The sequence below is a fragment of the Arthrobacter sp. 001422645 genome (assembly GCF_059816125.1).
Map to the genome: position 1 here is coordinate 55608 of NZ_JCBANT010000008.1, position 57671 is coordinate 113278.

46 protein-coding genes (1 of these 46 only partly in view) are annotated in these 57671 nt (G+C 65.0%); 27 read left to right on the forward strand and 19 right to left on the reverse strand.

Annotated features, from left to right (window positions below; translation table 11 throughout):
• The 4 genes from recF to dnaA form a co-directional block, all read right to left on the reverse strand.
• Positions 1-792, reverse strand: partial view of a DNA replication/repair protein RecF gene (gene recF / locus AC6EUH_RS10090; protein ID WP_056428732.1) — the 5' portion only. Its footprint begins 426 nt before the window's first position; 792 of the gene's 1218 nt are visible here — the first part of the coding sequence; it begins with the start codon at positions 790-792; the stop codon falls past the left edge of the window.
• A gap of 26 nt (positions 793-818) precedes the next feature.
• Positions 819-1703 carry a phosphogluconate dehydrogenase (NAD(+)-dependent, decarboxylating) gene (gene gnd / locus AC6EUH_RS10095; RefSeq protein ID WP_056428735.1) on the reverse strand — a complete coding sequence of 295 codons (885 nt, stop codon included), beginning with the start codon at positions 1701-1703 and terminating at the stop codon, positions 819-821.
• A gap of 102 nt (positions 1704-1805) precedes the next feature.
• Positions 1806-2930 (reverse strand): DNA polymerase III subunit beta, encoded by a 1125-nt coding sequence (gene dnaN / locus AC6EUH_RS10100; RefSeq protein ID WP_499738532.1) that lies wholly within the window; start codon positions 2928-2930, stop codon positions 1806-1808.
• A 532-nt stretch (positions 2931-3462) separates the two neighbouring features.
• Positions 3463-4884, reverse strand: a complete 1422-nt coding sequence (dnaA, locus tag AC6EUH_RS10105) for a chromosomal replication initiator protein DnaA (protein WP_056428740.1) — start codon at positions 4882-4884, stop codon at positions 3463-3465.
• A 463-nt stretch (positions 4885-5347) separates the two neighbouring features.
• On the opposite strand from dnaA, the gene rpmH reads away from it, so the two are divergent.
• The 8 genes from rpmH (at position 5348) to AC6EUH_RS10145 (ending at position 11035) form a co-directional block, all read left to right on the forward strand.
• Positions 5348-5485 (forward strand): 50S ribosomal protein L34, encoded by a 138-nt coding sequence (gene rpmH, locus AC6EUH_RS10110; RefSeq protein WP_003800212.1) that lies wholly within the window; start codon positions 5348-5350, stop codon positions 5483-5485.
• 41 nt (positions 5486-5526) lie between these two features.
• The gene (gene rnpA / locus AC6EUH_RS10115; RefSeq protein WP_082492643.1) at positions 5527-5937 is read left to right on the forward strand and encodes a ribonuclease P protein component; all 411 of its coding nucleotides are present in this window, start codon (positions 5527-5529) and stop codon (positions 5935-5937) included.
• A complete protein-coding gene (gene yidD / locus AC6EUH_RS10120; RefSeq protein WP_056428743.1) occupies positions 5930-6325 on the forward strand; it encodes a membrane protein insertion efficiency factor YidD in 396 nt (131 codons plus the stop codon). Before rnpA ends, yidD begins: the two co-directional genes overlap by 8 nt.
• Before the next feature lie 16 nt (positions 6326-6341).
• Positions 6342-7322: a membrane protein insertase YidC gene (yidC, locus tag AC6EUH_RS10125; RefSeq protein WP_499738533.1), complete on the forward strand. Its 981-nt coding sequence runs from the start codon at positions 6342-6344 to the stop codon at positions 7320-7322.
• A complete protein-coding gene (locus AC6EUH_RS10130; protein WP_056428747.1) occupies positions 7322-7912 on the forward strand; it encodes a Jag family protein in 591 nt (196 codons plus the stop codon). The genes yidC and AC6EUH_RS10130 overlap by 1 nt, the downstream gene beginning before the upstream one ends.
• 17 nt (positions 7913-7929) lie before the next feature.
• Positions 7930-8580 carry a 16S rRNA (guanine(527)-N(7))-methyltransferase RsmG gene (gene rsmG / locus AC6EUH_RS10135; protein WP_056428750.1) on the forward strand — a complete coding sequence of 217 codons (651 nt, stop codon included), beginning with the start codon at positions 7930-7932 and terminating at the stop codon, positions 8578-8580.
• 86 nt (positions 8581-8666) lie between these two features.
• Positions 8667-9734 (forward strand): ParA family protein, encoded by a 1068-nt coding sequence (locus tag AC6EUH_RS10140; protein WP_326951866.1) that lies wholly within the window; start codon positions 8667-8669, stop codon positions 9732-9734.
• Positions 9735-9802: 68 nt separating this feature from the next.
• Complete coding sequence (locus AC6EUH_RS10145) at positions 9803-11035, forward strand: ParB/RepB/Spo0J family partition protein (protein WP_499738534.1); 1233 nt, start codon at positions 9803-9805, stop codon at positions 11033-11035.
• A gap of 5259 nt (positions 11036-16294) precedes the next feature.
• Here AC6EUH_RS10145 and trxA read toward each other — a convergent pair.
• The 5 genes from trxA to AC6EUH_RS10170 all read right to left on the reverse strand — a co-directional run bounded on the left by trxA (position 16295) and on the right by AC6EUH_RS10170 (position 22232).
• Positions 16295-16621 carry a thioredoxin gene (gene trxA / locus AC6EUH_RS10150; protein ID WP_499738535.1) on the reverse strand — a complete coding sequence of 109 codons (327 nt, stop codon included), beginning with the start codon at positions 16619-16621 and terminating at the stop codon, positions 16295-16297.
• 40 nt (positions 16622-16661) lie between these two features.
• Positions 16662-17618, reverse strand: coding sequence for a thioredoxin-disulfide reductase (gene trxB, locus AC6EUH_RS10155; RefSeq protein WP_056428757.1), 957 nt, complete (start codon positions 17616-17618; stop codon positions 16662-16664).
• 176 nt (positions 17619-17794) lie between these two features.
• Positions 17795-19396, reverse strand: a complete 1602-nt coding sequence (locus AC6EUH_RS10160) for an ABC transporter substrate-binding protein (RefSeq protein WP_499738536.1) — start codon at positions 19394-19396, stop codon at positions 17795-17797.
• 170 nt (positions 19397-19566) lie between these two features.
• Positions 19567-21615 carry a murein biosynthesis integral membrane protein MurJ gene (gene murJ, locus AC6EUH_RS10165; RefSeq protein ID WP_499738537.1) on the reverse strand — a complete coding sequence of 683 codons (2049 nt, stop codon included), beginning with the start codon at positions 21613-21615 and terminating at the stop codon, positions 19567-19569.
• A gap of 68 nt (positions 21616-21683) precedes the next feature.
• On the reverse strand, positions 21684-22232 hold the full coding sequence (locus AC6EUH_RS10170) for an NUDIX hydrolase (RefSeq protein ID WP_395940335.1): 549 nt from the start codon (positions 22230-22232) through the stop codon (positions 21684-21686).
• A gap of 170 nt (positions 22233-22402) precedes the next feature.
• Between AC6EUH_RS10170 and AC6EUH_RS10175 the strand changes: the two genes are divergently transcribed.
• The 5 genes from AC6EUH_RS10175 (at position 22403) to AC6EUH_RS10195 (ending at position 28333) form a co-directional block, all read left to right on the forward strand.
• The gene (locus tag AC6EUH_RS10175) at positions 22403-23869 is read left to right on the forward strand and encodes a CCA tRNA nucleotidyltransferase (protein WP_499738538.1); all 1467 of its coding nucleotides are present in this window, start codon (positions 22403-22405) and stop codon (positions 23867-23869) included.
• Positions 23870-24454 (forward strand): histidine phosphatase family protein, encoded by a 585-nt coding sequence (locus AC6EUH_RS10180; protein WP_499738539.1) that lies wholly within the window; start codon positions 23870-23872, stop codon positions 24452-24454. It begins immediately after the preceding gene.
• Between the two features lie 649 nt (positions 24455-25103).
• The gene (locus AC6EUH_RS10185) at positions 25104-25244 is read left to right on the forward strand and encodes a hypothetical protein (protein WP_186329155.1); all 141 of its coding nucleotides are present in this window, start codon (positions 25104-25106) and stop codon (positions 25242-25244) included.
• 187 nt (positions 25245-25431) lie between these two features.
• Complete coding sequence (locus AC6EUH_RS10190) at positions 25432-26901, forward strand: glycosyltransferase family 87 protein (protein ID WP_499738540.1); 1470 nt, start codon at positions 25432-25434, stop codon at positions 26899-26901.
• On the forward strand, positions 26894-28333 hold the full coding sequence (locus AC6EUH_RS10195; RefSeq protein ID WP_056428775.1) for a phytoene desaturase family protein: 1440 nt from the start codon (positions 26894-26896) through the stop codon (positions 28331-28333). The genes AC6EUH_RS10190 and AC6EUH_RS10195 overlap by 8 nt, the downstream gene beginning before the upstream one ends.
• 13 nt (positions 28334-28346) lie before the next feature.
• Here AC6EUH_RS10195 and AC6EUH_RS10200 read toward each other — a convergent pair whose 3' ends face one another.
• Positions 28347-29048 (reverse strand): ABC transporter ATP-binding protein, encoded by a 702-nt coding sequence (locus AC6EUH_RS10200; RefSeq protein WP_056428778.1) that lies wholly within the window; start codon positions 29046-29048, stop codon positions 28347-28349.
• Between the two features lie 36 nt (positions 29049-29084).
• Complete coding sequence (locus AC6EUH_RS10205; RefSeq protein ID WP_499738541.1) at positions 29085-30179, reverse strand: ABC transporter permease; 1095 nt, start codon at positions 30177-30179, stop codon at positions 29085-29087.
• 187 nt (positions 30180-30366) lie between these two features.
• Between AC6EUH_RS10205 and AC6EUH_RS10210 the strand changes: the two genes are divergently transcribed.
• The 6 genes from AC6EUH_RS10210 to AC6EUH_RS10235 all read left to right on the forward strand — a co-directional run bounded on the left by AC6EUH_RS10210 (position 30367) and on the right by AC6EUH_RS10235 (position 38494).
• A complete protein-coding gene (locus AC6EUH_RS10210; RefSeq protein WP_499738542.1) occupies positions 30367-31746 on the forward strand; it encodes a sensor histidine kinase in 1380 nt (459 codons plus the stop codon).
• On the forward strand, positions 31743-32399 hold the full coding sequence (locus AC6EUH_RS10215) for a response regulator (protein ID WP_499738543.1): 657 nt from the start codon (positions 31743-31745) through the stop codon (positions 32397-32399). The genes AC6EUH_RS10210 and AC6EUH_RS10215 overlap by 4 nt, the downstream gene beginning before the upstream one ends.
• A 222-nt stretch (positions 32400-32621) precedes the next feature.
• Positions 32622-34610, forward strand: coding sequence for a penicillin-binding transpeptidase domain-containing protein (locus AC6EUH_RS10220; protein WP_056428790.1), 1989 nt, complete (start codon positions 32622-32624; stop codon positions 34608-34610).
• Positions 34611-34664: 54 nt separating this feature from the next.
• Positions 34665-36347 (forward strand): ABC-F family ATP-binding cassette domain-containing protein, encoded by a 1683-nt coding sequence (locus AC6EUH_RS10225; RefSeq protein WP_056428793.1) that lies wholly within the window; start codon positions 34665-34667, stop codon positions 36345-36347.
• 189 nt (positions 36348-36536) lie between these two features.
• Positions 36537-37310 (forward strand): DeoR/GlpR family DNA-binding transcription regulator, encoded by a 774-nt coding sequence (locus AC6EUH_RS10230; protein WP_499738544.1) that lies wholly within the window; start codon positions 36537-36539, stop codon positions 37308-37310.
• Positions 37307-38494: an MFS transporter gene (locus AC6EUH_RS10235; protein ID WP_499738545.1), complete on the forward strand. Its 1188-nt coding sequence runs from the start codon at positions 37307-37309 to the stop codon at positions 38492-38494. Before AC6EUH_RS10230 ends, AC6EUH_RS10235 begins: the two co-directional genes overlap by 4 nt.
• On the opposite strand, the gene AC6EUH_RS10240 is transcribed toward AC6EUH_RS10235, so the two are convergent.
• Complete coding sequence (locus tag AC6EUH_RS10240) at positions 38430-39143, reverse strand: phosphatase PAP2 family protein (protein WP_499738546.1); 714 nt, start codon at positions 39141-39143, stop codon at positions 38430-38432. The genes AC6EUH_RS10235 and AC6EUH_RS10240 overlap by 65 nt on opposite strands.
• Before the next feature lie 108 nt (positions 39144-39251).
• On the opposite strand from AC6EUH_RS10240, the gene AC6EUH_RS10245 reads away from it, so the two are divergent.
• The 8 genes from AC6EUH_RS10245 to AC6EUH_RS10280 all read left to right on the forward strand — a co-directional run bounded on the left by AC6EUH_RS10245 (position 39252) and on the right by AC6EUH_RS10280 (position 49132).
• Positions 39252-40748: a bifunctional phosphatase PAP2/diacylglycerol kinase family protein gene (locus AC6EUH_RS10245; RefSeq protein WP_499738547.1), complete on the forward strand. Its 1497-nt coding sequence runs from the start codon at positions 39252-39254 to the stop codon at positions 40746-40748.
• Between the two features lie 136 nt (positions 40749-40884).
• The gene (locus tag AC6EUH_RS10250) at positions 40885-41829 is read left to right on the forward strand and encodes an ABC transporter ATP-binding protein (protein ID WP_056428806.1); all 945 of its coding nucleotides are present in this window, start codon (positions 40885-40887) and stop codon (positions 41827-41829) included.
• 3 nt (positions 41830-41832) lie between these two features.
• Entirely contained in the window at positions 41833-42753 is a 921-nt protein-coding gene (locus AC6EUH_RS10255; protein ID WP_499738548.1) for an ABC transporter permease, read from the forward strand.
• A 31-nt stretch (positions 42754-42784) separates the two neighbouring features.
• Positions 42785-44116 (forward strand): sensor histidine kinase, encoded by a 1332-nt coding sequence (locus tag AC6EUH_RS10260; RefSeq protein WP_499738549.1) that lies wholly within the window; start codon positions 42785-42787, stop codon positions 44114-44116.
• A 14-nt stretch (positions 44117-44130) separates the two neighbouring features.
• Positions 44131-44853, forward strand: a complete 723-nt coding sequence (locus AC6EUH_RS10265) for a response regulator (protein WP_499738550.1) — start codon at positions 44131-44133, stop codon at positions 44851-44853.
• A gap of 264 nt (positions 44854-45117) precedes the next feature.
• Positions 45118-46566: an amino acid permease gene (locus AC6EUH_RS10270; protein WP_499738551.1), complete on the forward strand. Its 1449-nt coding sequence runs from the start codon at positions 45118-45120 to the stop codon at positions 46564-46566.
• A 288-nt stretch (positions 46567-46854) separates the two neighbouring features.
• Positions 46855-47775 (forward strand): intradiol ring-cleavage dioxygenase, encoded by a 921-nt coding sequence (locus tag AC6EUH_RS10275; RefSeq protein ID WP_499738552.1) that lies wholly within the window; start codon positions 46855-46857, stop codon positions 47773-47775.
• A gap of 40 nt (positions 47776-47815) precedes the next feature.
• Positions 47816-49132: a M18 family aminopeptidase gene (locus tag AC6EUH_RS10280; RefSeq protein WP_499738553.1), complete on the forward strand. Its 1317-nt coding sequence runs from the start codon at positions 47816-47818 to the stop codon at positions 49130-49132.
• A gap of 75 nt (positions 49133-49207) precedes the next feature.
• Here the strand turns inward: AC6EUH_RS10280 and AC6EUH_RS10285 are convergent, their stop codons facing one another.
• The 7 genes from AC6EUH_RS10285 to AC6EUH_RS10315 form a co-directional block, all read right to left on the reverse strand.
• Positions 49208-50548 carry a hypothetical protein gene (locus AC6EUH_RS10285; protein WP_499738554.1) on the reverse strand — a complete coding sequence of 447 codons (1341 nt, stop codon included), beginning with the start codon at positions 50546-50548 and terminating at the stop codon, positions 49208-49210.
• Between the two features lie 48 nt (positions 50549-50596).
• Entirely contained in the window at positions 50597-51913 is a 1317-nt protein-coding gene (gene epsE / locus AC6EUH_RS10290; RefSeq protein ID WP_499738555.1) for an exopolysaccharide biosynthesis GT4 family glycosyltransferase EpsE, read from the reverse strand.
• Complete coding sequence (locus AC6EUH_RS10295) at positions 51910-52755, reverse strand: YveK family protein (RefSeq protein WP_499738556.1); 846 nt, start codon at positions 52753-52755, stop codon at positions 51910-51912. The genes epsE and AC6EUH_RS10295 overlap by 4 nt, the downstream gene beginning before the upstream one ends.
• A complete protein-coding gene (locus AC6EUH_RS10300; RefSeq protein WP_499738557.1) occupies positions 52743-54158 on the reverse strand; it encodes an O-antigen ligase family protein in 1416 nt (471 codons plus the stop codon). Before AC6EUH_RS10300 ends, AC6EUH_RS10295 begins: the two co-directional genes overlap by 13 nt.
• 47 nt (positions 54159-54205) lie before the next feature.
• The gene (locus tag AC6EUH_RS10305) at positions 54206-55369 is read right to left on the reverse strand and encodes a glycosyltransferase family protein (RefSeq protein WP_499738558.1); all 1164 of its coding nucleotides are present in this window, start codon (positions 55367-55369) and stop codon (positions 54206-54208) included.
• Between the two features lie 98 nt (positions 55370-55467).
• Entirely contained in the window at positions 55468-56379 is a 912-nt protein-coding gene (locus AC6EUH_RS10310; RefSeq protein WP_235500177.1) for a DUF6492 family protein, read from the reverse strand.
• A 424-nt stretch (positions 56380-56803) separates the two neighbouring features.
• Complete coding sequence (locus AC6EUH_RS10315; RefSeq protein WP_056428832.1) at positions 56804-57478, reverse strand: DUF1345 domain-containing protein; 675 nt, start codon at positions 57476-57478, stop codon at positions 56804-56806.
• Between the last annotated feature and the right edge of the window lie 193 nt (positions 57479-57671).

Sequence of the window (57671 nt, forward strand, 5' to 3'; positions counted from 1 at the left end):
CTGGCGCAGGTCCTCGGCCGGACCTGCCGCTTCTCCGGCGGCAGCGGGGAAGGCAGCGGACGGCGCCGCGGCGCCGTCGTCCTCCAAGGCCCCCTGCAGCGTGGAGCGGTAGATGGCCCCCGCGTTCTTGGACCCATCGGTGAGCTGCGCGTAGGCGTTGTTGAGGTGGGGGCGGAGCCGTTCCACCAGTTCAAGCCGCGCATGCAACAGTTCGGCTCCCGCCCGCGCCATGTGCTGGTCCCAGACATCCAGGGTGGCCTCATGTCCGCTCGTGAATTTGCCGGCGCGGGCGGATTTCAGCAGCGCATTGCGCTGCTTCAGCACCCGGTCGTAGTCGCTCCGGGTGGCCGCGTGCCGGGGAACGAGGCTGACCAGGAGCTCATCGAGGAAGCGGCGCCGGCTGGACGGATCGCCTTTGACCAGGGCGAGATCCTCCGGGGCAAACAGCACGGTCTGGCAAATGCCCAGGATGTCCCGGGCCCGGACCGGGTTGCTGCGGTTGATCCTGGCGCGGTTGGCGCGTGAACTGTTTATTTCGAGTTCGAGCACCGTCGACTGCTCGCCGCGGACCAGTTTGGCGCGGATCATGGCCCGCTCCGTGCCGAAACGCAGCAGCGGGGCGTCCGAGCTGACCCGGTGGGAACTGAGCGTCGCCAGGTAGCCGACGGCTTCCATGAGGTTGGTCTTGCCGATGCCGTTTGAGCCGACCAGAACCGTCACGCCGGGCTCGAAGGTCAGTTCAACCTGGGCGTAACTGCGGAAATCGGTGAGCGAAAGTTGTTCTAGGTACACGCCGGATTCAGTATTTCAGGGCAGGACTATTTGGCCGGACGGGTCGCATGCCCGCCGAACTGGTGGCGCAGCGCGGAAACCATCTTCATCGCCGGTGAGTTGTCCTCGCGCGAGGAGAAGCGGGCAAAAAGCGCTGCCGTGATGGCCGGGGCGGGCACGGCGTTGGCGATTGCCTCTTCCACCGTCCAGCGTCCCTCACCGGAATCCTCGACGTAGTCGTCAATCGAGGCCAGCCCCGGATCCTCGTCCAGGGCCTTGACCATGAGGTCCAGAAGCCAGGACCGGACGACCGTTCCCTTTTGCCAGGCGCGGAACGTGCCGGGCAGATCGGTGACGATGTCCTTGGCTGCGAGGAGTTCATAGCCTTCCGCATAGGCCTGCATGAGTCCGTACTCGATGCCATTGTGGACCATCTTGGCGTAGTGGCCGGCGCCGATCCCGCCGACGTGGACGAAACTGTCGGCGCGGTCGCCCTCGGGACGGAGGGCATCGAAAACGGGCATCGCACGTTCAATATCTGCTGCGTCCCCGCCGGCCATCAGGCCGTAGCCGTTTTGCAGGCCCCACACGCCGCCGGAGACACCGCAGTCGGCGAACCGGATGTCCTTTTCCGCCAGCGCGGCGCCGTGTTTCTGGTCCTCGGTGAAACGGGAGTTGCCGCCGTCGATCACCAGGTCTCCGGCGTCGAGTCGGTCACCAAGGTCGGTGATGACGGCATCGGTGATATCGCCGGAGGGGACCATTACCCAGATCAGGCGGGGCGCCGGTACGGCGGCGATGAGTTCGTCCAGGGTCGCGACGTCGGTGATCTCCGGGTTGCGGTCAAACCCGGTGACTTCGAGTCCACCCTTGCGCAGCCGTTCGCGCATGTTGAAACCCATTTTTCCAAGGCCGATCAGTCCGATGTGCACTGAGATGATCTCTTTTCTGCGCTGGGGTGTTTCGGGTGGTGACGTCAGCCCACTGGCTGGCAGTTAAGGCCGTTTTGAACCTCAAACGGCCTCAGCTGCAGGCTAGTTGGGCAGCCGGACCGGCATAACCAGGTAACGGTAGTCGCCCTGATCCTCGCCGTCGGCGTCGTTCTGTGCCGTGATCATCGCCGGTTTGGGCGCGCTGGTGAAGGAGAACCGCACGAACTTGGTTTCGATGACACTCAGGCCTTCGATCAGGTAGTGCGGATTGAAGGCGACGGTGATGTCCTCGCCGGTGAGCTGCGCCTCGAGTTCTTCCGACGCCTGGGCGTCTTCGCCGGTTCCAGCGTCGAGGTGCAGCTGGCCCTGGGTGAAGGCGAGCCGGACCGGGGTGTTGCGCTCCGCGACGAGCGAGACGCGGCGGACGGCCTCGACGAGTTCCGAGGTCTGCACGGTGGCGTGGATCGGTGTGGATTCGGGGAACAGTGAGCGGATCTTGGGGTAGTCGCCGTCGACCAGCAGGGACGTGGTGGTGCGGCCGCCGCTTTCGAACCCGATGAGCCGGCTGTCGTCATCGGCGAGGGCCAGGTTGATGTCGCCGCTGCCGCCCAGGGTCTTGGCGACCTCGTTGAGGGTTTTGGCCTTCACCAGTGCGCTGGTGGAGATGCCCGGAGTGACGGGCTTCCACGGGACCTCGCGCATGGCCAGCCGGTACCGGTCCGTGGCCAGGAGGGTGATGAGGTCGTCCTCGATCTCCATTCGTACGCCGGTGAGGATGGGCAGGGTGTCGTCCTTGCTCGCCGCGATGATCACCTGGGAGACAGCCTGGGCGAAGGAATCGCCCTGGACGGTTCCGCTGATGGGAGGCAGAGCGGGAAGCGGCGGGTATTCGGCTTCCGGCATGGTGGCGAGGTGGAAGCTGCTGCGGCGGCAGGTCAAGGTGACTTTGTTGCCGTCGGTCTCGATGTCGACCGGTGCGGAGGGCAGGCTGCGGCAGATGTCTGCCATCAGGCGTCCGGAAACCAGGATGGTGCCTTCGGTGGTGATGTCTGCAGGGATTTCGAGCCTGGCGGAGGTCTCGTAGTCGAAGCTCGAAAGGCTGACGGTACCGGCTTCAGCCTTGAGGAGCAGGCCGGAAAGTACGGGTACTGGCGGCCGCGGAGACAACGACCGGGCGGTCCAGGTCACGGCTTCTGCCAGGACGTCCCGTTCGACTCTGAACTTCACGGAAGGGTGCCGCCTTTCATTGCTGCTGTCATCGCTGGTAGCCGGGCCGCTGGCCCGGCGGGGAATCACAAAAGATGTCCAGGACGGACACACTGCAGACAGCTTAGCCGCAAGAAGTGTGATTCTCCCATCCCTGGGTTACATCCGTGTGGTTCGGCCGGGCCCGCCCGGCGCCCGTTTCCGACCGGGGCCGGGACGGTCCTGGGCTGTGTGCGGAGTCCGGCGGGAAGTTGTTATTTGCGGGAATTTCATTTTCTAGGGATTAGTAGTGTTAATAACTGCTGTGGATACTGTGGATAACCCCGTTTGGCGGTGTGATTCCGCGGTTAAGCCCTGTTCATGGGCTGTGGGCGGAGCAGGTTTTAAACAGGGTGTGGATGGGGATAACATTTTTGGTCGTTCCGCTGATCCACAGACGCCTTAAGGGTTTTAAGCCCATTAACCGCGGTTGTCCCCTTAACTATCCACAGGCTTGTCCACAGGTGCCTGTTAATAAGGTAAGAGTGCGCGACCGGTCAGGCCAGGAACCAGCTCAGGAATTGCGCTGCTGCTGCTTGATCCGGTTGGTCAGCTCGGTGACCTGGTTGTAGATCACACGGCGTTCCGCCATCAGTTCGCGGATCTTCCGGTCCGCGTGGATGACCGTCGTATGGTCGCGGCCGCCGAGTTCCTGCCCGATCTTGGGAAGGGACATGTCCGTGAGCTCGCGGCACAGGTACATGGCGATCTGCCGGGCGGTCACCAGTGTCCTGGTCCGCGACTTACTGCAGAGCTCTTCCATGCTGAGCTTGAAGTAGTCGGCAGTCTGCGTGAGGATCTGCGCGGAGGTGATCTCCTGGGCTCCGTCATCGGTGATGAGGTCCTTGAGCACCATCTCGGCGAGGGCGACATCGACCGGCTGGCGGTTGAGGCTGGCGAAGGCCGTCACCCGGATGAGTGCGCCCTCGAGTTCGCGGATGTTGCTGGAGATTTTCGAGGCGATGTATTCCAGGGCATCGTCCGGCGCGGACAGACCCTCGCTGAGGGCCTTCTTCCGGAGGATCGCGATCCGGGTCTCGAGTTCCGGCGGCTGGATATCGGTCAGCAGGCCCCACTCAAACCGCGACTTCATGCGGTCCTCGAAACCGGCAAGCAGCTTGGGCGGCTGATCCGAGGTGATGACCACCTGCTTGTTGTTGTTGTGCAGGGCGTTGAAGGTGTGGAAGAACTCCTCCAGCGTCCGGTCCTTGCCGGCCAGGAACTGGATGTCATCGATCAACAGGACATCGACGTTGCGGTACGTCGTTTTGAAGCTGGTGCCCTCGTCGTCACGGATCGAGTTGATGAAGTCGTTGGTGAATTCCTCGGAGTTCACGTAGCGGACCCGGATCCCGCTGTAGAGCCGGCGGGCGTAGTGGCCGATCGCATGGAGCAGGTGGGTCTTGCCCAGACCCGAATCACCGTAGATGAACAGCGGGTTGTAGGCCTTAGCCGGCGCTTCGGCCACCGCGACGGCGGCAGCGTGGGCGAACCGGTTGGAGGAACCGATCACGAAGGTGTCGAAGACATACTTCGGGTTGAGGCGGCCGAACTCGTGGGAGGTGCTGGGCAGCATCGGCTGGGGCTTCAGTTCCACGGAGGGATCGGCCACCAGGGACAGCTCGACTGCGGGTTCCGGCTCTGTGTGGAGCGGCACCAGATCGGTGTCGACGTCGATCGCGCAGCGGATTTCGTCGGAGAACACGTTCCGGAGGGCGTCGTCGAGGGCCTCCTTCACCTGCGTCTGCAACACTTCGCGGGTGAGTTCATTGGGTACGGCCACCAGAAGGGTGGAACCGATCAGTCCCTGGGCTTGGGCGAGGATGACGAAGCCACGCTGCCGCGGTGAAACGCGGTGGTCGTTCTCCAGCAGGCTCACAACCCGCCGCCAGGAACTTCCGACAGTGTTGGCTTGGTTGGCTTCGTCTACTGTCATCAATCAGTTCCTCAAACTTGCTTGCCTGCATTACCTGCAGCCACAAGTCCCGAACCAGTGCGCTGGCCCCGGCTTAATCCACAGGGTTATGCACATGCCGTGGATAATCGGCTACTGGGACACTCTAGGCGATGAAAACTCCAGAAGATAGCTGGGATCTGTCCTGTGGATAATCACACGGTTGTAGTTCGAAAACGGGGCGCGTGACGTGCTTCATCCACAGGCTGGGGAGGCAGTTAGCCACAGTTGGGGAAAGCCTGCGGCGCGACCCCCGGTTTGACTCGGGAGGGCGGCAAGCCCTAACGTTGTGAAGTCCCATGTGTACGCTTTTCGCCTCATTTGAATCTCTCCCGACGCCTCGCGTCTTGCGAGTCGAGGGAAGCGGCACATACAAAACTTAGCGTCGACCAGTTCTTCCCCTTGATCGGGTGGGCGCACCTTTGATCCCACTGGAGTAACTAACGTGAGCAAGCGGACTTTTCAGCCGAATAACCGCCGTCGAGCCAAGAAGCACGGCTTCCGCCTTCGTATGCGTACCCGTGCCGGCCGTGCCATCCTGGCAGCCCGTCGTGGCAAGGGTCGCACCGAGCTGTCGGCCTAAATAACTGACTCGTCGGTCCACATCCCTGTGCGAGTGTAAAGGTGCTGGCCACCCGCAACCGTCTGAGGACATCAACCGATTTTTCAACAACTGTACGTTCCGGTGTCCGCAATGGACGCCGGAACGTAGTGTTATATACGGCAGCTCTCGCTGCCGACGAACCAAGCCGGATCGGATTCATCGTTTCCAAGAGTGTCGGGAACGCTGTGGTCAGGAACCTCGTTAAGAGGAGACTGAGAGAAGTCGGTGCTTTGTCGTTGCAGAAATATGGCAGCGGGTTTGCCATCGTGGTCCGGGCCCTGCCCGCCTCGGCGGGTGCCGGCTGGGACCAACTGCGGGCAGACTATGACGCCGCCTTGGAAAGCAACATGAAACGGCTGGGCAGGAGCCTTCCGAAGGCTGCTTCTTCAGTTTCTTACGAGACAACACAGGAAGGGACCCCGCGTGCGTAACTCAACTGCCGCCGTCGTCCCCCCTGCAAGATCCGCAGCAGTTTGGCTGGGCCGGGCAGTCTGGAACCTGCCCCGCAATATCCTCATCCTGTTGCTTCTGGCGTACCGCAAGGTGATCTCACCGCTGTACGGCCAGGTTTGCCGCTTTTTCCCCAGCTGTTCCGCCTATGCGCTTGAGGCCATTACGGTGCACGGTGCGGTCAAAGGAAGCTGGCTGGCGGCCAGGCGTCTGTTGCGTTGCCATCCCTGGAATGCCGGTGGTGTGGACCATGTCCCCGCCGGAAAATGCGAGTGGCCCGCGGACCGCACCCCCACAATTGTTGTGCTGAACAACCCGGACAAGTACCTGGCTGCTCAGACTGATGGAGAAGGCCGCTCTGCGGCCTGACGAATAGGGATATCGTATGGACTTCTTTGAAACAATCATGTTTCCGTTCAAGTGGCTTGTGTCCGCCATCATGGTGGTCTTCCACGATGGCCTGAGCGCCATCGGCATGCCCGCCGCCAACGGCTGGACGTGGACGCTGTCCATCATTGGACTGGTGCTGGTGATCCGGGCCGCCCTGATTCCCGTGTTCGTCAAGCAGATCAAAGCCCAGCGAGGCATGCAGCTCCTGCAGCCTGATCTGAAGAAGCTACAGGACAAGTACAAGGGCAAGACCGACCAGCTGTCCCGCCAGGCCATGGCGCAGGAACAGATGGCCATGTACAAGAAGCACGGAACCAACCCGTTCTCGGCCTGCCTCCCCATGCTGATCCAGATGCCGTTCTTCTTTGCCCTGTTCCAGGTCCTCTCCGGCATTACTACTGCAGCCACCAGCGGTAAGAGCATCGGGGCGATGAGCCACGAACAGGTGGTGCAGTTTGATGAGTCGAGCATCTTCGGGGCCCCGCTCTCCGCGACCCTGCTGCACGGGACGCCTGAGGGCGGCAACGTGGTGGCGGTCTGGATCCTCTCGATCGTGATGATCCTGGCCATGACGGCCTCGCAGTTCATCACGCAGAAGCAGATCATGGCCAAGAACATGTCCGAAGAGGCCATGGCCAGCCCGTTCATGAAGCAGCAGAAGATGATGCTTTACGTCCTGCCGATCGTCTTCGGCGTGGGTGGCATCAACTTCCCCATCGGCGTCCTGATCTACTGGACCACCACCAACCTCTGGACCATGGCGCAGCAGTTCTTCGTTATCCGCCGCATGCCGACGCCGGGATCCCCTGCCGCGAAGGCCCTGGCCGAGCGCCGGGCCGCCAAGGGTCTGCCGGCCCTGCCGCTGACGGGCGCCAAGAAGGCCGAAGCCGAAGGCGCCGAAGCCGCCGCTGCCGCAGCTCTGGTAGCCAAGAGCCAGCGCGTCCAGCCACAACGTAAGAACAGGAAGAGGAAGTAATGTCCGCCGAAAGCACCGAACACGCTATTTCCGCTGAAACCTCCGAGGAACAGGATGACGCTTTGAGCGCCGTCCAGGATTCTGACGCAGGGTCCGAAGATTCGGAAGGCAAGGGCACGTCCGCCAGCCGCCTCGAAGAAGAAGGCGATGTTGCTGCGGACTACCTCGAGGAACTGCTGGACATTGCCGACATTGACGGCGATATCGACATCGAAGTCCGCAACGGCCGGACCTACATCTCGATCGTCGCTGAGGAAGAGGCAGCCGGTCTGGAGAGTCTGGTCGGCAAGGACGGCGAAGTCCTCGAAGCGCTTCAGGAGCTCACCCGTCTGGCTGTGCTGTCCGCAACGGAAAACCGCTCACGACTGGTGCTGGACATCAACGGGTACCGCTCGGAGCGGGCTGGCGAGCTGCAGAAGATCGCGGAAGACGCCGTCGCGTCCGTCAAGGACTCGGGCGAGACCGTGGCCCTGGCCCCGATGAGCGCCTACGAGCGGAAAATTGTGCACGACGCCGTTGCTGACCTGGGGCTCGTCAGCGAGTCCGAAGGCGAAGGCGCTGACCGCCATATCGTCGTTTCCGCAGACTGAAGCCGCCGGATAGCTTAATGGTTGAGATTACCGCGGCCGAACTGCAGGCAGCACAGACCATCTTCGGGGACCGCCTGGACCTGGCGAAGCGCTATGTCGAGCACCTGGCCACGTCAGGGACGGAGCGGGGACTGATTGGCCCCCGCGAAATTCCCCGGCTGTGGAGCCGCCACGTGCTGAACTGCGCCGTGATCGAGAGCCAGATTGCCGAAGGGAGCCATGTGGCCGACGTCGGCAGCGGCGCGGGCCTGCCCGGCCTCTGTCTGGCCATTGCGCGGCCTGATCTGGAACTGACCCTGATCGAACCCCTGGAACGCCGGGTGATCTGGCTCCAAGAAGTAGTGGACGACCTTGGGCTCGACAACGTCACCATCATGCGCACCCGCGCAGAGCTGGCTGTCGGTATGGTCAACGCCGACGTCGTCACGGCGCGCGCCGTCTCGGCCCTCACCAACCTCGCCGGACTGACCATTCCGCTGCTTGCGGGCAAGGGCGAAGTGGTGGCTATTAAGGGACGCAGCGCTGGTGAGGAAATCGAAAAAGCGGCCAAGGTGATCCGCAAGCTTGGCGGCACCCAGACGTCAGTGGTGCTCGTGGGTGAGGACCTCCTCGAAGAACCCACAACCGTTGTCCGAATCGTTGTGAATAAGCCTCAAAAGATTGCCTAGCATCAGCCCGGTGCCCTCGGACTCCAACGGTAAGAGGTTAGGCTAGTAACCGGCAGCAAGAGCCGAACGAGAGTGAGTGTGTCACAGTGACCAGTAGCGAAGCCTCCACACAGCGGATTCCACCGTTTGTGTCCCTGGGGTCCGCACGGGCCTTCGTTGCGCCTGCAATCACTCATGATTACTCCGGAAATCACACGGCAGCGGTTGCGAAAACGGCCGGGATGGCCAGCGTTTCACGTGAAACATCTGTTGCCTCCAGCGGCAACGTGTTGGACTCCATCGACGACTCCAGCCCCATTGCCCGTGAGCTCGCCCATGAGAACAAGCGGCGTGAACGGCTCTTGGGCCGCGAACTTCCGAAGCCGGAGAAGACCCGGATCTTCACCGTCTCGAACCAGAAGGGCGGGGTCGGCAAGACCACGACGACGGTCAACATCGCCGCCGCCCTGGCCGCCGCCGGCTTGAACGTGCTGGTCATCGACATCGATCCGCAGGGAAATGCCTCGACGGCTCTTGGAATCGAACACCACGCCGACGTTGACAGCATTTATGACGTGCTCATCAACGACATCCCGTTGCAGGACGTCGTTGCACCGTGCCCGGACATCGACAAGCTGATCTGTGCACCGGCCACCATCCACCTTGCCGGCGCTGAGATTGAACTGGTCAGCCTGGTTGCCCGCGAGCAGCGGCTCCGCCGCGCCATTGACGTGTATGCCAAGGAGCGGGCAAAGAACGGTGAGGAGCGACTGGATTACATCTTCATCGACTGCCCGCCGAGTCTTGGCCTGCTGACAGTCAACGCGTTCTGTGCCGCCAATGAGGTGCTCATTCCGATTCAGTGCGAGTACTACGCGCTCGAAGGACTGAGCCAGTTGCTCAAGAACATCGAAATGATTCAGAAGCACTTGAATGCCGACCTGGTTGTGTCCACGATTCTCCTGACCATGTACGACGGCCGCACCAATCTGGCCGCCCAAGTGGCAGCTGAGGTACGTGAACACTTCCCGGAGCAGGTTCTTGGAGCTGTGGTCCCTCGTTCGGTACGAATTTCTGAAGCTCCCAGCTACCAGCAGACCGTGATGACCTATGATCCTTCATCCAGCGGGGCCCTGTCCTACCTGGAAGCCGCCGCCGAAATCGCGGAACGTTAGAATCTGTTCAAGCATTGCACTAGCTAGAGCCCGGTGATGCCCGGCTCTTCCAATGGAGGGATTTATCCATGAGCGATAAGCGACGCGGCCTCGGCCGTGGACTTGGGGCACTCATTCCAAGTTCCGCCGCGGCGTCCGGCAACGGGTCAGCGCCGTCCCGTCCAGTGGATCTGTTTTTTCCTGAAGCACGCAAGCGGACGCCCGCTGCGGAGGTGTCCGCTGCGGTAGACCCCGATGTGGCTCCCGACGCGGAGGTAGCAGCAGAGCCGCTGGCACCTTCCGCGAACACAGCTGCGGGCGGGGCGTCTGACGTCACAGATCGGAAGACGGCTGCCGGTGCGAAAAAGGCTCCGGCGCGGAAGGTTCCTGCATCCAAGGGTGCTTCTCCGGCGTCCGCATCAACGACTGCCGCCGGCGTGCCGGCCGCCGAGGAAACTGCGGTTGTTCCCGATGCGGAAGACCAGGGAGTGGAACTCGTTGAGGTACCCGGTGTGCGTTTTGCCGAAATTCCGGTCACCGACATCCACCCCAACCGCAAGCAGCCGCGTTCAGTCTTTGATGAGGACGACATGGCGGAGCTGGTTCATTCAGTTCGGGAAATCGGTGTCCTCCAGCCAATCGTCGTCCGTACTTCAACTGAAAAGGGTGGAGAACCCTACGAGCTCGTTATGGGCGAGCGTCGGTGGCGTGCAGTACAGGCCGCCGGGCTGGAAACCATCCCCGCAATTGTCCGTGACACCACCGATGACGACCTCCTCCGCGACGCCCTGCTGGAAAACCTGCACCGGAGCCAGCTGAATCCCCTCGAGGAGGCCGCGGCCTACCAGCAGCTGCTCGAGGACTTCGGCACCACGCATGAACAACTGGCTGACCGCATTGGACGCTCGCGCCCGCAGGTGTCCAACACCCTGAGGCTGCTCAAGCTTCCGCCGCTGGTACAGCGCCGTGTGGCCGCCAACGTTATCTCTGCAGGCCACGCCCGTGCCCTGCTGGCTTTGCCGGATGCCGCTGCCATGGAACGCCTGGCGCAGAAGATTGTTGCGGAAGGCATGTCGGTACGTGCGACCGAAGAAGCGGTGACGCTCTACCAGAATCCGTCCTCCGCGCCGAAGAACAACATTCCGCGCCCGGGCGCTCGTCACGAACGCCTGGATTATCTGGCTTCGTCGCTCTCTGACCGCCTCGATACCAGCGTCAAGATTTCTCTTGGCGCCCGCAAGGGACGGGTGAGCATCGAGTTCGCCAGCGTGGAAGATCTGAACAGGATCATGGATGTACTTACGCCGGGAGCTTCCAACTAGCACCGGACCGGAGATAGGAAAGGACCCGTTTCACGTGAAACGGGTCCTTTTTTGTGCCAGTGACCGACTCCTGGGGCCGGTGACGTTGTTCGAGACAGCTGGAAGCGTCAAGTGAACACACCTTGAAGATCCCCCTTCATGCCACCAGGAGCGCGCCTTACAGCGGCGACCGGCCCATTGCGACGGAGCAGCTGCTTGTGGGGCTTCCTGGAGTGTGATCCTCGCTTTGGTCTTGGAGCTCTGGGATCCCGGGCGAGAACTAGGTCGGCGTGTTTCACGTGAAACCGTGGGATGACTAAGAAGGCCCACGAATGGGGCGAATACCTTCCATCTGCCGAGGAGATTCATAGGTTGGATCATCCAGTCGTGTCTCCACAATCCGGAGCCCCGGTCCACCATCAGCTGATCTGTTCTACAACTGCGGCAGCGTCAGTCCCCGCAACCAGAATGTTCCTGCCACTGGTCCCCTCGGGATGTGCCTTTCGATCATCCGGGTGGTGAGTCCAGGCCGCTCAAGGCACCTCTCACAGCAGAAGCGGCGTGGTTTCACGTGAAACAGTCAATCACTAGGAAGCTATTAGCAGACAGCTGTCCCCTATCGCTTGCTGTGATGTCCGATGCCGGGCCGCCGGGCGCTACTGGGCGACTCTCGCGTATTGCGCAGGGACATCGGGGCGTCACCAAGCCCCTGAGGAGGCAGGAGCGGCCGGGATCACCCCCAGCTGCGCTCAGGGAAGGCTCGGAACTTACCCGGCCCATACGGCACGCGCAGATGGGTTCTGCAGACCCTAGCGGATCCCCCCGACCGAACCGCAAAATTACGGTCTCAACCGCAGCTCCACAGGTCTAAAGCAAGCAGGAATCGCCAGATTGCTGTCCCGACAGTACCCCTGGAGACCAAAGAGGACCTTGAACCACAGGGTGGACCGGGTACCTTCGCTTGTGCTTGATTGCGTCCTCTTCGAGCGTAGACCTGCAAAAGACTGAAACTGGCTGCCTCGTCTACCACCTGTCGTGCGCTCGGAGCCGCTAGTTGGATTCCTTACCTTCACGCGATGATGGGTTCGGAGCCCAGCAAAGGGACAACGCCACCGGGCCATAGTGGTCGACGTGGAGGCTTTCCTTGTCGGCGCCTCCTGCGACGTGGTGAAGGCCGCTCGTAGCCCATTCCAGTGTGGCTACACGCGAACGCCAAGGGGCACGTTGTTGGTAGATGGTGGCGGTAAGGCGGCACGGCAGCCCCTCCGTGTGCTCGGCAATGGCGGGGAGACGTTGCGAGAGAGAGTCGATCCTGTAATCCCCTCCGCCCCAACTGCCGACGCTTTCGTCCTGGCAAACACGGCAAGTAGGGATCAGATTCTTCCTCGCAAACGACGGCACGTTGTGATGAGATCGACAAGGGCGCCTAGGCTCTGCGCCACGGAGACCGCCAGCAGAGTTCTTGCTCGTGGTGTGAACCTATGTGGCCGTGGATGTGAGAAGTGCCGGCCGTTCTCGGTCGACCAACCGGATGCCACTCCCCCGGAAGGCTCGTCGGGCCAGTCCCCCCGGGAGACTGATAAGGTCCTGCCATCAGAATCAAGCCAAGGATTTGCCGGACGGCGCACAGAGTTGGGACCCTGGGGATCAGACGAGTCTCCTTGGCAAGGCTGACAGAGTCGGGCCTTAGGAATCGTGCTGACTCCCTCGCAGGAGTCTGACCGAGTAGGGCTGTGGGATCAAGCGGAAAGCAGACGAGGCTCCCCCGGGAAGCTGGACAAGATTGTCCGGTGAGTACGACTGCGGCGACCCGGTGGGCCGTCCCCCGAGGCTTGTATGTTGCCCGGCTTGACGGGACCGTTTTGTAGTTGACGGGTCGCGGCGATTGCTTCCCTGGAGGTGTCGACAAGAGATTGGGTGCCGGGTCCCAACGCCTCCGAAGTTGCCTCCCGATTCGGGCCTGACCTGCATCGTTTGCGGGCTTGACCGGTCTTGTCCAATGGCACTCCCTAGGTGTCATAACCGAGCCCTGGGGCGTGGATATCCGGTGGATAGAGCGGTGGATATAGCTGTGGATAACTTTGTGGATTACTCCGACCGCCGGCCTGTCTCACCGCTGATTGCGTGTGGAAGGAAAGGCACGGAATCTGCAGGTGCGTCGGACCCCTCCGCCAAGGGCGGTCCCGTTTCACGTAAAACATCTCCGGCCATCTTCGAGTGAAGTGATTCACACCCGCCCGTGCTTTCTAATTCCCCCGTCCGGGGTTAATTTTCCGCTGAATCTGGCGGTTTATGGGCACATACGGGGATCCGCCCAGCGTCCCAGGCGGACGCTCTCGGCTGGGCAGTCCTCGATACTCCTCTCGGTGCAGACGAGACGGGGAACGCACCGTCGTTCCCGCAGCGGATAGACAGCCCCCACGGTTGTGAGAAATCCCTCAGCGCCTGTGGATAACTGTGTGAATAAGTTCTGTGGAGAACTTGGGGAGAAAAGCATCTTGAAACATCGAGTCAGGAGATTTCCTCGACCGGTCGGCGGCTATGCCAGCACGTGGATTCCTGGCAGCTGGGGGGCTGCGGCCGGAATGCCCCCCGGCCCACGGTGTCCTCTGATCTGCGCGGTGTGGCCCGGAACGTGGGTGCGCGGCCCGCTGCTCAAGATGCTTTGGGCATCGCGATTGGACCAGGACTGGGGCCGCCATTCACTGTGCCGGAGTGATGACATTGTCCAGTCCAGTAGGCACGTGCTTCGTTGTGTGCTCACTCGCCGCACAAAGACCGATTCTTGTCCGGGCCGCTCATGTGGCGGGGTGATGTCCGGCCCATGAATGTGGAGACGCACGCTGCGCGTCGGCGCGTGCTTTTCCACGCTGACGCCTGGTTGGGTTGGGCATAGGGTCCAACAAGCAGAAGGCGGGCCCATTGATGGTGTAGACCCGTCCGTGCTTGTGTTTTCGACGGTGAAGCGAGTGCGCTCAGGTGCACTGCCCTCTCCCCTGACGGTGCCAAGGGAACTGTCACCGGGATCGAACCGCTCGCCAGGGCTGCACGGCTGAACCTGCCCGACAGGTGTTCCCATTCCTTTGGGTGTTCCGACAACGACCAGCCAGGCCGAGAGAGGGGACCCAGACCTGTAGTGATCCACGGATTTTCAAGCACCCCAGCAACAGGCGTATCGACGCCTGGTAGTGGCCCACTACTTCTCCTGGAGCATTCCTGGGGCGACCCTCGCCAGTAGGAGTCATCGCCACGCTCCTTCTTCTCGGAGTGAGAGGATGCCCGCCGCGCCGAAGGCGTGGCCGTGTCCGGACGTCCGGCTGGCAACAGGCGCCAGGCGGCGCCCGTTCCCGCAGTTGTTGGCCGGCAACCGATGGAATCTAACGGGATCTAAGAACGCCAATAGCGGCTGGTAACGACTGGCCAACGGTCCTGAATGGCCATAGTCGGCCACTTTGGAGCAACAGTCCGGGAGGAGTCGTGGACACCGCGCACGCAGCACTCAATCGGTCCGTGAGTGTTGGACAGCGACATGTCCTACCAACTGGCCGGGTTGTGTTTCACGTGAAACATGAAGGCGTGCAGTATCCCCGCTGGTACTGAGCGCCTGCATGGGAGGGGCTTCAACGTGTGACGGATTGCTGCATAGCTATCCTGCATGCGCCTGCTCCCTGTGGAGCGCCCAAGGGACTGATAGCAGGCAGCGGATATTGCCAAGGGTTCAGGAACAGGGATCAGGGATGAGGGAGCAGGAAATCAGCAAATCAGGGAACCCAAACCTGGAACCGACGGAGCCCGGGGACAAGATCCCCGAACCAGCAATCACGGACTTCAGGAATAAGGGACCAAGCAATCCGGGGAGAGCGTTTCGAAAACACAAAATTTGAGGGAGTTGACCGATGGAGGGCGAGCCCAAAGGCCACACCCGGCCATATCTGGGAGTTCAGTATTACTTATTCGAATCCCCGTTCAGATTTTCGCCAGCGACACAACATGGACGGCAGCCGTGAGCCTGCAATGCTGTTTCACGTGAATCATGTCTGCCCTCTGTCATGCCCCCGTCCTCCGGACAAGCCAGTGGCAATGGCAGCAGCAGGCCGCACCCAGCGCTCTTGTTTCGGCGAGCATGGTTAAAGGCGGCTGGCAGTTGGCGGTGAAGGAGCACACGCTCCCCTCCACGTATAACCGGAATATCTGCCCGATAGCCCCGCCCTTGTCGGCCCATCATAGGGTTTCACGTGAAACATGTGACTGCACTCTATTCAAGTGATTTCCTGACGGTTACCCATGCTGGTGATGAGTGACCGTGGACGAGATGACGGATCACCGGGTCCGGTTGGGTGTCCCTGGAGGTGCATGCTCCCCGATACGTCTTAAGAGCTGCGGGTAGGGGCCGCCGGACAGTGTGCTGGCGCCAATACCCGTCCTCTGCGCTACATTCACAGCCGACGTATCACTTTATGCCGTCAGATCGTCGCTGCGGGCCACATCGCTCTTGCGAGGGCTTGAGTGACGGCTGGACCAGGAGCGAGGCAGGTGCCGGTAGAGCAATCCGCGGGAGGCTGAAGAGATCCTCGCCAGCTTCTTGAAGAGTGCCATCCCCTTGGAGATCGTCCAGCCCCATCTGGGAGCTATTTCGTGAAAAGCTCGCAATTTGCTCTCGAATCTCCGTTTTACTTTGAATTGCATACGAAATCGGATTATGAGAATGCAAATCAGGAGTCTCGGACAGGCATGTCGCAGTATCGTGGCTCAGCAAGTGCACGCCAGAGAAAGCGTCCTCATGTTTCACGTGAAACACGGGCACACCCGCCGCAGAGTTCCACCGCTCGTTGTGGCACCCACCGCGCGTGTGAGGGAGCCGATACGTTCCACGTGGAATCGCGCACGTAGTCCGTCGAACGTGGGACGGTCAAATCCTCCAGGGTGCACCAGAGGCACTTCCGGCAATCGGCTAGTACGAAATGTCCGGAAGCCCCGATCGTTTCCGACTGGGGCCGCCGCCGCTCCCACCTAGCAGCGGGCCAGACGCCCTCCCCCGGAAGTCTGCAAGCGGGCTGCCCCGCGTGGGCAGAACGGCACGCTCAGGGATATCCAAAGCGTAATGCAATTCATCCCGATTGCTATCAACATAATAATCGTTGCCTAGGCGGATGTAGGGACAAAGTTGCCCCGCGCTTGGCCGAAAAGGATCCGCGACCCACAAAAAGGTGGCCCCGCTTCCTGGTCCGGAAGTAGGGCCACCTTAGGGTTTGGGCGGCGTCGCGCCGCCCGGAGGGAAACCTAGGACAAGACGTCCGCAAATTCCTTCTCGAAGAACTGCTTGGGGCGCGCCCCGATGACGGTGCCTGTCACTTCGCCGCCCTGGAACAGGTAGACCGCGGGGATGGACGTGATACCAAACTGGGCTGCGATTGCCGGGTTGTCGTCAACGTTTACCTTGACGACGTCCACCCTCTCGCTGTACTCAACGGAGATCTCGTCGAGGATGGGTCCGAGTTTGCGGCACGGTCCGCACCATTCGGCCCAGAAGTCCACAATGACCGGCTTGGCCGAAGCCAGTACGTCGGTGCTGAAACTAGCGTCAGTTACGTCTTTTGCGTTGCTCATAGCCCTGTCTCTCTCTTCGGTTGGTTGATGCTCGACGGATCTAGGCGTCGAAATCTGCGAGGTAGTGTTCGACGTCGAGGGCGGCCACGCAGCCGGAACCGGAGGCCGTGATGGCCTGGCGGTAGGTCGGGTCGATGACGTCGCCGGCGGCGAAAACGCCCTGGACGCTGGTCTTCGAGGTGCGTCCTTCGACGGCGATGGTTCCCTCCGGGGTCAGGTCCAGCTTCCCCTTGACGAGGTCCGTGCGGGGATCGTTGCCGATCGCAACAAACACGCCCGTGACGGCGAGTTCGGTCTCGGTGCCGTCCACAAGGTTCTTCAGCTGAAGTCCGGTGACCTTGTCCTGTCCCAGGACATCCTCGACGCCGGTGTTCCAGATGAAGCTGATCTTCTCGTGCGCAAGGGCGCGGTCGGCCATGATCTTGGACGCGCGGAGGGTGTCGCGGCGGTGGACGACGGTGACAGTCTTGGCGAACTTGGTGAGGAAGAGTGCTTCTTCCATTGCGGAGTCACCGCCGCCAATAACGGCGATGTCCTGATCCTTGAAGAAGAAACCGTCGCAGGTTGCACACCAGCTGACGCCGTGGCCGGAGAGTCGCTTCTCGTTGGGCAGGCCGAGCTCACGGTAGGCCGAACCGGTCGACAGAATGATGGACCGCGCCTGGAAGGTCTCCCCTGAGCCGATGGTCACGGTTTTGATGTCGCCGTCGAGATCCAGTTCGGTCACGTCCTCGAACTGGATTTCCGTGCCGAACCGGGCAGCCTGCTTCTCGAAGTTCTCCATCAGGTCCGGACCCATGATGCCGTCGGGGAATCCCGGGTAGTTCTCGACGTCGGTGGTGTTCATCAGTTCGCCGCCGGCGGTCACCGAGCCGGCCAGGAGCAGCGGCTTCAGGTTTGCGCGCGCCGTGTACACCGCGGCCGTGTAGCCCGCGGGGCCGGAGCCGACGATGATGACATCACGCACTTCGGACGCGGTGTTTTCTGCGTTGCTCACTGAACGGTGAACCTCTTCCTTTGTCGATGCGCCCGCCTGGGGTGGCCGGCCACATGGCACAACTACTACTGGGCGCTGAATATTCCGGTCTGACCGGGCACCACGGAACGGCGCCAAGACTCAGGGTACCGTCTTGGCGCCGGGGACCGCGGGGGTACTGGCTTGGTTACGGTCCCCTACTGGACCTTGATCTCGGCCAGGCGCAGGCCGAATCCGTAGCGCGTCTTCGGCGCCGCCAGCTTGGGCAGGGTCTTGATTGAGACGATGACGTACTGCGCTGTGACGGGTTCCTGCAGGGGCAGCGTGAGGTCCGGGGAGGTGAAGCTGTTGCTGCCCACCTGCTTGGCACCGTCCAAGGACGGGCGGTCGTTGGTGAAGACGCTGATGCTGCCGCCCGAGGCCCCCAACTGGCTAAGTGTCACCGAGGAAATCTTGGCAGGCTCTTTCAACTTGACGACGAGCGGAACACCATCGGGGGCGAATCCGCCCCAGCTGTCCGTGGCGAATTCCATGTCCGACCAGTAACTGGCGGCATTCCCGTCGAAGGTCTTGACCAGATCGCCGTCGTAGGTTCCGGCAAAGTCAAAGTCGCCCTGCCGCGTGACGCCCTCAATCGCGGGCGGAGCGGTGGCCGGCGCGGGGCTGCCGGTATCGGACGGCTCCGCCGAGGGTGTCGCGGGCGCGCTTGCGGAGGCAGTGGCGACGGCGTCGGGTTCCGGTGCGGACTTGAAGAGACTGCCGAGATTGGTAACAGCGAGAACCAGGCCGACCACCAGGACGGCCGCCAGAAGCCCGCCTACCAGCCAGCGCATGGACCGCGGCTCGCGCTGCGGCTCTTCATCGTTGCCGTAGTACTCGTCATCCTCTGCGGCTTCGCTGTTTCGGGCTGAGCCGGGGAAGTATCCCGGCGGCCGGTCCGCTGAACCGCTCGCGGCCATGGCGGCAGTCGCCGGGCCCGGGCGGGAGGTTTGCCGTTCGTCGGGGGCCGGCTGGTCGTAGTCGTCGTCGGACCACAGGGAAACCTTCGGCGTTTCGGCGGGAGCCGGTGGCTTGGAGTCAGGGGCAGCGGAGCGGGGCGCGCCTCCCTGCACGGGCTGGGACGCCGTCGTGTGGGAAGCCGCTTCCTGCGGTGCCGTGTCGGGGGACGGGGCTTTCGCGGACGGCGCCGGCGCCGCGGCGGCACCACGGGCACCAGCAGCGGCGGCAGCTCCCGCCGCGCCAGCTGCTGCGGCACCTGCGGCCGGTGACGTTCCTGGACGCGAGGGCACGCGGGCCGGGGACGCGGGCGGAGCGGCCGGAGCGGCTCCGGATGCGGGGGCGCCCGGTTGGTTCTGCCCGTAGGTGATGTAGCCGGCGTCAACTTCTTCTTCGTCGTAGAGGCCGTCGTAGGTTTCGGGTTCGTGGGAACGCGGCTGGCCGAAGATTTCACTGCCAAGCGTGTCCGTAAAGAAGGGCTCCACGTAGGGCGGGTTGGAGGAGACAACCAGGTCCAGCAGGTCTGCGGCTGAGGTGTGGTTGGTGATGAGGTAGGTAGTGGCTTCGCTGACCCCAAGGTCGAGGATCTGCACGTTGCCGGGACGTTCGCCCGTGGCGACTTCCCGGGCGCTCTGGGCCACTTGATCCGCGTTGTCGGGCCCGGCCACGAGAATGCTCACCGCGCGGTTGAGCACCTGGTCCACACCGTCCAGCACCAGATCCTGGTCATGTGAGGTCAGTACAGTGGCAGTGACCTTGTAACGGCCACCTAGTACTGATCCGACATCGATCGGGTGGGACACGGGTTCCTCCTAGACTGTCCGGGAGTTGCCGAACTGATCACTTCATCAGTGACCGCGGGTCCCCCGGTAAGCCGGTGGACCCCTGGTCTGCAACTCCCCTTGTTAGTCTTCGATCCTAGCCGATGCAGTGTCCGCGCCGCGGAAGCACGGCGCTGCGACCCGACTGGTTACTATTTTTTCTTCTTGCCGCCGAACGGGAAATAAGGGTTGTGTCCCGCCGGTCCCTGGTAGGTCCGGCGTCCAGGCAGCGGGCTGTCCCCACGCCCCAAGCCGCCCTCCGCGGTGCTCGGCAAATCCTCGGCGGGAAGGTAACCGCCCTCCGGCCCGGCGCGTCCGGCGCGTTCGTCCTGTTCGCCAAGGTCAGGGCCGGCACGGAAGGATGCGGCGTCGAACTCCCCCGAAATTCTCGGAATAAGGCCGGTGTCCACCGAGACGGTGGCACGTTCCGGCCTGGTCCGCGTTGCGGCGGCGCCGTCCGGCAGGTCTTCGGCGCCGGGCTCGGCAGCCTGCCGGCGGCGCAGGCGGCCCAGCAGCGGCTGCAGCAGGTCGCTCAGCTCGGTCACGCGGAAGAGCTTCAGCAGGAGCAGGTAGGCCGCCAGCATGACGGGCCCGACGACGGCGATCGTCACCAGAGCGGCGATGGGGGTGCTCCAGGCGAAGCCATCCGGGCTGTAACTGCCCAGCAGCCACAAAGCCCCTGCCCCCGCCAGTGCGGAACCCAGCGCGGCGTAGCCCATCCTGATGTAGGAGTTGGCGATCCGCGGGCCGTCCAGATGGCCCAGGAGCCGGCGCAGGAAGACCGCGCTGACAATCACCGACAGGATGTTGCCGCCGGTGTAGAGGATGGCGATGGCGAAAATGATCTGATCGAACGGCAGGAACTGGATCGTGAAGGCGGCGACCACGTTCACGAGGGCCAGCACCAGCTGGATGAAGAACGGCGTCCGGGCGTCCTCGTTGGCGTAGAACACCCGGGACATCATGAAGTTGGCGCTCATGAAGGGCGTGCTCAGGGCCAGGATAGTGAGGGTTTGGGCCAGCATAACGCCGTCCTGTTTCACCCCGCCGGAGAAGAACATGCCCAGGGGCCCGGCCAGCGCAAAGAGCGCCAGCGCGCCAAAGACGGTGGCGACGGCCATGGTCCGCAGCCCGTGGGAGAGTGCGTTGCGCAGCGCCGCGTGGTCCCCGTCCTGCGAGGCCCGGGTCATCCGGTTGAACAGCACCGTGGCCAGCGAGAGCGCAATGATGGAGTGCGGGAGCAGGTAGAGCTGGCTGGCCACTTCCAGAACGGCGTTGCCCGGCATCGTGTCCGCGGCCGGGTCCCCTGCCTGTTCCAGGCGGAGGCGTTCCGCGCCCGGAATTGTGGCGATACGCATGACATAGAGGAACGCCAGCTGCCCGACGGCGGCCGTCGCCAGGGTCCAGACGCTCAGCCGGGCGGCATGTCCCAGGCCGACGCCGCGCCAGCCGAACCGCGGACGCAGGCCCAGGCGGAGCCTGAACACCGGGACCAGCAGGATGGTGGTCTGGGCGATCACACCGATGGTGGAGAACCCGGCCACCAGGAAGGTCTGGCTGGAGTCCCACGTGTCCAGCGTGTGCGGGTTGGCCACGTTGGCACCGAACATCCAGATGAACATGCCGAGGCCGGCGATCGCGACAATGTTGTTCAGGATTGGGGCCCACATCGCCGGCCCGAACGCGCCGTGGGCGTTGAGCACCTGGGTCAGCAGGGCGTACAGGCCGTAGAAGAAGATCTGCGGAAGGCACCAGAACGCGAAGGACACGGCGAGGGCCTTCTGCTGCGGCGAGTAACCCTGCGTCGTCAGCTCAATGACCCACGGCGCCAGCAGCGTCACCGCCAGTGTCAGGGCCAGCAGCACCAGCACCGCAAGCGTCAGCAGCCGGCTGATGTAGTCGGCGCCCTTGTCCGGAGCCTTGCTCGCCTTGATGATCTGGGGCACCAGGACGGCGTTGAAGACGCCTCCGGCCACCAGCAGGAAGATCAGGTTCGGCAGGTTGTTCGCGTTGATGAACGTGTCGTTGACGGTGGAGCCCAGGCCAAGGGCGGCCGCCAGCATCCAGGTCTTGGCGAAGCCCAGGAAACGCGAGACCAGCGTGCCGGCGGCCATGATGGCGCTGGAACGGACTTCTCCGGATTGGACAGCTTTGGAATCGGCGGTGCCGGAGTGTGCTGGGGTGGGTTTGGCAGATGACATCGTCTTCATCGTCTCACCCGGGCACGGCTTTAGGCGCTATCGGAGTCCGATAAGAGGCCTGCGTGGCCCTAGCGGTGCTCCGGCAGGACTTCCTTCGCGAGGTCCGCGATGCGGCGTTCGTTCGGGAAGGAAAGCTTCCGGGCCAGCTCATGGATGGGCACCCAGGCGACGTCCACGGCTTCCTTGTCGGGATCGTTCTCGATGGTCAGCTCCCCGCCCGTGGCCTGGAGGAGGTAGTGGTGGACGGTCTTGTGGACGCGGTGGCCGCTGACCGTGAACCAGTAGTCGATGCTTCCCAGCGGGGCGAGGATCTTGCCTTCGATGCCGGTTTCCTCGGCGATTTCCCGCACGGCGGCTTCCTCGTTGCTCTCTTTGCCTTCCGGATGCCCCTTCGGCAGGCACCATTCCAGCCGTCCGCCGCGATTAAGGCGGGCAATGATCGCAACCCGGAGCTCGGCGTCGGAAGTGTCCACCACGACGCCGCCGGCGGAGACTTCCTCCACGGTGGGGAGGGAGGCCTGCCCGGAGTGCTGTACCGGCGCGACGTTGGCACCGATTGCCGATGGCAACGGTGCGTTTGTCCTCCTGCCGGGAGCGCTCGGTACGGGATGGGCCATGAAGTCCACTCTAACGACTCTTGTCCGCACTTGAGGACCTAAACATGGCAGGAAAGTGGACGGCCGGGAAAGTGGATCGCCGGTTCCGTCCGCGCATTGGCTGCCGGCGGCCGGACTCAGGGAGTATTCGGTGTGGTGCTGGCCGGGATTTCTGACAAGCTTAAGAAACTATGGCGCACGCACATCACAAGACTGACTCGCACACTGTTGATTTCCAGGTGGACCCTGTGGTCCTGGAGCTTGGGCAGCGGTTTGTTGACGCCGGCCACGAACTCTCCCTCGTGGGCGGACCGGTGCGCGATCTGTTCCTGGGCAGGACGTCTCCGGACCTGGACTTCACCACGGACGCCACACCGGACCAGACGGTTGCCCTCATCAAGAAGTGGGCTGACAACTATTGGGAAATCGGGCGCGCCTTTGGCACCATCGGGATGCGCAAGTCCGGCTTCCAGATCGAAATCACCACCTACCGCGCCGAGGCATACGATCCTGACTCCCGCAAACCCGTGGTGGCCTTCGGCAACTCGCTGACGGATGACTTGCTGCGCCGGGACTTCACCATCAACGCCATGGCCCTGCGGCTCCCCTCGTTGGAGCTGGTGGATCCGTTCGGCGGGGTCCGCGACCTGCACGCTTCCATCCTCGCCACCCCGGGCGCCCCGGAAGCATCCTTTTCCGACGACCCGCTGCGCATGATGCGGGCTGCCCGCTTCGCCGCGCAGCTGGGCATCACAGTGCACGAGGACGTCCGCGCCGCCATGTCCCGGATGGCGGAGCGGATCACCATGATCTCCGCGGAACGTGTCCGCGAGGAGCTGGTCAAGCTCATCTGCGCGGCGCATCCCCGGGCCGGCGTGGACCTGCTCGTGGACACCGGGCTGGCCGACTTCGTGCTGCCTGAAGTCTCCGCGCTGCGCCTCGAATCGGACGAACACCACCGCCACAAGGATGTGTACCAGCACTCACTCCAGGTCCTGGAGCAGGCCGCCGCCCTCGAAACGGATGCCGACGGCGCCGTGCCCGGCCCGGACTTTGTGCTGCGGTTCGCAGCGTTGATGCACGACGTCGGGAAGCCGGCCACGCGCCGCTTCGAACCGGGCGGCGCCGTGAGCTTCCGCCACCACGACATGGTCGGGTCCAAACTGACGACCAAACGGATGAAGGCGCTGCGCTTCGACAACGACACCATCAAGGCCGTAGCCAAGCTGGTGGAGCTGCACATGCGCTTCTACGGCTACGGCGATGCGGGCTGGAGCGACTCCGCCGTCCGCCGCTATGTCACCGACGCGGGCCCCCTCCTGGAACGGCTGCACCGGCTGACCCGCTCGGACGTGACCACCCGCAACCAGCGCAAGGCCGAGCGGCTCGCCTTCGCCTACGACGATCTTGAAGCCCGGATCGCGGCCTTGCGCGAGCAGGAATCCCTCGAAGCCGTCCGCCCCGACCTGGACGGCGGCCGCATCATGGAACTCCTGGGACTCAAACCCGGACCTGTCGTCGGGCGCGCCTACAAGTTCCTTCTGGAGGAACGGATGGAGCACGGCCCGCTGGACCCCGCCGCGGCCGAAGCCAAACTGCACGAATGGTGGGCGGCGCAGCCCGAATCCGCCGTCGCGCTCTCAACAGAGGAGTCCTAAGTGAGTGCACCTGTCAACGGCCCCCGTCCGCAGCTGTGGATCCTGCGGCACGGCGAAACCGAATGGTCCAAGAGCGGCCAGTACACCGGCCTCACCGACCTCCCGCTCACCGTGGAGGGCGAGCAGCAGTCCGTGGAGGCGCGCAAGGTGCTCGATGCCGTCGATTTTGACCTGGTGCTGACGTCGCCGCTGCGGCGTGCCCGCCGCACCGCGGAACTGGCCGGCTTCCCCGACGCCCGGCTGGAGCCACTCGCCGTTGAGTGGGACTACGGCGACTACGAGGGCATCAGCTCGGACCTGATCCGCAAGGACAACCCGGACTACCTGATCTGGACCCACGGCGTACCGAACGGCGAAGCCCTCGACGACGTCGCCGCGCGCGCGGACAAGATTGTGGCCCGCGTGCTCGAATCCGGCCTGGACAACGTGCTGATCGTTGCGCACGGCCACTTCTCCCGGATCCTCACCGCCCGGTGGCTGGGGCTCGATCCCCACGAGGGCCGGCATTTCATTCTGGGAACCGCGAAAGTGTGCACGCTCGGCTGGGATAAGAGGACCCCGGCAGTGGTCCGCTGGGGCCTATAAATGCGGTTTAGAAAATAACTTCAAGAAAGTTTATGAATTCGGTAGTCAAGTACCGCCGACATAGGGTATTTTTATTTCTGACCCCAGAGCGTCCTGCCGGGGTCGAGGCGCGCGTCGCCCGGCCAGTCAGCCGGAGCTACGGCATAACAGAAAAGGAGGTTGGGAGAAATGATTACTTTGACTAGCGGATGGATGTACTTCGTCACCGCCACCCCGGCCTCTGTCGCTGAACCGCGCCCAAATTTCGGCCCGACTGCCTCCTGACCCCTTCCCCCGCGGCCCGGTTTTGACCTAGGCCCGGAGCCAAGGCGATACCCGGCACTTCTTCTTCCTGGGAGTGCCGTGACAGCGGACTGACCAGGCGGAACCACGCGGTTGCGCAGTATCCCCAAAGTTCGGAACCCGGCTTCCTGTTGGGGTTGCCGCGCTCCCGCGTTCAGGGGCCAACTTTCCGCTTTTGCGTAACCATTCATTAGTGCCGGGTAATTCCCTGCCCAATTGCGGCCTTTTCATCCTCAATTCACAGAGGCCTTAATTGGCATGCCCAATTACTCCCCTTTCCGTCAACACCAAAGAGAGGTCCACCGTGACTATTGCCAGCTCCACACCCGGACCATGCAGCACGAAACCCCGGAGGGAGGTGACCACTATGAAGCAGAAACTCCAGTCGCTCCTGCGCCTGGGCAGCCAGCCGGCCCCGAGGCACACGGCGCTGTTCAACGGACAACTCCTGGACCAGAAACGCGAGGACGTCTACGTCGTTATGCACCAGATGGGCCTCATCCGCTGAGGCAGTCCCGGCCACCGAAGGAAAACTGATGACTGACGTCGGAACTGATCCGCAAGGAGCCCACGCGGCGACGCGTGGGCTCCCCCCTTTAAGCGCCAGCGCCAATCCGGGCGCCCGGTCCACACCCGCCCGGCCATCCGCCCGGCGCAGCACATCCAGCCGGACCCGCCCCGGTAAGCTCAGGGACATGCAGGAGACAAAGCCGCCGGAGCAGCGCCGACGCGTCCGACTGGTCATTCCGAGCCGCAACGACCCCACGCTGAGGAACTTCACGGAACTGATCGGCGGACCCATGGGCCGCCGCTCTGCCCCCGGCATCGTCTCCCCCGGATTTTTCACCGTGGAACGTGTCCTGATCCTGCTGACCGTCCTGGGATCTGTCATCGGCATCCTGCTGAAGTCCTATTGCCGCAGCAACGGGTGGGAAACCCCGGGCCAGTTCTATGCGACCTGCTATTCGGATTTCCCGGAGTTGTTCAAGAACCGGGGGCTGGGCGACGGGGCCTTCCCCTTCATCACACAGGGGACGTTCTTCGAATACCCCGTCCTCATGGGCTTCATCGCCGGAGCCACGGCCCTGCTGGTGCCCGGCGAGGGCGTCTCGACCACGCGCATCCTGGCCTACTTCGACATCAACGCCGCCTTGATCCTGGCCGTCTGGATCGTCACGGTGCTCGCCACGGCACGGATGGCCCGCCGTCGGCCGTGGGACGCGGCAATGGTCGCGGTGGCCCCCGGCATGATCCTGGCCGGCACGATCAACTGGGACATGTGGGCTGTGGGGCTCCTGGCCCTGGGAATGTACTGCTTCTCCCGGAACAAACTGGTGCTGGCCGGGATCTTCATCGGCCTGGGCACGGCCACGAAGCTCTACCCGGTGCTGGTTCTTGGCGCGGTCCTGCTCCTGGCCCTGCGCACCGGGCGGATCCGCGGCGTCCTGGTCACCGCCGGCGCCGCAGCCGCCGCGTGGCTGGCGGTCAACCTCCCGGTCGCCGCCGTCAACCCGGAGGGCTGGAAATACTTCTACGATTTCACCGAGGACCGGCCCGCCGGCTACAGCTCGCCCTGGTTCGCCTACAACCTCGTCGCCGGCCGGCTGGGCTTGCTCCCCCTGCAGCCCGAGGCGATCAACACCCTGGCAATGAACCTGTTCGTGCTGGCCTGTGTGCTGATCGGTGTGCTGGCCCTGACCGCACCCCGGCGGCCCCGGCTCGCGCAGCTCACTTTCCTGATCGTTGCCGCATTTATCCTGACCAACAAGGTCTACTCACCCCAGTTCGTCATCTGGCTCATCCCGCTGCTTGCCCTCGCCCGGCCCCGTTGGCGGGACTTCCTGATCTGGCAGACCTTCGAGGCGCTGCACTGGGCGGCAGTCTGGATGTACCTCGGACAGGTGACGAGCGGCGGTGTCTCCCAGCACAATATTGATATGCCCTACTACGTCCTCGCCGTGGTCTTCCATATGGCCGCCACGGGCTACCTGATGGCGCGGGTGGCCCTGGAGATCTGGGATCCCGGCCATGACGTTGTCCGCCGGCACGGGACGGATGATCCGCAGGGCGGGCCGTTCGAAGGCCTTCCGGACCGGTTACGGGTGGATCTGCTGCGCCCCTCGGCCTCCGTGCTGCCGTGGCGAAAGGCCCCCGCAGATGCCTGATGTTGCCGTCGTCGGGTCAGGACCCAACGGGCTCGCCGCGGCGGTAACCCTGGCCCGTGCCGGGCTGAAGGTGCACGTCTACGAGGCGGCACCCGCCCCCGGGGGCGGGCTGCGTACCGCCGAGCTCATGGAGCCCGGCCACTTTCATGATGTGTGTTCGGCAGTGCACCCGATGGCCCTGGCCTCGCCGTTTTTCCGGCAGTTCGAGCTCTCGCGGCGGATCCGGCTGGAGGTGCCCGACGTCTCCTACGGCACGCCGCTCGACGGCGGCCGGGCAGCGCTGGCCTACCGCTCCCTGGAGCGGACGGTTGCGCACCTGGGGCGCGACGGCGGCGCCTTCGGACGGCTGATGGCCCCGCTGGTGCAACGGGCGGACGGCGTCGCGGACCTGACGCTAAACCAGCTGCTCCGGCTGCCGCGCGACCCGGTCGCTGCCGCCCTGTTCGGCGTCCGTGTCCTGGAGCAGGGCTCGGGGCTGTGGGGGGTGAGGTTCCGGGAGGAACTGGCGCCCGCGCTGCTGACCGGCGTCGCGGCGCACGCCGTGGCGCAACTGCCCGCCCCCGCCGCGGCCGGAGCGGGCCTGATGCTGGGGACACTGGCCCACACGGTCGGCTGGCCGGTCCCGGTCGGCGGCTCCGGGGCGATCGCGCAGGCCTTGGTGGCGGACCTTGAAGCGCACGGCGGGGCGGTGGAAACCGGGGCCAGGATCGGGTCACTGGCGGAGCTGCCCCCGGTCCGCGCCACCTTGCTGGACGTGGCGCCGCCCGGACTCCTGAGACTGGCGGACGGCAGGCTCCCCGACCGGTACCGCCGCGCCCTTGAGCAGTTCCGGTTCGGCAACGGGGCATGCAAGGTGGACTTCATCCTCTCCGGCCCGGTCCCGTGGGCAGCGTCCGGACTGGCCGACGCAGGCACAGTCCACGTCGGCGGCACCCGTGCGGAGATGGCCGAAGCCGAAAACCTCGTCGCCGCGGGGCGGCATCCGGACCGCCCCTATGTCCTGGTCTCCCAGCCCTCGCGCTTCGATTCCGGGCGGGCACCCGGCGGCCGGCACATCCTCTGGAGCTACTGCCACGTGCCGGCGGGTTCCAGCGTGGACATGGCCGAGGCAGTGATGTCCCAGCTGGAGCGCTTCGCCCCGGGATTCCGGGACCTTGTCATCAGTCTGCAGGTCACCACTGCCGCTGAGCTTGGTGCCTACAACGAGAACTACGTCGGCGGTGACTTCAGCGCCGGCCTGATGGACCTCCGGGGGATCATCCGGCGCCCCGTCCTGGGACCCGTTCCCTGGCGGACTCCCCTGCCCGGCGTGTACCTGTGTTCCTCCTCCACGCCACCCGGTCCCGGTGTGACCGGGATGCCGGGATACCACGCCGCAAGATATGCCTTGAAGGACATATTTGGTCTCGCGGTTCCGCGCCTCGGGATCTAGGACGCCCCCGCGCTCAGCCCCGGGCCGCGCTGACCGCCTGCGGGGCGGAGAGCCTGCCGTCGCGCATGCTGGCCACCGTATCCGTCATCGGGACGAATCCGGTGTCATGGGTGACCATGACCGTGGCCACCTCGAACTCGTCGGTGACCCGGCGCAGGAGTCCCACGATTGCCTCGCTCCGTTCCCGGTCAAGGGCTGCCGTGGGTTCGTCCACCAGCAGCACCGCGGGATCCCCCATCAGCGCACGGGCAATATTGACCCGTTGCCGCTGCCCTCCGGAGAGCTGGTGGGGACGCTTGCCGGCAGCGGGAGCCAGGCCAACGAGATCCAGAAGCGCTGCGGCGCGCGTGGCCGCCGCCCGCGCCGGCTTGCCGCGCAGGTGGTCGCCGATAACCAGTTGCTCCAGGGCCGTGAGGGACGGCAGCAGATTGGGCTGCTGGAAGATGATGCCGATCCTGTCGCGGCGCAGCGAGGTGCGGTCAGCTTCCGACAGGCCGCCGGCGTCGATCCCGTCGATCACCACAAGGCCCGCGGTGGGCCTGACGAGCGTGGCGGCGACGGCCAATAGAGAGGACTTGCCCGATCCGGACGGCCCCACAAGGGACAGGAACTCCCCCGGGGCCAGTTTCACGTTGACGGCATCGAGTGCCTTGAGGGTGCCGTCGCCGTCGGGGTACTGGAGGGTGACGTCGACGAGGTTGAGGGCGTTTTTCATGAGGTATGCCTTTCGGGGAATGCTGATGCGGGGGTACTAGTTGCCGCCGAGGGCCAGCAGGGGATCCACCCGGGTGATGCTGCGGACCGCCAGGGCGGCCCCGGCGAGACCGAGGACCACGATCCCCGCGATGGGCAGGAGTATGGTCTCCGCGGTCAGCAGGAACGGGGCTGCTGTGGCTGCGAGGACCCCGCCAGCCACCCCGGCGGCACCCCCGGTCACCGCACCGGCCAGCAACACCACCGCAGCCTGGACCATGGCGTCCTTGAGGACATAGCCGGAGGACGCGCCGAGGGCCTTGAGGACGGCGATATCCCGGGTGCGCTGGACGGTCCAAACGGTCAGGAACGCCACGATGACCAGGGCCGAGATGCCGTACAGGAAGGCCTGCATGAGCAGGAGGGAACCGTTTTCGCTCTTGTAGGAGCTGAGGGCCTGGAACGAACCGTCCCGGGTGGTGCTGACGGTCCCGGCCGCCGCGTTGGCGGCGTCGACATCGAGGGACTGGCCGCCGTCGGACGTGACCGCGATGACGGTCGCAGCGGCGTCCTTGCCAGTGATGTGGGCCAGCGTCCGCCAGTCGGCGAGGGTGGTCCACACAACGCCGGTATGGGAATACCACTGGTCCGGGACGACGGCGGACACGGTCAGTTCGGTGCCGCCCACCGTGGCGCGGCTCCCCGCCTGCAGCTTGAGTTCCTTGGCAAGGCTGGTGCCGACCACCACCGTTCCCTCGGCCACGGGGCCCGGCGCCAGGCCGGAGCCTTCGGTCCCGAAGACCGCGACGCTGGCCGTCCCGGACGGCGAACCGGCCGGGCCAAGAGCCTGGAAGCGGCTTTGGCTGATACCCAGCAGACCGGCGTCCGCAACACCCTCGCGGGCGGCCCAATCAGCCAATTGTGTGCGGGTGACCTCCGACTCGGTGAAGGACGCCTTGGCGCTGTCGCCGGCGGAAGCCCCGAAGACTATCTGGTCCGCCGGCAGCGCGGCGAGGGCCGACGTCGACTGGTTGCCCAGCCCGGCCGTGAGGCCGGAGAGCAGCACCAGCAGCAACGTGATGAGCGCGACGACTCCGCCCATCAGGACAAAGCGTCCTTTGGCGAAGCGGAGGTCGCGGAGAGCGAGATACATAGGAGTCCTTTTCACGGGGATTGTGGTCTTGGTTCCAGCCTCCCGCCGCGGTTCCGGTCCGGCATCGCCCGCGCGGCTGAGCCTGCAGGGCGGAGTGGTTGACCCGCCGGTCAACCAAACGGTTGATAGTGGCGCGGCGGCAGGGATTTCGGGCGGATCCGGCCCCGTCCGGCACTACGCTGAAAGCATGGATGTCAAGGTTCACAGCGCGCCGGAGGTGACCGCTACGGGCGGCCCGCCGAATGCTGCCGTGATTTTGCGCGTCCTCCGGGTGTGCCTTCACAGCGGCTTTGCCGTGCTCCTGCTCGTCGCCGTGGCGCGGCTGTTCAGCACCGGACTTCGGGGCGCGGACTGGCTCATCGTGGGCCTCGCGCTGGTTCTCGCCGCCGTCTACGTGCTGGGTACCGTCCTGGAGAAACGGCACTCCTCGGATTCGTCCCGGTTTGATCCCCGGCCATATTCGACCCTGTGGCTGGCCGCCGTCTGCCTGCTCTGGCTGCTGCTGATCTGGGCCAGCCCCGACTTCGTGTGGCTGGCCTTCCCGCTCTTTTTCCTGCAGCTGCACGTGCTGACGCTGCGGCTGGCGCTGCCGGCGATAGCCCTGAGCACCGTGCTGGTGATTGTGGCGCTCTGGTTCCACAACACCGGGGCTGACGGGGCCGCCCTGCAGTTGCCGATGGTGCTGGGACCTGCCTTCGGGGCCGCCTTTGCCGTGGTCACCGGGTTGGCCTACCGGGCGCTCTACCTGGAAGCCGAAAGCCAGCGGCTTGCCGCCGAGGAGCTGCGCCGCACCCGCACCGAACTTGCCCGCAGCCAGCATGACGCCGGCACGCTGGCCGAACGCGCCCGGCTGGCCCGCGAAATCCATGACACGCTTGCCCAGGGCTTCTCCAGCATTGTGCTGATGGGCCGTTCGGCGGAAAAGGCCCTCGACGACGGGGACACCGCTACGGCCCGCGACCGGCTCCGGACCGTCCAGGAGACGGCAGCTGCGAACCTGGCCGAGGCCCGCAACTTTGTCCGCGGCCTGCAGCCCCCCGCACTTGCGGGCGACACAGCGTTGAACACAGCGGGAAACACAGCGGACCCAGCGGGCAACGCCGCACAGCCCGCGGCGGAGGACCCCCTGGTCAACAGCCTGCGCCGGCTCTGTGAAAAGACCGAAACCGAGGCCGCCGCCCGCGGCACCCGGCTGCGGTGCCGCTTCGACCTTGAAGGAACCCCGGTGGACCTTCCCAACCCGTACCGCACCACCCTGCTTCGGGCCGCACAGGCAAGCCTTGCGAACGTGTGGGTGCACGCCAAAGCGGAGACCGCCGTCGTGACCCTGTCCTTCCTGGGCAGCGAAGTGGCGATGGATATCTACGACGACGGCGCAGGGTTCGACCCCTCGGCGGTTACGGCCCCCGCCGGCCGTCCGGACGGCTCCGGCTACGGACTGAAATCGCTCCAGGAACGGGTGGCTGCGCTGGCCGGCAGCCTGGACATCGAGTCCGCATCCGGCGAGGGAACGGTGGTGGCCATCCGGCTCCCGCTCGGGGAGTCCCCGGCACGGAACGAACCGTGAACGATATCCGTGTGTTGCTGGTCGATGACCACCCGGTGGTCCGGGCTGGACTGCGGGCCATGCTGAGCGACTTCGAAGGCATCACTGTCGCCGCGGAAGCGGCCGACGGCGGTGCAGCCCTGGCCGAGCTGTCCCGGCTCCATACCCTCGGCGAGCCGGCCGACGTCGTGCTCATGGATCTGCAGATGGGCGCCGGCATGGACGGTGTCACGGCGACCGGCAGGATCAAAGCGGGCGAGGCCGGACAGCCCGCTCCGCCGGTGCTCATCCTCACCACCTATGACTCCGACGCCGACATCCTCGCCGCCGTGGAAGCCGGGGCCAGCGGTTACATGCTCAAGGACGCGCCGCCGGAACAGATCCGCCAGGCGGTACTCTCGGCCGCGGCGGGACAGACCGCGCTGGCACCCGAAGTGGCCGCCCGGCTCATGGGCCGTATCCGCAATCCAGAACCGGTCCTGTCCGCCCGCGAGATCCAGCTGCTGGAGCTGCTCGCCACCGGCCTGGGGAACCGGGCCATCGCCAAGCAGCTCTTCATCTCCGAGGCCACGGTCAAGACCCACCTCGTGCATATTTACGGCAAGCTCGGCGTGGACAACCGCACGGCCGCGATCTCCGTGGCGACGCAGCGCAGGATCATCCGGCGCTTCTAACTCCCTTTCTCACCCGGGCCGCCGCGCTGCTGCCCAGTTACCCGTTGCCAGCGGTGTTCCCCGTTGCGGATAATCCCCGGAATTCCGCGGAACTTCATGACTCCGGGGCGGGTGCACTCCGGAGCAACCGGGCGGGAACGTCAGGCCGGGGTCGGGATATCGTGTCCTCGGCAGGCCGTATGTGACAGGGGCATTGTCAGCAGCACGGTGCATAATGGCGCGGTGGGGAACATTTCGAAACTTTCAGCTGCCCTTATTGGTTTGATTCTCGGCGCCTCGCTGGTGGCCTGCGACGACGGCAGGGCCGGTGCGCAGGACGCCGCGAAGCAGCTGGCATCCGCTGTCTCAGCGCTCGACGTCGGCTCGGTCGCCTTCGAGGGCCAGGAGTCCGGCGCGGCCAATGAGCAGCTCAAAGAGGTGTTTAAGGCACTGGACCCGCTCAAACCCTCGGTGGCGAGCGGTGAGCTGCAGCTGGAGTCCGAGACAGCCACGGTTCCGCTCAGCTACAGCTGGAAGATCGGCTCCGGGGAGTGGAAATACACCGTCTCCGCCCAGCTGAAGAAGTCCGGCGACAAATGGCTCACGGTGTGGACCCCGGAGCTGCTGGTTCCCGGCCTGGCAGCCGGCGAAGTCCTGGGCACCTCCAGCGACTCCCCGCCGCGGGCCGACATCCTCGGCGCCGGCGGCGCCAAGCTGGTCACCGAACGGCCGGTGGTGAACGTCGGCATCGACAAACCCCTGCTGGCCGCCGCCGATCCGGCGGAGTCTGCCACCCGCCTCGCCGAACTGGTGGGAGTGGACCCCGCGGCCTACGTGCAACAGGTCCAGGCGGCCGGCCCTGAGGCCTTCGTTACCGCCATCACCCTGCGCCAGGACGGCCGGACCATCACTGACGAACAGATCGCCGCAATCCCCGGGGCCCGGGCAATCGCCGATTCGCTTCCCCTCGCCCCCACCCGCACCTTCGCCCGGGCCTTGCTGGGCACTGTGGGGGAGGCCAGCGCCGAGCAGATTGAGAAATCCGGCGGCGCCCTCCTAGCAGGCGACACCACCGGCACCGGCGGGCTGCAGCAGCAGTACGACGCGCAGCTGCGGGGTACCAGCGGCACCCAGGTCTATGCCGAAAAGGCGGGACTCACCGCCGAGCAACGGCGGGCCCTGCTCAACGGCGGGCGCCGGGTCCTGTTCCAGGTCGATATGAAGGCCGGGACTCCGCTGAAAACCACCCTGGATCCCAAGCTCCAGCAGCTGGCCGAGGACACCCTGGGGAAGGTGGGCCCGGCCTCGGCCATCGTCGCCCTCCGGCCTTCCAGCGGGGCCGTCCTCGCCGCGGCCTCCGGACCGGGCAGCAACGGCTACGACACCGCGCTGCTGGGCCAGTACGCCCCCGGTTCCATCTTCAAAATCGTCGATTCCCTGGCCATGATCCGAAACGGCATGAGCCCGGATTCAACGGTTGACTGCCCGGCCACCCTGTCCGTGGACGGACGGACCTTCAAAAATGCCGAAGGCTACCCTGCCGCCTCGCTGGGTTCCGTGACGTTGCGCGACGCCTTTGCGCACTCCTGCAACACGGCGTTCATCAACGCCCGGGACAAGGTCAGCCAGGCCCAGCTGGAATCCGCCGCCACGTCCCTCGGCGTCGCCGTGGAAGCCCCCGCCCTCGGGGCCGGCGCGTTCCTCGGCTCGGTTCCGGGCGAGGCCTCGGGGACCGAGCACGCGGCCTCCATGATCGGCCAGGGGAAGGTACTGATGTCCCCGCTGGCCGCCGCCATCATGGCCGGCTCTGTCGCGAAGGGCTCCCCCGTCTCCGCGCAGCTTGTGCTGAACCCCGACGCCGGCGACGCGGCTGCAGGCACCGAAACAGCCGCCCAAGCCACCCCGTCGGAGGGCACGACGGCGTCGTCCGCCCCCGCCCCGGCAAAATCCTCCGGCACGCCGGTGACGGCAGCGGAGGCCGCCGCACTGAAGGACATGATGCGCGCGGTGGTGACCTCCGGCCATACCGGCTTCCTCGCCTCCGTCCCGGGCGCCCCGGTCGCGGCCAAAACCGGAACAGCCGAATTCGGCAAGGACAACCCGCCCAAGACGCACGCCTGGATCGTGGCCGTTCACGGGGACCTCGCGGTCGCCGTGTTCGTCGAGGAAGGCGGACTGGGCGCCACCGTCTCGGGTCCGCTGCTGAAGGAATTCCTGACGGCCGCCGGCTGACCCCTCCCTTGGGGCGGCGCCGGCCCGCCGCCACGGCCGTGGGAGGATGGAAGTGTGGCTCATATTGACGTTTCCAACATCGATTACTTCCTCTCCGACGGCACCCAGCTGCTCAACGGCGTGACCTTCAAGGTCCCGGACGGCACCAAAACCGCACTCATCGGGCCGAACGGAACCGGCAAGACCACGCTGTTCCGGATCATTTCCGGCGACCTCGTTCCCGACGAAGGCGTGATCGGCCGATCCGGCAACATGGGCATCATGCGCCAGTTCGTTGGCCAGGTACGGGACGAATCCACCGTCCGCGACCTGCTGGTCTCCGCCGCCCCGCCGGCACTGGCAGCAGCAGCCCGCGCCGTCGATGAAGCCGAACTGGCCATGATGGAGCACGACGACGAGCCCACCCAGATGAACTACGCCCAGGCGATCGTCGACTGGGGCGACGCCGGCGGGTACGACGTCGAAACGGTCTGGGACGAGGTCTGCATGGCCGCCCTCGGCCTGCCGTTCGACCGTGCGCAGCACCGCCCGGCGTCGAGCCTCTCCGGCGGCGAGCAGAAGCGCCTGGTGCTTGAGGCGCTGTTCGCCGGCCCCGACGAGCTCCTGCTCCTCGACGAGCCGGACAACTACCTCGACGTCCCCGGCAAGCGCTGGCTTGAGGCCAAGCTGAACGAGTCTAAGAAGACGGTCTTCTTCATCAGCCACGACCGCGAACTGCTCAACAACGCCGCGGGCCGCATCGTCACGTTGGAACCGGGCATCAACGGCGCCGGCGCGTGGATCCACGGCGGCGGCTTCGGCTCCTACGTGGACGCCCGCGCGGACCGGAACGCCCGCTTCGAGGAGCTCCGCAAGCGCTGGGACGAGGAGCACGTGAAGCTCAAGGAACTCGTCAACATGTACAAGAACAAGGCCGCGTTCCGCTCGGATATGGCCAACAGGTACCACGCCGCGCAGACGCGCCTGGCGAAGTTTCTCGAGGCCGGGCCGCCCGAGGCGCTGCCGATCGAGCAGAACGTGCAGATGCGGCTCAAGGGCGGCCGGACCGCCAAACGTGCCGTCGTCGCCGACAAGCTGGAGCTCACCGGGCTGATGAAGCCGTTCTCCACGGAGGTCTGGTTCGGGGACCGCGTCGGCGTGCTCGGTTCCAACGGCTCCGGCAAGAGCCACTTCCTGCGCCTGCTCGCCACCGGCGGCACCGACCCGGAGCGGGAGCACCTGCCGGTGTCCGACGTCGACATCGCCGAAGTCCCGCACGAGGGCACGGTGAAACTCGGCGCCCGGATCCGGCCCGGCTTCTTCGCCCAGACCCATGTCCGGCCCGACCTGCTGGGCAAGACCCTGCTGGAAATCCTGCACCGGGGCGACGAGCACCGGTCGGGGCTGGGTCGAGAGGCGGCGGCCGGCGCCCTGGACGGTTATGGGCTGGCATCGCAGTCGGAGCAGAAGTACGAATCCCTCTCCGGCGGGCAGCAGGCGCGGTTCCAGATCCTGCTCCTGCAGCTCTCCGGCGCAACCCTGCTGCTGCTCGACGAGCCCACGGACAACCTGGACCTGCACTCGGCCGAGGCGCTGGAGCGGGCCATCGACCACTTCGAGGGCACCGTCCTGGCCGTGACGCACGACCGCTGGTTCGCCCGGACCTTCGACCGGTTCCTGGTCTTCGGCTCCGACGGCAGGGTCTACGAATCGGCCGAGCCCGTCTGGGACGAAAAACGCGTCGAACGCGCCCGCTGACCCGACGCTCCCTCACGTCCTGCACGTTTTGCGCCGACGCTTCCTCATCTGGTGAGGGAGCGTCGGCGCTTTTCGTGCGCAAGATGCGGGAGGGTTGGGCTATTTGGGGGTCTCGCGCATGTTCTCGCAATGTCGGGGCGCTGCTGCGCAACAAATGATTAAATGATCACGCCGCGCTAGCATTTGTACATGAACACTGACGAGCGGCACCGCCGCATCGGCGAGCTGTTGCGCCACCGGGACCATGTGAGCGTCGATGAGCTGATGGCCGAATGCGGCGCCTCGGGTGCCACGATCCGGCGCGACCTGGACGTGCTGGAGCTCCACGGGGTTCTCCGCCGGGTCCATGGCGGCGCCCGGAGCCTCGTGCTGCGGGGGGAGACCCCCGAATACGGCCAACGCGAACTCGAGGACCACGCCGCCAAGGTGCGGATTGGAGCCGGGGTGGCCGCCCTGCTGAAGGACCGCGGCCACGTCTGGCTGGACAGCGGCACCACGGCCACCGAGGTGGCCCGCCAGCTGCAACAAAGGGAATTGACCCTGATGCCAATGTCGTTGCAGGCCGTTAATGCGATTGCCGCCGGCGGGCCGGCGGCCGGCCGGCGTCCCGAACTGCTGTTGCCCGGCGGGCGCCTCGTCCCCGGGGAGCTGTCCTTCCGCGGGCCCATGACGGAATCCTCCATCCGCTCGCTGCGGTTCGACACGGCCATTGTGACGCCCTGCGCACTGAACCTCCAGGACGGACTGCTGGCTCACGACCTTGAGGATGCCGCGGTGAAACGTGCCGGCGTGGAATCCGCGGGCCGGGTGATCGTCGCCTGCTCCGGAACCAAATGGAACGCCAGCGCCGTCGCGCTCGTCGCATCTCTCGATGCGGTGGACGTCCTCGTCACGGACAAGCAACTGAGCCCCGACGAACGTGCCCGGCTCACCCAACACTCGGTGGAAGTAGTGATCGTATGACCAAGACGGCAACCCGACCGCAACTCAAGGCCGCTGCCGCGGCGACCTTCCTGATTTTCGGGATCAACGGGCTCGTGTTCGCCAGTTGGGCCGCCCGGATTCCCGCGGTGACGGACATCCTGCATATTTCCTCGGGGCAGATGGGAACCCTGCTGCTGTGCGTCGCGGCGGGCTCACTGATCGCACTGCCCACCGCCGGCCACGTCGTGGGCCGCATCGGGACGGCCAATGCCGTTCGGGCCGCGGGCCTTGTCGCCGCCGTGGCCGGCGTCGGGGTGGCTCTGGCGCTGCTGGCGGAGTCCGTCCCCGGGACTGCCATCGCACTGTTCTTCTTCGGCATGGGGATCGGGCTCTGGGACGTCTCCCAGAACATAGAAGGCGCCGACGTCGAGCACAAACTCGGGCGCACCATCATGCCGCAGTTCCATGCCGCCTTCAGCGGCGGCGCGTTCCTGGGGGCCCTGATCGGAGCGGGCCTGGCAGGGCTTGGGGTGGGGCTCCCGGCGCACCTGCTGGTGATCGCCGCCATCGTCGCCGTGCTGACGCTGTTTGCGCCGCGCTACTTCCTGCCGCATACCCCGGCGCCCGCGCCGGCGGCAGGGGAAGCGCGGGAACACAAGGGCCGCTCGGCCTGGCGGGACGGACGAACACTGCTGATCGGTGTGGTGGTGCTGGGCGCGACGCTCACCGAGGGCGCCGGCAACGACTGGATCGCCAAGGCCGCGGTGGACGGCCTGGACGCCACGGAGTCCACCGGGGCCCTGCTGTTCGCTGCCTTTGTCCTGGCCATGACCGCAGTGCGCTTCTTTGGCGGCCGGGCGATCGACGCCTACGGCCGGGTGGTTGTGCTGCGTGCCAGCATGGCCGCCGCCGCCGCAGGGCTGGGACTCTTCGTACTGGCCGGCAACCTCTCGCTGGCCACCGCCGGCGCGGTGCTCTGGGGAGCGGGCGCCGCCCTCGCGTTCCCGATGGGAATGTCCGCCGCGGCCGACGACCCGAAATACGCGGCGGCCCGCGTGTCCGTGGTGTCCACGATCGGGTACGTGGCGTTCCTGGCCGGTCCGCCGTTGCTGGGCTACCTCGGTGATCTGATCGGAATCCGGCTGGCGCTGCTGGCCATCATGATTCCGATTCTAGGTGCGCTGCTGCTCGCCGGCGCCGCGAAGCCCTTGCGCGCCACGTAAGCAGGCGGCGGGCGTCTGCATTCTCCTGGATGCATATGTTCTGGAACAACAGCCAGAGCAGGAGCACCACCGGGACCGCCAGGCAAACGCTTCCCACGGTGTCCACGAGCCAGTGCGCGGACAGATAGGTGCGGCTGACCATCATGGCCAGCACTCCGAACGAAGCGATCACCCAGACCGAGGCGCGCCCCACCAGGAGGGCGACCACCGCGAGGAATGCCGCGGTGCTGGCGACGTGACCGGAGGGGAATGAGCCCGTGTCGGTCAGGACAATCGTGTTGTCCGGCCGGTCCCGCAAGATACCGGCCTTGAGGATCTGGGTGAAAATCAGGACGGCGATGCCGGCCGCCGCGGCGAAGACGGCCGTCTGGGGGCGTCTCCTCAGCAGCAGTGCCACGACCAGCAGCGCATGGAGCACCAGGACACCCCGGTAACCGGCCAGGTTAAGGAAGGCGTTGATCCCGTCCCAGAACGGGCTGCGCAGGGCGGCGATCCCGCGGGCCCAGCCGTCGTCCACGCCCTGGAAGGGCGGCAACCGCACCTCCGCCACAAGGAGTCCTCCGAGGACCACGCCGAGGGTGAGCAGGGCCGTGCTGGCCGCCAGCACGCGGCCCGTTGACAATCGCTGAGGATCCAGCACTCGGGTCATTGCCCTATCCTAGCCAACCGGGCGCCCTGGCCCGCTGGAGGCCGCTGCCGTGGAAATCTCCGGGCCGCCTGACAGCGCGGCAGCCCGTGACGGCAGTAGGGTGATCGCATGCGAAGCATGTTGCGGAAGGCGCCCGGGCGGTTCAAGAGACTCGACCGGACACTGGTAAGCGCCGTGTCCGGCCTCCCTGGCGGCAGTCATGACGATTTCTTCCGAAGGCTGTCCGCCGCGGCGAACAAGGGCAAGCTCTGGATCGGCATCGCCGCCGTGATGGCGCTCTTCCCCGGGAGGACGCGCCGGGCCGCCGTCCACGGGTTGCTGGCGCAGGCCGTCGCTTCCGCGGTCACGAACGTGGGCTTCAAGACGCTGCTGCCGCGGGCCCGTCCGCTGCCGGAGCACCTCCCGGCGTTTAGGTTTGTCCATCCCCAACCAACCAGCTCATCCATGCCCTCGGGGCATTCCGCCTCCGCCGTGGCATTCGCCTTCGGCGCCGGACTGGTGCGGCCCGGCCTTGGCGCCGCGCTGGCCCCGCTCGCGGCGGGCGTCGCCTACTCGCGTGTCCACACTGGCGCCCACTGGCCCTCGGATGTGTTCTTCGGATCGGCGATCGGCGCGGGTGCCGCCATGGTGACCCGCAAGTGGTGGCCGGTGCGGCCGCCGTTCCCCGAGGTCCGGCGGAGCGCGGTTGCAGCCGCGAAACTGCCGGAGGGTGAAGGCCTGGGCATCGCGGTCAACACGCTGGGCGGCGCCTATGCGGAGGAGACCGCGGCGGCCCTCCAGAAAGTATTCCCCAAGGCGTATATAAAGGAGATCTCCCCGGACGAGGACGTCGCGGAGGAGATCTCCCGGGTCGCCGGCCGCCCCGGGGTTGTGGCACTGGGCGTCTGGGGCGGGGACGGAACCGTCGGCACGGCGGCGGCGACCGCCGTCGAGCATTCCCTCCCGCTCCTGGTTCTACCGGGCGGGACGCTGAACCATTTCGCCCGGGACGCCGGCACTCCCACGCTGGCGGCCGCCGTCGAAGCCGCGTCCCGCGGCGAAGCGGCCCGGGCGGACCTTGGCCTGGTGGCCGTGGAGCGCGGACTGCCGGACAGCCCCGAAGTGCTCCACCTGGCCATGCTCAACACGGCGAGCATCGGCCTCTACCCGAACCTGGTGCGCCGGCGCGAACTGCTGCAGCCTGCGCTCGGCAAACCCGTGGCCGGCGTCGTTGCGATGTTCCGGACCTTTGCCGCCGGAACACCCACCACCCTGGTGGTCGACGGGGTGCGGCACAAACTCTGGATCCTGTACGTCGGGCGCGGACGGTACTACCCCCGCGACCATGCCCCGCTGGTGCGCCCGGTCCTGGATGACGGCGTCTTCGACCTCAGGCTCATCACCGCGGATGAATCATTCGCCAGGCTCCGGCTGCTGTGGTCCGTGCTGACAGGAACGGTCGCCACGTCCCGGATCACACACCTGAGCGAACGCAGCAGCATCCGGGTGGAACCGGGCGATACATCCATGGTCCTTGCGGTGGACGGCGAGGTCATGCCGGGGGTGCGTGGCGTCGAGTTCTCGGTCCTGCCCGGCGCCCTGACGTACTACTCGCCGGCATCCTGACACCCGGACGCCGTCATCCTCCTTCCGGACTACCCTGAGTCGACCCTGAATCATCCCTGAGACCGGCGAAATCGGTCCTTCGCCTCGGTAGCGTGGTGTGTACACACCCCCTACTGCTAGGTAAAGGAACGCTTCCATGATCGAAGCACGAGGCCTGACCAAGGTTTACGGCGAAAAGACCGCCGTCGCCGGAGTCAACTTCACCGTCGAAGCCGGCCGGGTCACCGGCTTCCTGGGCCCGAACGGGGCCGGCAAATCCACCACCATGCGCATGATCATGGGGCTGGACCGGCCGACGTCGGGCTCCGTCACCGTCAACGGCGTGCCGTTCGACCGGCACCACGCGCCGCTGCGCGATGTCGGCGCCCTGCTGGACGCCAAGGCGGTCCACACCAGCCGTTCGGCCTACAACCACCTCCGGGCAATGGCCGCCACGCACAGCATCCCCAAGAAGCGGGTGCACGAAGTCATCGAAATGACGGGCCTGGCCGATGTGGCCAAGAAGAAGGTCGGCGGCTTCTCGCTCGGCATGGGACAGCGGCTGGGGATCGCCGCGGCGCTGCTCGGGGACCCACAGACCGTCATCCTGGACGAGCCCGTCAACGGCCTGGACCCGGAAGGCGTTGTCTGGGTCCGCAACCTCGTCAAATACCTGGCCTCCGAGGGGCGCACCGTCTTCTTGTCCAGCCACTTGATGAGCGAAATGGCCGTCACCGCGGACCACCTGATTGTGATCGGACGCGGCAAGATCATCGCCGACGCCCCCATCCAGGACATCATCAACGGCAAGGGCCGGATCCGCACCCGCGTCCGCACCGACCAGCCGGACCAGCTGATGCAGCTGCTCGCGGGGGACGGCGTTTCCGTGGAACTGCAGGACAACGAACTGCTCGAGGTCACGGGCCTGGATCCGCGCCGGATTGCCCGCGCGGCCCTCGACAGCCACGTCATGATCTACGAACTCACCCCGCTGCAGGCCAGCCTCGAGGAGGCCTATATGGAGCTGACCAAGGATGAGGTCGAGTACCACTCGCTGATCACCACGGGCGACCACGCCCCCGTCCCGTCCGGAGGCAACTGAACCATGAGTTCCACCACTTTTGAACCCACCCCGCCAAGCCGCGGCGAGCACGGCGGAACGGCCGGCAACACGGCAAACAACACGGCAGGCAACCGGGCCGGCGACAGCCTCAGCACCGGCCCGGGCCCCAGCTTCCCCCGGGTGCTGAACTCGGAGTTCATCAAGTTCCGCACTCTCCTGTCCACGCTGATCCTGCTGGGCTGCACCGTGCTGGTGGTTGTGGGCTTCGGTGCTCTCTCTGCCTGGGGCACCGGACAGTTCGCCGAGGCTGCCAGCACCGACCCGGAAGCGGCCGCCGCCTTCGCGGCCCAGGGCGGGGACCTCGCCGTCGGCGTCCCCACGTCCGGCATCGCGTTTGCCCAGCTGATCCTGGGTTCGCTCGGGGTGCTGCTGATGAGCTCCGAGTTCACCACAGGCATGGCCCGCTCCACCTTCGCGGCCGTCCCCAAGCGGCTTCCGGCGTTCGCCGCCAAGCTGCTTGTGGTCATGGTGACGGCGTTCGTCCTCACCGCCGCCTCCGTGTACCTGGCCGGCCTCGTGTCCCTGCCGATCCTGGACAACTACAACCTCAACCTGGACCTCTCCAGCTCGCAGTCGGTGAAGATGCTGCTCATCAACAGCCTCTACGTCGCCGCCGTCGCCGCCATCGGCATGGCCCTGGGCGCGATCATCCGCAACTCCGCCGGTGGCATCATGAGCCTGGTCGGGCTGTTCTTTGTGGCCCCGATTGCCTTCCAGCTGATCCCGGGCGACTTCTTCGTCGAGGCCCGCAAGTACCTGCCCGGCAACACGGTCGAACCGATGATCGCCGTGGAGCACCTCCCGGACACCCTGGAAGCCTGGCAGGCCGCCCTGGTGCTGGGCGCCTGGGTGGTCATCCCGGTGGTCCTGGCCGCCGTGCTGCTCAAAAAGCGGGACGTGTAGTCGGCTCGTGCGCACCGTCTAGGCTCAGAGCATGATCGATGCAGTTCCAGTGAGGGACGCGCCGGCCGGCCAGGCCGACGCGTCCCTCGCTGAAATCACTGCCCGGCGCCGCGGCCGGGTCCGGCGCTACCTGTTTCAGCATCCGCGCGCCATGGACGCCGTTGTGGTGGCCTGCTACCTGCTCCTCGTCACGCCGACGGCGGTGGAATCGGTGCTCGACGGCGTCTGGCCGGTGGCGCTGCTGCTCGCGGCGGCCGCCGCGGCGCTGTTGTTCCGGCGGAGCCACCCGGTCGCAGTGGTGGCTGTGGTGGCGCTGCTTGAGGTGGGCGTGACGCTGCTCCACCCTTGGGGTTCCAACGTCTCCGCCGGGTTGTGGTTTGCGCTCTACTCGGTGGCGGTGGTGCGCAGCCGGCGTTTCGCCCTCGCGACTCTGGCCGCGGCCACGGCGCCGCTGGTGTTCCTGTACTTCCTGCTGGCGGTCGGTCCCCTGGATGGCCGGTTGCCGGACATGGGGGTCAGCACGCCGGAGAACTTCCAGCTCATCACCAGCATCGCGGCCGCGGTGAGCATCACCCTCTCCAATGTCATTGCCACCGGGATCGGCGTCTCGGTCCGGCAGCGGCGCGAGCATGAGCACGAGATTGCCGCGTGGGCAGCGAGGACCGCGCGGCTCGCGTCGGTCACGGAACGCAACCGGATCGCCCGCGAGATGCACGACATCGTGGCGCATTCTCTGACGGTCATGATCAGCCTGTCGGACGGGGCCGCCGTCGTGGTCAAAAGGAACCCCGCGCAGGCGGCGGCGGTCCTCGGGGAACTCTCCCGCACCGGCCGCGCGGCGCTGGCGGACATGCGGCGCGTCCTTGGCGTGCTGCGCGACGACGCGGGCCCCGCGCAGGCGCCGCGGGAGCCGCTCGCCGCCGGGGACAACCTGGGCAAGCTGCTTGAAGGCTTCCGCACCGCGGGACTCCCGCTGCACTACACCCACACCGGGCCGTCGCTGCCGGACGACGCCGCGTTCCGGCTGACCGTTTACCGGATCGTGCAGGAGTCGCTGACAAATGTGCTGCGCTACGGCCGTTCCCTGGGCCGGGTGGATGTGGCGGTTGTCCGCGACGGACCCACTGTCACGATCGACGTCGTCGACGACGGCAGGGGCTCCGTCGACTCCGGCGGCTCCGCCGCGGCGCCGGCGTCGCGGGATTCCCCCGGGCCGGTGGGCACCGGGCAGGGCCTCGCCGGCATGCTGGAGCGGGCCCGGATCTACGCCGGCACCGTGCAGGCAGGACGGAGCGGGGACCGCGGCTGGCGCGTGCACGCCGTCCTGCACTGGAACGGCGACAACGAAAGCAAGGGCACATGAGTCAAGGGGAACCGATGAGTACCGGACCGATCCGCGTCCTGCTGGTGGACGACCAGCCGCTCCTGAGGATGGGCTTCCGCCTGATCCTGGACGGCGAGGATGACCTGAGTGTTGTGGGCGAGGCGTCCGACGGCGCCGAAGCGGTGCGCCAGGTCCGGGACCTCGCGCCCGACGTCGTGCTGATGGACGTGCGGATGCCGGTGCTGGACGGGATCGGGGCCACGCAGGCCATCGCCGCCTCCGGTGCCCGCGCAAAGGTTATTATCCTGACCACGTTCGACCTCGACGAATACGCATTCGCGGGGCTCCGGGCCGGTGCCTCGGCCTTCCTGCTCAAAGACGTGGCGCCCGCCGAACTGGTCAGCGCCGTCAGGGTGGTGGCGAGCGGCGACGCGGTGGTGGCGCCCCGCGTCACGCAGCGGCTGCTGGAAACGTACGTCCGGGGCGGCGGGGCGGGAGCGGGCGGCCGGGCCGCTGGGCAGGGGGCCCCCACCGGGGGCCGGGCTACCAGTGACCCGCTGCTGGAGGACCTGACCCCGCGCGAAGCCGAGATGCTCGGAGCGTTGGCTGAGGGACTCTCCAACGCCGAGATTGCGCACCGTTACTTCCTCTCGGAAGCCACCGTGAAGACACACGTGCGCCGGATCCTCACCAAGCTGCACCTGCGCGACCGGGTGCAGGCCGTGGTGTACGCCTACGAGACCGGCCTGGTGGTGCCCAGCAATCCGGACTACTGATTCAGCGGGCTAAGGGGAGCGCTTCCGGCGGCGGAGCCTGAAGCAGTGGTTTCAGGCACATTTCAGAATTGCCCGTGAGGCAACTTTCCTTGCCCCATGGGCCTTGCTCTTGGCATTATGCCCGGCCCGGGCGCCCGTCATTTGTGGGATTGCACAGAACGGGCGCTTCCCCGCCCGGTCTAGGGTGAAACGTCAATGTGGTCCGCCGCACAACTTTCAACGATCTACCCGCGGACCCGCACAATCCACGAAGGACGGCGCTTCATGCAGGCTGACCAACAGCTTTCCAAATCCCTGAAACCCCGGCACCTGTCCATGATCGCCATCGCCGGCGTGATTGGCGCCGGGCTGTTCGTCGGCTCCGGCGCGGCGATCCAGCAGGCAGGCCCGGGGATTCTGGTCGCCTACGCGGCGGCGGGACTCGTCGTCATTCTGGTCATGCGGATGCTTGGCGAGATGGCCGCGGCCAACCCGGAAACAGGCTCCTTCTCGACGTACGCGGACAAGGCGCTGGGCCGCTGGGCAGGATTCAGCATCGGCTGGCTGTACGCCTGGTTCTGGATCATCGTCCTGGGCATCGAGGCCACGGCGGGCGCGGCGATCATGCACCGCTGGGTCCCGGGGGTCGACCAGTGGGTCTGGGCGCTGCTGCTGATGGTGGTCCTGACCCTGACCAACCTGGGTTCGGTGAAGTCCTTTGGCGAGTTCGAGTTCTGGTTCGCGTCCATCAAGGTCGCGGCGATCGTGCTGTTCCTGCTCTTCGGCGTTGCGGCAATCCTGGGCTTCATCCCGGGCGTCCCGGCCCCCGGCGTGAGCAACCTGTTGGAAAACGGCGGCTTTATGCCCAACGGACCCGGTGCCGTGCTGGCGGGCATCCTCGTTGTTGTCTTCTCCTTCTTCGGCGCTGAAATCGCCACCATCGCCGCCGGCGAGTCGGAAAATCCCGTCGACGCGGTCAAGAAGGCCGTGAAGTCCACCGTCTGGCGCATCCTCGTGTTCTACATCGGGTCCATCGCGATTGTGGTCACCCTCCTGCCCTGGAACTCCGCCTCCGTGGCCAAGAGCCCCTATGTCGCCGTCATCGAGCTGTACGGCATCCCGGGCGCCGGCACCATCATGGACATTGTGGTGCTGACCTCCGTCCTGTCGTGCCTCAACTCCGGCCTGTACACCGCCAGCCGGATGCTGTTCTCGCTCTCCCGCCGCGGCGACGCGCCGCGGTCCTGGATGCGGATCTCCAAGCGCGGCGTTCCGGCCGCCGCCGTCCTGGCCTCCACCGTGGTGGGCTTCATCACCGTTGGCCTGAATTACATCGCCCCGGACACGGTGTTCCTGTTCCTAGTCAACACCTCGGGCGCCATTGCCTTGTTCGTGTGGCTCGTGATCGCCGGCTCGCAGCTGATCCTGCGCCGCCGCATGGGCGCCGCAGCCAAGGACCTCCAGCTGAAGATGTGGCTCTTCCCTTATCTAACCTGGGTGGCCATCCTCAGCATCGTCGCGCTGCTGATCGGCATGCTCCTCCTGGAATCCACGCGCGAATCACTGCTGCTCTCCCTGGCCCTCGCCGCCGTTGTGGTCGGTATCGGGTTGTGGCGCTACCGCAAGAACGGCGGGAAGTTCCCGGCCGCGGTCAGCAACGGGACCGACGCCGGCAAGGACGGGACCAGCGAGCCTGCCGAAGACGTCACCGTGGGCGCCGGCCCGGCGGCGTAGCACCGCGGGACATGCCCGGTCCTGGGGCGCCGCCCGGGCCGCAGACTCGGCGGCACCGCGGGACATGCCCAGTCTTGGTGCCCTGCGGTGGACATGGTGGCATGCTGTCCACTCGGCGTGGCCCAGGGAGGGCATGTCCCGCGGGCCTGGGGGGACATGCCCAGTCCTGGCCGTCGGGGAGGGCATGTCCCGGAGGCCTGCCGGCGCCCGGACTGCTCCGGAGCCAGCCACAGCACCCTCACAGGGAGGGCCTAGCCAAGGCATAGTGCTCCGGGGTTGCATGGACCCATGACCCCTACCCCGCAGCCCCCGCATGAACCGCACCCCAACCACGATCGCGGCCTGGAATTCGACCTCTCCACCCTCCTGAGCCGCCGCTCGCTGGGCATGTTCCTCGGTGCCGGAGCGGCTGCCGCCCTGGCCGCGTGCACCCCGGGCGGTTCCACAGCGGGCGGATCGTCCGCCTCCACGGGAGCGGCGGCGGCGTCCGCCCCGACGTCGGCGGCCTCCGGCACCGCGGCGGTGACGGGCACGCCCTCCGCCTCTGCCTCGCCGGCACTGACCCGCGCGATCGCCGAGTGCGGCGTGGAAATCCCGGAGGAGACCGCCGGACCGTATCCCGGCGACGGCTCCAACGGCCCGAACGTCCTGGCAGCCTCGGGCGTCGTCCGGAAGGACATCACCTCCAGCTTTGGCACCTCCAGCACCACGGCCGACGGCGTGCCGCTCACCGTCACGCTGACCCTCCTCGACAACGCCAACGGCTGCGCACCCCTGGGCGGGGCCGCCGTCTACGCCTGGCACTGCGACAAGGACGGCAGATACTCCATGTACGACGCCGGGCTGACGAACGAGAACTTCCTTCGCGGCGTGCAGGAGGCCGACGCCAACGGCCAGGTGACCTTCCAGACGATCTTCCCCGGCGCGTACAGCGGCCGCTGGCCGCACATCCACTTCGAAGTCTTCGAGTCCATGGACAACGCGACGGCGGCCGGGCAGGTCCTGGCCGTGTCCCAGATCGCCCTGACCGAGGCTGCCTGCAAGGAGGTCTACGCCTCAGCCGGTTATGAATCCAGCGCCCGGAACTTCCCCCGGACCACGCTGACGTCGGACAACGTCTTCGGCGACGACGGCGGCATCTACCAGCTGGCCACAATGACGGGATCGGTGTCCGGCGGGTACACGGCCGGGCTCAACGTCACCGTCTAGGCACCCGTCGGGCCGACGGCACGGCGCTAGACTCGGAGCCATGCCTTCACAGTCCAACGCCGCAGCCCACATTCAGGACCTCGGCGCGTACGTTACCGCGTCGCCGTCGAGCTTCCACGCCGTCCACGAGGCCGCCCGCCGGCTTGACGAGGCAGGGTTCACCGCCCTGGACGAGCTCCAGCCCTGGGCCGCGGCCTCCGGCGGCGGCGCCGGTAAGTCCTACATGATCCGCGACGGCGCGATCATCGCCTGGGTGACGCCGGAGACGGCCGGCCCCACCACCGGTTTCAACATCCTGGGTGCCCACACCGATTCGCCGTCGTTCAAGCTCAAGCCCAAACCCACCACCGGTAAGTTCGGCTGGCTGCAGGCCGGCGTCGAGGTCTACGGCGGCCCCCTGCTCAACTCCTGGCTGGACCGCGAACTGCAGCTCGCCGGGCGCCTGGTGATGCGCGACGGCACCCAGCACCTCACCGCCACGGGGCCGCTGCTGCGGTTCCCCCAGCTGGCCATCCACCTGGACCGCGCCGTGAACGAGGGGCTGGCCCTGGACAAGCAGCAGCACATGAACCCGGTCTACGGGCTCGGGGACCCAGCGGGGGAGGACCTGCTGGGCCTGCTGGCCGACCGGGTTCCGGGCGCGGACGTGGACTCGGCTCAGATCGGCGGCTACGACGTCGTCATCGCGGACACCCAGGCCCCCGCCGTCTTCGGCGCGAAGGGCGAGTTCTTCGCCTCCGGCCGGCTGGACAACCTTTCGGCCACCCACGCCGGGCTCGCGGCGCTGATCGCCCACGCAAACGCGCCGCAGCCCGCGGGGGCGCCGATTGCCGTGCTGGCCGCGTTCGACCATGAGGAGATCGGCTCCGCCTCCCGGTCCGGAGCAAGCGGGCCCATCCTCGAGGACGTGCTGGTGCGCATTTCCGACGGTCTTGGCGCCACGGCTAGCCAGCGCCGTCAGGCTTTCGCGGCGTCGTTCTGCGTGTCCGCCGACGCCGGCCACGCCGTCCACCCGAACTACGCCGAGCGGCACGATCCGGCGAACCGGCCGGTCCTGAACGGCGGCCCGCTGCTGAAGATCAACGCCAACCAGCGCTACGCCACGGACGCCACCGGCGCCGCCCTCTGGGCGCGGCTGTGCGCGGACGCTAGCATCCCGTACCAGGAGTTCGTCTCCAACAACGTGATGCCGTGCGGCTCCACGATCGGGCCGCTGACGGCGACCCGCCTCGGCATCCGGACGGTCGACGTCGGGGTGCCCCTGCTGTCGATGCACTCCGCCCGCGAACTCTGCGGAGTCGAAGATCCGTACAGGCTGGCGAAGGTGACGGAGCTGTTCTTCCGGACGCGGGCGTAGGAACAGGGCCTGGCCCGGATTTTGCGCCTAAGGTACCGGGAGAGGCGTTCCTCGGATTTAGACCGCCCTGAAAGTCTAAAGTGTCAGCCGGTACGTGTGGTGCGAGAACTCATTCTCAAAAGTGTCACTAAAGGAATGGTCGGTGACGCGTAGAGTTCTATTCTCACCAATGACCTCGACGGTAGACCCAGTGATCTCCGGGGGAATGACGAACGTCTTGAGGCCGGGAACCTGGTGCAGACCGATGCCCGCAAAAATGTACGCAGAACCGTCATAGACCTTCAGCATTGTGTCTGTGGATTTGTTAAAGCTGAACTGATACGACTGCGTGTTCAGTACGGGGGCTAGCGACTGAATTTCGGCATTTATCTCCGCGACCCGGTCGAGTCTGGCCCGATCACACTCGACAAGTGAATAGAACCCACAAATCGAACCGTTGTTGTGCTGAAAGTAGGCTAACCCCCGTGCTTCATGGATGATGGCGGACCATACGGCCCCCTCGATTTGATCCGGCGTAATCGTTCGGGATCCGGAGTCGGTGAGTAGCGGCATCGCGGCCTCTACGAAGATCCAATTAGGATGCTGCCCGGCCGGGTCCTGGTACGCGCGCATTCGATCAACCACCCAGCCATAGGAACCGGCAGACGCGGGGCTGGATTCGGCTGGCCAATGCGGAGAATGGGTCATCTGGTCATCCACGAAGGGACTGGTGTAGGCGTACTTGTCCACACTGGCCACATCCACGATTTTCATGAGTTGGACCATGCTGCCCCGGGCCCAGTACGTGTCAAGGACGCCGTTTGCGTAGTTTGCCATTGTGAAGCGGCCGTCGCCGAAGGCGTGAACGCGCTCCACTTTGCTGATCTGATCAGCGAGGTTTTCCGCTGGATTTGAACCCGTGCAGCCGATCCCCATGTCGCATTCATCTGATATGAACCAGCCAACAGCCTGGGTGTCGTCTCCCACCTCTGATTGTGTCCACTCGTCCTGCGGAAGGACGAATATGCCTTGCTTTGTAATGCTCGAAAGCGAGGAGCCGTCATGTTCCGCCCCCATGTACGTATTAATGCCCAGTGCTTTCAGCGCCGCCGCATGTTCAGGTTTTCCCATGAAAACTGATATCGGAAAGAAGCTGGGATCTGTCCAGCCGGCATCCCGGGGTTTGGGAAACTGACTCCAGTACCCAGGACCGCCCTCCCAAGGAATCCTGGCCAGACTGGGTAAGGGACCCACCAGAGCAAGCGTGGAGCTGCTTTGCTTGGCCGCAGGTTCCGGTAATGTTCCTGGCCGGAAGCCGAATAGTGCGCCGATCGCGATGGATGTGATGACGAACACCAAAACAGCGGCAGGCCCGAACTTTCGGATCTGGGGCATGGGCTGGCCCGTACGCGGATGCAGGGTTGGGTTTCTGAACATTTGAACTCCCAAGGTCTTCGGGATGAGCTGCCTGTGGTCGGTGGGCAATCAGGGGAGATCGGCGACCCGTTCCGGGGTGGTGAAAGATCTCGCAGCGGCGGCACGTGCCAGGCGGGCGAGGGTTTTCGCGCTGCCCTGATGGCTGAACGATGATTCCACTCGACGACGCCCTGCTGCGCCGAGCTTGCGGCAGAGATCCGGCTGGGATACGGCCCTGAGCATGGACGCGGCCAGCAAGTCTGGTCGGCCAGGGCGGACGAGGATGCCACTGATCCTGTCATCCACCAACTCGGGGACACCGCCGGAGTCGGTGACGACGACGGGCACCCCCATTGACATGGCTTCCATAATTGCCACTCCGAGGGGCTCGGCATGGCTGGCGAGAGCGAAGAGGTGTGCACGAACCAATTCGCTCCGGACGGACGCAGCCGGTGCTGCTCCAAGCAGCCGGACTCGAGATTCGAGGCCCAGCACCACGATCATTCGCTCAAGTTCGCGACGGTAACCCTGCCCACCCAGTTCGTCCTCACCCGCAATAACTAATTGCACATCCGTGCCGTTCTCTACCATTTCCTGCACGGCGAGTAGCAGCACGTCATGGCCTTTACTTGGATTCAGGCGACCGCAGGAGAAGACTCTGAGCGGGCCGTGGCCGGGCCACGGCAAATACGAGTCGTGACGGGTGAACTCTTGGACGTCGACTCCCATCGGTGACACTTCGACTTCACACGGCAGATCAGTTCCCAGCGCCGACTCGACGTCACGTTTCAAGCCTTCAGTGATGACTACGCCGAAAGCCGCCGTACTCCATTTCAGATTTTGGTTGTGCCCGTAGTCGCTCAGAGGACCGTGAAGAGTCAGGCTATACGGTAATCCCGTCAGGAGATGCGCATACATAGCAATGTAGGCAGAATTGCCGCAGGAGTGCACGTGCACATGCTGCCATCGATTCAGTCGGGCCAGACCGGCGAGTCTGGCGCCCAGCACCACCCACCCCAATTGCCGCGCGCAAACGCGGAAGCGGGTCGCAAGACTTCCTGATGTGGCCTCCCGCTGCGCTGCGCCGCGGACCGTCAGGATTAATGCGGAAAACGCCCCCGGCCGTCTCCGACGAAACCCGCTTATGGTCGTCCGGAACGCACCAATTGAGCATGCGGCCAAATAGGTTGTGACTCCCTGTGCCGTCGCCGCCCATTCTTGCGCCGCCAACTGATTCTCAGGGCTCCTGGTGGACACCACATCTGCTGAAACGTGCAGCTGGCGCAGCACATCCAGCTCCCGCCAGAAAAAGCTGTGCGTATTCCCCGGAAATTCAGGTACAAGGTAGCCGAGCCGAAACTCGTGGATTGCTGTTCTCTCGGTCACCTCGCCAGCTCGGACATTCTCTTGCTTTCCTCTGCGCCGTTCGCAGGCGTCGCGAGCGCCTCGCCGGGGGAGGGCTCGGGGTCGGGGCTCCGGAAGGGTGGCTCCATGTGGTTCGGTGCGTCCTTCGCCAAAGGAGCCCTGAGCCTGATTCTGTTTCTTGATTCCGCCTCGATCTCCGCAACGTCCCCGATCCCGGACTGTCGGCGAGTGCGGGTCACCGATATCGAATGGGCGATCGAGACGGCCCCGAACATGAGTACTACTCCCGCGAGGAACACCGCGATCAGTGACCGCAGCCTACTGGAGAATTGCTCCGTAGCCTTGTCGGGAGGAGCGACCATTATTGAGGAGAACAGATAGGCGTCGTCCGCGCCATTAACCTTCTGTCCGTCGTAGAGATATTGTTCGAGTGTACTTCCGAGAGCGCGGGTGGTTGCGAATGACTTCTCAGGAGTTTCAGCAATTCCGGTGATGTCGACCAGGAAGCCATTGATGCCGCCAACGCCGCGGCTGACTGTATATTCCGGGCTCAGTCCCTGTTCTTTGAGTTTGTCGGCCATGGAACTGTCGTTGAGCCGGGTCAGGAGCACCTGAACGATCAACGACGGATCCGAAGAACGCAGATATGGATTCTTATCATTCAACTTCCCGAGTTCCGGGTTGTTGAGCAGATCCTGCTGAGTCGGTATGTCCGGATTGATCATGGCATACGTGGCGGACGTTTCGTAGGACCGGGGGGCAAACTGAAATACGTACAGCCCGGCAGCCAAAGTCAAAAGAAGAATCGGGATAGAAACGATTCGATGCCGCCAAAGCGTTCTCAAAACTGCTAAGGGATCCACTGCAGCCCTCCTGGTAATTTATGACTCGAAACCAATTCTTTGCGGAGTTGGATTTGCACCTCGCCGCCAAGGCTCATAGCCTCTTTCTCTGCTCTTGCCATGACCCAAACAGCTCCACCTAGGCCAATCAGAACTGGATATGTGAGGGCAAAAACAGGGAACGACAGGGAATCGAATGTTAGGGAACAAATCCCGGCGACGAGCCCACCGGCTCCGACAGCACCTGCCAAGGACTTCAACTGCGGGTTGCGGGACGACCGAGCGGCCAAAATACCGGAAATGCCGGGAACAATCAGATAAATCGCAACCGCAAATAGACCAACGAGGCCGAGCGTTACCGCCGCATTCAAGTACTCGTTGTCAAGGATGTGGATTGCAGAATCAGGCTCATAATTGCCAGGCCCCGCGCCAAATAGCGGACGCTGGGCCACCATCGCTTCGACCCGGGGGTAGTTGTTTGTTCGGGTAGAAATGGACGGGTCCGAACTTGAGGATGTCACTGTTCCAGTTAGCGTGCTTACAAGTCCGGGAACACCCAAAAAGAGGCCGGCAAGGGCGACTGGCGACGCGATAAGGGCCCATATACGCGGAACGGCGGGGAGGAACGGTATGAACACGGCCAGCCCAACCACAAGGCCAAGGACTCCGGAACGCGAGACGGTTGATGCGATGGCAAATATCAAAAGCGACGTGCCTAATAGCCTAAAACCGATCCAACGGCCCTGGTCATAGATCGCACGCCATATGGACAACGGCAGAAGCATGGCGGACACTACGGCCAGTTCGATCGAGTGGAAAGTGCTGCCTGCAACGCGCAGTAGCGCACCCCTTGATTGGAACGGTGTGTCCCCGCCGTTGTACGTGAAGCCGGGCATTGCGTACTGGAACCACTCCATGGGGTTTATCCCGAAAGCGAACTGGGCCAGTGCAACGAGGCAGCAAAAAAACGCACCGGCCAGAAGGGCTCGGATGAATACCATGGCATCAGAAAGCGTGCGGACGACCTCGCCGACGACGAGCACTATGCCTGCGCTGGCCATCAACAGGATCAACCATCGGTCTGCGGAGGCACGCGCCATTTCGGTACTTCCCCCCGTGATTCCCGCGTACAAGGCAGCGTAGGAAGCGCAAGTCGCCACGAACAACGCCGCAAGCGCTACGCGTCCGGGATGCCGGACCTTTATCGGGTTATGGAGCCCAAAGAGGACCGAAAAGATCCAGAGGAGAAAAACGAGAACCGCCAGCATCATCGGCACGGTGCCGGCCGCACCAACCGGTTTGAACACCATGGACGACGGAAAAAAGAAGATGCAGAATGCCATGGCGCGCAGAAGGAACGGTACTTTCTGCCTCTTCAACCTATCGACCGGAGGGGACGCCGCCGAGTTGGAGTTGCCTGCCACAGAGCGACTTTCCCTCTCGGATTGCTGTGGTTGCAGCCGATGCCGGCTCATGGGGCCGCCTCCGCTGTTGGGGGCAGCGCAAACTCGTTAGCCGGCGTGCGACAGATCCGCTCAATTTCCTGAGAAACAAGAACTGACGGTAGGCGCCATGTCCGCCGGACGGATTCTGCCAGGTGCCGGGCCCTGCCTTCGATGTCCGCCGCGGAAACAGCTTCCGAAAGTCCATGTGCGATTCCAGCAGGAGTGGCCGGCACCCAGATGGCTGCCGTCGTGGATAGATCGGCTCTGGGGAATGGATGATCGTTCATCACAGGCACGTTGCCGGCGGCCATCAGTTCTTCGGCAACCAGAGAAATATTGGTGAAGGAGAGGGCAACGCTGGCAATCGTCCGGTTGTACAAAGCGTTGAGCGCGGACGGCCTTAAGGATCCATGATTCGTGACGGGGATGTTCCAGTCCGACACGGTGTCTCCGAAGATGTGAATTTCCTGGTCTGGGTGCTGAAGATGAAATATCTCTAATGCAAGCTTCGCCAGCAGATATCCACGACGGTCCACGCTTCGCTTGGCATAGTAGACAATGCCGGCGCGGGGTGCCGAATCACGGCGGAGAAGCTTGTATGTACTCGTATCGCATCCGAAGGGAACCGTTGCATCTGCTGTGATACCCAATTCGCTCTGAAGCCTGGATGCGACCATTTCGCCGAGCGCTATATTGGTAAACCCGAATCGGTACGTGTCTTCAGCCAAGGCGTAGAGGGCACCGCGGGGATAGAAATACGGTTCATAGTCCTGGATGAAATAAAAGCAGTTAACTGTGGAGGGGGCCCTCCTTGCCACGACGTGGGCAGTGCCCCAGGAGCTGGCAACAAGGGCATGCATGCCACCAATTGCTCCAGTCGCGCTGCGGATTCCAGCCCTGATATTAGGCCAATACCGCCGAATCACCGGCTCATGGCGGGCAACGTCATCCGAGTTCCGGTCATATAGCAGCAGGGTGCATTCGTGACCCCGCTGCTCCGCTTCTTCGACCATGCGGAAGAGCGTCGTGTGGCCGCCGGAGCCCGGGCCCGGAGGCGAGCACACCCAGCCGATCCGAAGTGACGCGTCTGGAGTTCGCGAAGGGTGAGGGGGCCGCATCCCGCTGGAATCAACAAGGTCCTCGATGCGTACGGGCAGCTCCGCACGCAAAAAGTCGTAGCGCTGGTCCATCTTCAGCGCCATACGCCGCAAAAGCGCCGGGGCAAATCCCGCCGGGCCAGTGGACTGAATGCGCTGCCAAAAGTGGGCAGGAGACCGATGTGACGGGATCAAGATATACCTCTAGGGGTGCTATCCCGGCCCGCCGCTAAATAATCTGCGAAGCCAGCGAGTGCTTGCGTCCGGTGCTCATGGGTGACACCTGATTTGGCTGAAATCATGACCGATAAGACATCCGCGGGGGCTCCATGGAGCATCCGGGTGATTTCCGCTCCGTTCAATGGCACTTCATCGGAGTAGTTGACGCTCTTCATGCGTGACGTCGCGGCGGGCGGGCCCCCTTGTACTTCGTCTACGTACGTCCCGTAGAGCATCATCTCCGAGAAGTGGAGCTGGGAGCCTATTGCGGACTGCCAAGGCCGGCCGCTGACGTCTTCAACCCGCTTAAGCGTGGCGCGGACGATTTCTGGATCCCAGACGCAGGGCCAGCAGATGTAGTCCGTCAAGGTCCCGGTTTCAGGGGGGTCCAACCCCAGGAGGGCCCTTGCTGATTCGAGCCACACACGGTGCCGGGGCAGTCCGGAATGGATCGCTCCCGGGTTCCGGTACATTTCCAGCAGGCCATCCTTCCGGAAGGACTCAATGTCCGTCGGCGCGACCATCACCATGTCGGAATCAACGAGGAGCACGGCGTCGGCCTTCAGGGTGGCTGACGCAGACAACTTAATCAATTGTTGGGCTATCCAGCCCCTGACGGGTGGCCACGGATGCGAACGGTTGATCCACAAATTGACGCCGGGCGCCTTCCACATCGAACTCGGCAGGAATTCGCCAGCCTCGTGGATTTCGGTCCTACTGTTCAAGAGCATTCGGAACAAAGGAATGTCCTGCCCTGGAACGACTATGTGATGGATGACGTTTTCGGGCATCCAGCGAAGGACCGAGCGATTGAGTTCCCGGCACAGTTCGGCGTCTGGCCCATAGCTGGGTGTCAGGACGGCGAGTTCTGGTTTAGATCCCATGGCTTCTCCGACGACCCCAGCGAACGCACGCCGCGACATTCCGGGAGTTGGACCGGCCCCGGCCGGGAAGTTGCTGGGTGCGTTCCGTCGCCGTGTTTTGGCTGGAAAAATCCATGGGCCCCCCATTCAATCGCTAGGAAAACGGTTGAGTCAGGGTTATGTAAGTCGTCGGCTTGAAGACACTTCCGCCCCGACCTACTAATGTGCCGCCCCGAGTACGCTCGGGGTTGGAGCGAAACCCTGACCAAATGGCTGTGCTTTTGCAAATATAGGCTGGGCGTCTGCCGGGGGACTAGGCCGCATGGATAGTCGAGTAGGGCAGTGACTGAAGTCGAGTAGTTTGCCCGCCCAGTACTCGTTTTTCGTCCCGGAACCTCCAACACCGGTCTCCGGCACAAGGGGGCACGGTCACCCCTACGCCGTCCTAGAAGGCCAGGCTGATCACGAGGCTGATCGTCGTCGCGAGGATGACGGTCCCAAAGAGGTAGGAAAGCAAGCTGTGCTTGAGCGCCTCCGCCCGGATGCCGTGGCTCTGCAGGGCGGTGTCCGAGACCTGGTAGGTCATGCCGAGGCTCGTGGCGAGATAGGCGAAGTCGGTGTACTGCGGAGGCCCTTCCTGATTGAAATCGACGCCGCCCACCGCCGTCCCGGCTTTCCCGCCCGTGCCGTAGTACAACTCGGCGTACCGCAGCGTGAACAGCGTCTGCACCAGCATCCACGACAGGGCGACCGATGCCAGCGCCAACAGGCCGCCGCCAAAGCGGGACCCGCCGCCGCTGGAATGGGTATCGACGACGACGGCGGCCACCGCGCCGAGGCTGGCGACGTTGGCCGCCAGGATCAAGAGGTCCGTTGTACCGCGGGACGGGTCCTCCGCCGTGGCGTGCGCCCGGGTTTCGGCGGGGTTGAAGCGGCCGATCGCCAGCCAGACCCACGCGACGTAGGTCAGCGCCGCGACTCCCCAGCCGACGGCGGGCGCCGCCACCCAGTACCCGTTCAGTGCCGTGACCGCGGCCGCGGCGGCCCCCGCGGTGAGCATCACCGCAAAACGCAGCCGGCTGCGGCGCACGGGCCGGGCGGGCGGTAATCCGGTGGTCATTCCCCGATCATGGCACAGCGTTGTCCACATGGAGGTCCTCTTCGCTTCCGGCTCTCCGGCATCTGTGCCTACGCTGGCAGGGCGTGGAATCGTGGAATACGGCCCCGATGCACTAAGCTATTGAAGTCTGTGCTGCGCCCTGCCCCCGTTCCTGGGGGTGATGCGGGCACACGGCACCGCAAATGAACCTCCT

What these genes read in the sequence shown, in the direction of transcription:
- dnaA (WP_056428740.1), bottom strand. Translation starts at nt 4,884, where the DNA reads ATGACAGTAGACGAAGCCAACCAAGCCAACACTGTCGGAAGTTCCTGG.
- yidC (WP_499738533.1), top strand. Translation starts at nt 6,342, where the DNA reads ATGGACTTCTTTGAAACAATCATGTTTCCGTTCAAGTGGCTTGTGTCC.
- AC6EUH_RS10130 (WP_056428747.1), top strand. Translation starts at nt 7,322, where the DNA reads ATGTCCGCCGAAAGCACCGAACACGCTATTTCCGCTGAAACCTCCGAG.
- rsmG (WP_056428750.1), top strand. Translation starts at nt 7,930, where the DNA reads ATGGTTGAGATTACCGCGGCCGAACTGCAGGCAGCACAGACCATCTTC.
- AC6EUH_RS10145 (WP_499738534.1), top strand. Translation starts at nt 9,803, where the DNA reads ATGAGCGATAAGCGACGCGGCCTCGGCCGTGGACTTGGGGCACTCATT.
- trxA (WP_499738535.1), bottom strand. Translation starts at nt 16,621, where the DNA reads ATGAGCAACGCAAAAGACGTAACTGACGCTAGTTTCAGCACCGACGTA.
- murJ (WP_499738537.1), bottom strand. Translation starts at nt 21,615, where the DNA reads ATGTCATCTGCCAAACCCACCCCAGCACACTCCGGCACCGCCGATTCC.
- AC6EUH_RS10170 (WP_395940335.1), bottom strand. Translation starts at nt 22,232, where the DNA reads ATGGCCCATCCCGTACCGAGCGCTCCCGGCAGGAGGACAAACGCACCG.
- AC6EUH_RS10175 (WP_499738538.1), top strand. Translation starts at nt 22,403, where the DNA reads ATGGCGCACGCACATCACAAGACTGACTCGCACACTGTTGATTTCCAG.
- AC6EUH_RS10185 (WP_186329155.1), top strand. Translation starts at nt 25,104, where the DNA reads ATGAAGCAGAAACTCCAGTCGCTCCTGCGCCTGGGCAGCCAGCCGGCC.
- AC6EUH_RS10190 (WP_499738540.1), top strand. Translation starts at nt 25,432, where the DNA reads ATGCAGGAGACAAAGCCGCCGGAGCAGCGCCGACGCGTCCGACTGGTC.
- AC6EUH_RS10195 (WP_056428775.1), top strand. Translation starts at nt 26,894, where the DNA reads ATGCCTGATGTTGCCGTCGTCGGGTCAGGACCCAACGGGCTCGCCGCG.
- AC6EUH_RS10200 (WP_056428778.1), bottom strand. Translation starts at nt 29,048, where the DNA reads ATGAAAAACGCCCTCAACCTCGTCGACGTCACCCTCCAGTACCCCGAC.
- AC6EUH_RS10205 (WP_499738541.1), bottom strand. Translation starts at nt 30,179, where the DNA reads ATGTATCTCGCTCTCCGCGACCTCCGCTTCGCCAAAGGACGCTTTGTC.
- AC6EUH_RS10210 (WP_499738542.1), top strand. Translation starts at nt 30,367, where the DNA reads ATGGATGTCAAGGTTCACAGCGCGCCGGAGGTGACCGCTACGGGCGGC.
- AC6EUH_RS10230 (WP_499738544.1), top strand. Translation starts at nt 36,537, where the DNA reads ATGAACACTGACGAGCGGCACCGCCGCATCGGCGAGCTGTTGCGCCAC.
- AC6EUH_RS10235 (WP_499738545.1), top strand. Translation starts at nt 37,307, where the DNA reads ATGACCAAGACGGCAACCCGACCGCAACTCAAGGCCGCTGCCGCGGCG.
- AC6EUH_RS10240 (WP_499738546.1), bottom strand. Translation starts at nt 39,143, where the DNA reads ATGACCCGAGTGCTGGATCCTCAGCGATTGTCAACGGGCCGCGTGCTG.
- AC6EUH_RS10245 (WP_499738547.1), top strand. Translation starts at nt 39,252, where the DNA reads ATGCGAAGCATGTTGCGGAAGGCGCCCGGGCGGTTCAAGAGACTCGAC.
- AC6EUH_RS10250 (WP_056428806.1), top strand. Translation starts at nt 40,885, where the DNA reads ATGATCGAAGCACGAGGCCTGACCAAGGTTTACGGCGAAAAGACCGCC.
- AC6EUH_RS10255 (WP_499738548.1), top strand. Translation starts at nt 41,833, where the DNA reads ATGAGTTCCACCACTTTTGAACCCACCCCGCCAAGCCGCGGCGAGCAC.
- AC6EUH_RS10260 (WP_499738549.1), top strand. Translation starts at nt 42,785, where the DNA reads ATGATCGATGCAGTTCCAGTGAGGGACGCGCCGGCCGGCCAGGCCGAC.
- AC6EUH_RS10265 (WP_499738550.1), top strand. Translation starts at nt 44,131, where the DNA reads ATGAGTACCGGACCGATCCGCGTCCTGCTGGTGGACGACCAGCCGCTC.
- AC6EUH_RS10270 (WP_499738551.1), top strand. Translation starts at nt 45,118, where the DNA reads ATGCAGGCTGACCAACAGCTTTCCAAATCCCTGAAACCCCGGCACCTG.
- AC6EUH_RS10275 (WP_499738552.1), top strand. Translation starts at nt 46,855, where the DNA reads ATGACCCCTACCCCGCAGCCCCCGCATGAACCGCACCCCAACCACGAT.
- AC6EUH_RS10280 (WP_499738553.1), top strand. Translation starts at nt 47,816, where the DNA reads ATGCCTTCACAGTCCAACGCCGCAGCCCACATTCAGGACCTCGGCGCG.
- AC6EUH_RS10285 (WP_499738554.1), bottom strand. Translation starts at nt 50,548, where the DNA reads ATGTTCAGAAACCCAACCCTGCATCCGCGTACGGGCCAGCCCATGCCC.
- AC6EUH_RS10305 (WP_499738558.1), bottom strand. Translation starts at nt 55,369, where the DNA reads ATGGACCAGCGCTACGACTTTTTGCGTGCGGAGCTGCCCGTACGCATC.
- AC6EUH_RS10310 (WP_235500177.1), bottom strand. Translation starts at nt 56,379, where the DNA reads ATGGGATCTAAACCAGAACTCGCCGTCCTGACACCCAGCTATGGGCCA.
- AC6EUH_RS10315 (WP_056428832.1), bottom strand. Translation starts at nt 57,478, where the DNA reads ATGACCACCGGATTACCGCCCGCCCGGCCCGTGCGCCGCAGCCGGCTG.